Below are 57,671 nucleotides of genomic sequence, written 5' to 3'. Positions count from 1 at the left end.
CACCCAGTTCACCTGTCTCATCCAGCGTCCCGCCAAAAGGCTTACGCTTCAGTTCTCCGCCTTCTTCCACGATCATTTCGATTTTTTGCTCAACCTGCTCCAGCTTTTTGCTGCACATCTGCGACAACTTCATGCCCTGTTGAAATAAATCGATCGCTTTTTCCAGCGGCACATCTCCATCCTCCAACTGCTCTACAATCGTCTCGAGCTGCGCCATCGCTTCTTCAAAGCTGATCTCCAATGTTTCATTCGCCATTCTCTTCATCCTCCTTCATTCCCCACACTTGACACTGCAGCTGTCCGTCGCTGACCCTCACGTTAACCAAATCGCCTAACTGAACATCTTCGATGGATTTCACAAGCTTTTGTTCTGCCTCGTCATACACGAGGCTATATCCTCTGGACATAATTTTCAGCGGACTGAGCGCATCGAGATGCCTCATTTCGGTTTGCAGCTGTGATACCTTGGATTTCATGATCGACTGCATCGCATTCATTAACTGCCGGTTGGCCTGATCTTTTCTTCTCGCGGCAAACTCCGCTTGGGTTCGCGGATTATACCGGATTAGTCCCTGATGCAGTGATTTTTGTCGCTGACGGACCAGGGATAACCGGGATTTGAGGTTGCCCTGCAGCCGCTGAGACAGCATGTCCAACCGTTCGGCATGTTGAAGCATATACCGGCGGGGATGAACCAGAACCGGGGAACGCTGGAGCGAAAATAAACGTTCACGACTCCGCTTAAGACGCTGCTGAAGTCCCTGGTTCAGCTGGCGCTGTCTTTGAACAAGCTGCCCCCTAAGTTCCGCGCTGCTCGGTACCGCAAGTTCAGCGGCGGCTGTCGGCGTTGCGGCTCGTAAATCTGCAACAAAATCGGCGATCGTAAAATCCGTTTCGTGTCCAACGGCCGAAATGACGGGAATATCGGATTGATAAATAGCTCTTGCAACGATCTCCTCATTAAACGCCCACAGCTCTTCCAGTGATCCGCCGCCACGGCCAACGATGAGCACATCAGCCTCAGCCATGTCATTCATCGTCCGAATCGCCTTCACGATCGAAGGAGCAGCCCCTTTGCCTTGAACCAGCACCGGATAAAGAATGGCTCTTGCCTGTGGGTACCGTCTCCGGATCGTAATCATAATATCCCGAACCGCGGCACCCGTCGGCGAGGTAATAACACCAATTGTCTTGGGATAACGCGGCAAAGGGCGCTTGCGCTCGGCTGCAAACAAGCCTTCTTCCTCCAGCTTCGACTTCAGCTGTTCATAAGCAAGGTACAAACTGCCGATCCCGTCGGGCTGCATTTGAACCGCATAGAATTGATATTGACCATCTCGTTCATATACCGACACATTGCCCCGGGCAATGACGCGCGAGCCTTCCTTCGGTATAAAAGGGAGCCTCTGGTTATGAGTCGCAAACATGATCGCACGAATCCGGCTGCCTTCATCCTTTAAGGTAAAGTACATATGTCCGCTGGAGTGATGGGTGAAATTCGAAATTTCACCACGGATCCATACGTCGGAGAGCCTGGAGTCACCTTCCATTTTCATGCGGATATAACGGTTTAAATCCTTAACGGATAATACTCGTCCTGGATCTGCCGATTTCATATCAGCTCAACCCATTCAGCCTTTTGGCGGCTATCAAGGTATTCTGCATGAGCATCGTGATGGTCATAGGGCCCACGCCTCCAGGAACCGGAGTAATCGGACCGGACACTTCCTTCACGCTCTCAAAGTCCACGTCCCCGGCAAGCTTCCCGTTCTCCAAACGGTTCATGCCGACATCGATCACAACAGCGCCCGGCTTCACATAACTGGCATCAATCATACTCGCTCTGCCGATTGCAACGACCAGGATATCTGCTTGTCGAGCGATTTCAGCCATATTCCCCGTTCGGGAGTGACACATCGTAACGGTGGCGTTCTCGCGCTGGAGGAGAAGTGATACCGGTTTGCCAACGATGTTGGATCTCCCGATTACAACCGCATGCTTGCCTGCAATCTCAATGCCTGTCCGCTTGATCATTTCAATCACGCCGGCAGGCGTGCACGGCAGCAGACTGTCATCGCCTATTACGAGGTTACCCACATTAACTGGATGGAAACCGTCCACGTCCTTTTCCACTGCGATCGCATCAATGACGGCCTTCTCATGGATGTGCTTGGGCAAAGGGAGCTGGACCAAAATTCCGTGAATGGATTCCTGTGCGTTAAGCTTGTCCACGAGCGCCAGCACTTCTTCCTGGCTGGATTCCTCGGAAAGACGATGGACCTCGGAATAAAAGCCCAGATCCTGACATGCCTTCTCCTTGTTGCGAACGTAAACATGCGAAGCCGGATCATCACCTACAAGTACAACAGCCAAACCAGGACGTACATTCTGCTTGGACAATTGTTCTACTTCTAACGCAATCCCCTTGCGAATTTCTTCAGAAATCTGTTTTCCGCTAATTATCGTTGCTGCTGTCATCCTAATCTCTCCTCCATTATGATTGAATGATGCCGATTCAAGCTTAGCTTAAGCGTACAGATTAAGACTGACGCAGCTTCACCTTGACTTGATCCAGCTCCTGAATCATCCGGCCCAGTACACCGTTGACGAACTTCCCTGATTCCTCGGTTCCGAAATGCTTGGACAACTCAATCGCTTCATTCACAGCTACCTTGCCCGGCACATCTTCACGGGATGTCAGTTCATATACAGCCAGACGCAGGATTTGACGATCCACACGGGAAAGACGACTTACCTGCCAGCCTTTCAAATAATGAGCGAGCAGTTCATCAATCGAATCCTTGGATTCCCATGTTCCATTGACCAATTGCAGCACATACTCCTTCATTAGAACTTCGTCGCCGATGACCCGCTCGGTCTCATTTTCTTCGGCCGCTTCCGAGAGCAGCATCGACACGGCTTCCACACTGTCGACTTCGTTCATCTCCATCTGGTAAAGGCTTTGAACGACAATCTCTCTTGCTACACGTCTTTTCATTTTGTTCCTCCTGTGGACCCTGCTGAATCCATTTTTCTAATTAGTATGATCCATTTGCCGTCAAGACTTGACAACAATTAAAAAGCCAAAAAAAAACCTGTGAATATCTCTCTCCGCAAAAAAGGCGCACGACACCTGTCCTCAGCATTTTTTCCGGAGAAAGCATATCACAGGGTTCATTTAAACGGCCGCCAGCGCTCGGAAAGCCATCGTCCCCATTCCTGAAAGTGGAACATGGAACCTTGCTTCAGATCCTTGCGCTTGCCAAATATATAGCCGATAAATACCACTAATGCAAAGAACAGCATATCCCAAAAACCGGATAATAAGTAAATCAGTCCGCACACAAGCCCGCCGGTCACCCCGGCAATTCTTCCTCTGTGACTCTCCCATATTTCTTTCCAAGGCATTGGGGAAGCTCACCTCTATTCCACGCGGCTCTTGAAGCTTGGTGCCTGAACCACGTTAGCAATATATACGGATACGGATGACACGGGTATTCCTGTTGTATCTTTAACAAAGTCGTGCACCTGCTTCTGCACTTCCGTTGTCAGTGTAGGAATGGATTCTTCACCATCAACCACGGCACGAATCGCAATATCAAGACCCGATTGAGATACCTTGATCCGGGATTTCAAATCCTTGACTCCCCGCACGCGCGAAGCCGCCTTCAGGCAGAGATTCTCGATCGTCTCCACAGAGATTTGGATGTCGCCAAATTCGGTGCGCTGATCGATGGAATTCAGGTTCGAGCGATCGCGCCTTACGGAGATGAAGAAGAAACGGATGCTCAGTAAAAACAAAACCGCAGCTACGATAATTCCAGCCCAGAAAAGGCGTTGTTCCTGAACACTCGTCAATTCATACGGAACAGCGCCACTCAACAGGAGGATGGCAACTACGGATATAACACCGATACTTAAGCTGTAGATAAACAGCAAAAGTCTGTCCATGATTTTGGCCACGATTCAGCACAGCCTCCTTAAAAATTAGATGAAACCCTCGACATTGCTGCCCAGGGCTAGCCTGAAACTATTCTATTTCACGCGTTGAGCAAGATCCAATTCTTCCGTCTTCTCCACGGCTTTCATGAAATGGACATCATGAATATGTACATTGACTTCAATTACCGTAAGCCCTGTCATATTCTCAATCGAACGTTTCACGTTGCGCTGGATTTCTCCGGCTACTTCAGGAAGACGATGGCCATACTCCACGATAACGGATACGTCAACAGCAGCTTCCCGTTGTCCAACTTCCACTTTGACACCCTTGGATAAATTCTTGCGTCCGAGCAGTTCGGCAATGCCGCCTGCAAAGCCTCCGCTCATCCCTGCAACCCCACGTACCTCTACCGTAGCAAGTCCAGCGATAACTTCAATAACTTCCGGTGCAATCTGAATCTCACCGATATCTGTACGTTCAAATTCTGTAGGCAATGTTTCCGCCATTGTCTCAACACACCTTTCGGAATAAGTTAGCGGATGCACCCGAACTGCATAAGGCATGCGCTCTTATTACTCATACTATACCATTTGGCCAAGTTTATGACAAACTTGGCCAAAGGTTTCAAATCTCATTTTCTTCCAAAAATTTAATGTCAAAGTCACCCTTCAAGAAGGTAGGATGGTTCATCAGTTTCTGATGGAACGGGATGGTTGAATAGATCCCTTCAATCTCGAATTCGGCCAAAGCGCGCTTCATCTTCGCGATCGCTTCATCGCGGGTCGGCGCCCATACAATCAGCTTGGCAATCATCGAATCATAATAAGGCGAAATGGTATAACCGGGATATGCCGCACTGTCTACCCGCACGCCAGGTCCTCCCGGAGGCAAATAGAACTGAATGGTTCCAGGGGCAGGCATAAAGCCCTTGTCCGGATTCTCGGCATTAATCCGACACTCAATGGACCAGCCATTAATAACGACTTCTTCTTGAGTGAAAGAGAGCGTGTGACCCTCCGCAACAGAGATCATTTCCTTAATCAGATCAACCCCGGTCACCATCTCGGTCACTGGATGCTCTACTTGAATCCGCGTATTCATCTCCATGAAGTAGAACTGACCGTCCTGACCGAGCAAAAATTCAAGCGTACCTGCACCGGAATAATTAACGGCCTTCGCGGCGCGAACGGCGGCTTCGCCCATCCGGCTGCGTACCTCTTCACTTAGAACCGGACAAGGAGCTTCCTCAACCAGCTTTTGTCTCCGTCGCTGCACAGAACAGTCACGCTCCCCGAGATGCACGGCGTTGCCATGTTTGTCGGCGATAATTTGAATCTCTACATGCTTCATGCCGGTCAGATATTTTTCCAGATATACGCCTGCATTGCCGAAGGCCTTCTGGGCTTCCTGCTGTGCGTTTGTAATCTGTTTAACCAGCGTTTCTTCATCCTCGGCGATCCGGATACCCTTACCTCCGCCACCTGCAGTAGCTTTGATAATGACGGGATATCCAATATCGCGGGCAAGCATAACGGCTTCATTCAGATCCTCGACCAATCCGTCGGATCCCGGAATAACCGGAACACCGGCATCCTTCATCGTCTGCTTCGCAACAGCCTTGTCTCCCATACGGTTGATCGCGTCAGCGGAAGGACCGATAAAGGTAATGTTGCAGGATTCACAAATCTCAGCGAAATCCGCGTTTTCGGCCAAAAAGCCGTAACCGGGATGTATGGCGTCACACTCGGTCAGTGTGGCCACGCTCATAATATTGGTAAAATTCAAATAGCTGTCTTTCGATAACGTAGGGCCGATGCAGTAGGCCTCATCCGCCAAGCGAACATGCAGGGATTCCCGGTCCGGCTCCGAATATACGGCAACCGTTGCGATGCCAAGTTCCCGGCAAGCCCGGATGATACGAACGGCAATCTCTCCCCGGTTCGCGATAAGCACTTTTTGAAATCTCATGCAGTAACCTCCTTCGGACTCTTGCGACTCTCGTTCTTGGCGAGTCCCTCCATATTACTCCGGCTTCACCAGAAACAGAGGTTGCCCGAATTCTACAAGTTGACCGTTCTGTGCGAGAACCTCAACGATTTCGCCTTTGATCTCTGCTTCCAGTTCATTCATCAGTTTCATGGCCTCAATGATGCAGACCGTCGATTTCTCAGTCACCTTGTCCCCGGGACTGACAAACGGCCCGGCCTCAGGCGATGGGGAACGATAGAAGGTCCCTACCATCGGTGATACGATTTTATGTAATGAGCTGTTACTATCCTCCACTGAATCCTGCTGTGGTGCCGCTGCAGGTGCTTGATTCGCCGTATTCGGCTGTACGATCTGTGGTGCCATCATTTGCTGTGCCGGTATATACGCTTGCGGCGCTGCCTGATAGTTGTTAACAACCTCGGCTGCATTGGGTTTCTTAATGGATAAGCGTGTACCTTCGCTCTCAATTTCCAGTTCATGCACGGAAGTTTGATCCACCAGCTTAATAAGTTCCTTGATTTCGTTTAATTTAAACATTATCGACGTTCACTCCTTCACTTTCTTGGAAGCCCTTGCTTAGGACAGTCAGTCAATAGCTTAGAGTATTATATCACAATCGAGCGAAATAGAAAGAGCCCAAGGCAATCCTTAGACTCTTTCGGTTTATCGTATATCCGTGATTTATGTTGAAATCTGCAGACAAGCTTATGGCGCAACATATTGAACGGTTACTTTATCCGGCGAAACCTTCAATTCCTTCATCACAAGACTCACGATGCCGGCTGCACCTTTAGCATCGAGTTTTTCACTCAGAACGACCACATTATACTTCTCGCTTTCTTCCTTCACAACGGCGTTGCCGTATTGCTGCTGCAGCGCTTCTTCGATGCTGAGAATCACTTCCTCTTTCGCTTCGGCTGCTTTCAGCTGCTCGGTTGCTTGAGCTGTTTGCTCCGGCTTGTTCTCATGATTGTCGATCTTTGTCATTAACTCATCGTATAATTTCATATTTTTTTGTGAGCGGTCCAATTTATAGGACTCCAACTGGGCTGCTGCGGATGTTGCATTGGCCGCCACTTGCTCCAGCACTTCTTCATCCGATTTGTTACCGTTGCTGGTGCTGCTTGTGTCTTTGGATTCCTCGGCTCCCTCTTTGCCTGTGCTGCTAGCGTCTTTGGAATTCTCGGCTCCCTCTTGGGATTCCTTCACTTCCGGCTCTTCCGTTTTACCGGCTTCGCCGCTGGCTTTTCCTTGCTCCCCTTGCTCACCTTGTGTTGCTTCTGCAGGATTTTCCGTTCCGGCCGCACCTGTATCGCTCGTACCAGTCCCTTGCTCATTGGCACCGGAATCACCGTCTGTGCCTTCTTCAAGCACTTCGTTCACAACCAGCTCGTCGCCAGCGCCTGCGGTTCCGTTTGCTTCTTGTCCGGCTCCCGGCTTCTGACCGTCCACTTGCGTGCTCTCGGCAACCGGCGGCGCTTTCGTGCCCGAATCGTCGGTGAATAAGTAGTAAGCTGACAGGATGACCATCAAACTAAGCATGGATACTAACCATATGGTTTGTCTTTTGTTATTCATTTGAACGTTTCCTCCTTTGAATGAAAACCTTGGCACGAATGATCGGATCATTCGATTGGCTGCGGTTATTCCTGTTTACGCGGGACAACAGATATACGATAAGACGGGACATTGAGGCCTCGCTGGATCGCATCCACGATCAAGCTCTTTACAACATCATTCTCGGCTCCCTTGGCTACGACGAGCACACCCCGGACTTGAGGCTTGATCTTCTTGGTGACGATTGGGGTTTCTTCCCCGGATGATTCATAGGTGACAATCTGGCCGTCACGCTGATAACTTGTTACATGGCGCTTACCTCCGTTAGCATCGGTTTCCTCCGTCAGCTCCTGGGTATCTTTCATATCACGCTGGACGACCAGCTCTTCTGTAGATTCCACAGTCACCATGACATCGACAGCCCCAACCCCAACAATCTGTTCCAGCATGGTTTTGGTGCGCATTTCAAAATCCTGCTCGATACTTTCGAACTCACCGCCGCCGCTGGTTGAAGTCCCGCTTTGGGGCGTTGAGACCGCCGCAGACTCCGGCGGCGGCTCGCGACCGATATTCTCATGATCCAGCTTCTTCACATTGACGAAGGAGTTGAACAGCATAATCGCGACGCCGATCAGGCCAAGAATGATCAACCATCTGAAGGTTTGCATTTTTCTTGCTCCGCCAGCTCCTCCGCCAAGCCATTGCTCCAACCGCTTCAACCAATTTCCCATCATCCTCACCTCCGCTACAGCTTTTTATCCTGCTCCTGCCCTGGCATATATATCGTGATCAGATCCGGCTCTAAATCCCACCGGCGGCTAATGTAATCCCGAACCGGCTCTGCTCTTGCTTCTTCGGCCTTGCTCACTGCTTCTGCATTCTCTTTCACCGCTGCCTTTCCATCCCGTTCCGACTGCATGGATTCAACATTCACCTGCACGGAATCAACGGGTTCTATGCTGATGGGCTCCTTATCATCCCTTTTGTCTACCTCTGCATTCTCCGATTCACCTCCAACCAGCCTTACGTCAACGGAGCGTATCGCAGCGCCTGCATATCCCTTGTCCTGCCCAGCAACTGCAGCCAGCACCACCTTGACCTCCTGGACCGTCTCCCCGGTTTCTGCCGCGATCTCTTCTTTCATCACCCGGGCTAATTCGTTGCCTGCCCACTGAAGGCTTTGACTCTGCTGCGTTTCCTTCAGCTTCTCGGCCTGTGCCAGAATATGCTCCAGCTGAACCTCTTCCGGCAGCCCTTTCTCCTGCCGCTCCAGCTCCATCGCCAATTGATTCTCGGGGGGATCCGTTATCAATGCGATAATCGGGCTAAGCAGCGTAAGCAGAATCAACAGGCTCAAGACTAATCTGGCATATCGTTCAAGCGCCTTGCCGGGCAGTATCAAATCAACGAAGGCTGCAAAGAGAACCACCATGATGACGCTTTTCAACCAACCTCCAAGCCAGTCCATTCGCCATTCCTCCTAAGCATTGGCCGCCTTCTATGTTCTGCCTCACCTCATCATGACGGTAATGTTGCCTGCCGTGAGCAGAATCGTTATGGCCAGGAAGAACATCATACTGACTGCGGCCAAGGCTGTAAAAACATACAGCATCGTCTTCCCGATCGTCTGCAGGCAGGTGCCGATCGGGGTGTCTCCTAGCGGCTGCATGACGGCAGCCGCGATGTTATATATCAAGGCAAGCGTCAAAATCTTGATCGCAGGAAATGCGCATAGGAACAAAATAATGATGACCCCTGCCAGTCCGATGGAATTCTTGACGAGTAATGAGGCCGAGATCACGGTATCCGTTGCGTCTGCGAACATCTTGCCGACTACCGGGACGAAATTGCCGGTTACATATTTGGCTGCCCGGATCGTCACCCCGTCCGTCACCGAGCTGGTCAGTCCCTGGACGGAGATGACACCCAGGAACACGGTAAGCAGCACGCCCAGAACACCCATCGAAATTCCTCGCAGCAGGTTGCCAAGCTGGGTCAGCTTGTACTTTTCGGATAGCGAACTAACCAGGTGCAGCAGAGCCGAGAAGAACAGAAGCGGGAACACAACCGTGCTGATCAGCGTACCTACCGTATGTACCATGAAGATGACTAGCGGATGAGCCACCGAGACGGTCACCACATTCCCCATCGAAGCCATCAGTGCAAAGAGCAGGGGAAGCATCGCCATCATGAAATCGATCATTTGGGTAATGGCGTCCCGGGCATATCCTATCGCGATGCTGAAGCTGTTAACGGCAATGACCAGGACAACCATGTAACAGATCGTATAGGCAACCCGACTCACGGTGCTTTTCTCAAAGGCCGTCTGCAGATTCTCAAGGATCAGACTCATGATGCTCAGCATCACGATGGTTGCCAGCAGCTTCCCGTTATAGAGCACCTCATGCCACAAATATTTTCCGATGCCTGACATAACCCCTTTGAAGCTAAGACCGTCGCCGCCCGGCAGCAGCATATCCATCAGAGACGGCGTCTTTCCATCCGGGAAGAAACCGCCGTAATCCTTCATGAGCCGGTCCCAGTATTTCTCGACCTGGTCTGTCGGCAGCTGCTGCGTCTGCTGCTCAACCCACTCATCGGCCGGATTTGCCGCGTCAGCCGCACTTATCGTTCCGCAGAACAATCCGGTCATAAACAACATCAGGATCAGTAGACGAAACACGGCCAAGCCTTTTCGAAGTATTACTCCTGTAACCATGTCCCCCCACCTTTTTCAAGCCGGGAGGAGCTTCAGGACCGTCTCGATGATGATCCCGATAATCGGTACAGCGAGCACCAATATGAGCACTTTTCCCGCCAGTTCTATTTTGGATGCGATCGATTCCTGTCCGGCATCTCGTACGATCTGAGCCCCCATCTCCGCGATATAGGCAATTCCGATAATTTTCAGAACGGTCTTTAAATAGATGATCTGGACACCGGAGTTCTCTGCCAAATCTTCCAGCATGGATAAGACATTTCCGATCTTCCCGATCAGGAACAGGAAGATGAGGAGCGAGGTCGCCACTGCGAGAAGAAAGGCAAAGAGCGGCTTCTGTTCCTTGACAACCAAGATCAGCACGGTAGCGATGATGCCCAGTCCTACCACCTGGATAATTTCCATAAAGGTCCACCTACTGGAATAGAAAAATACTTTTGATTTCCTTGAGCAAATCGTCAAGGAGTCTGACGACCATAAACAGCACAACCACAAACCCGATAAGGGTCACCCAATGTGCCATATCCTCTTTCCCCATCTGTTTCAGGACCGTATGGATCATGGCAATGATGATCCCAATGCCGGCAATCTGGAAGATGGCGTTCACTTCAATGTTCATTTCCCCTGGCACCTCGCTAAAAGATCAAAATGACGATCAATGCTCCAATGAGCAGTCCCAGACTTTTGCTCATTTTTTCATATTTGACCTGGTCATCCCTTGCCGCTGCTTCTTCATGCTTGAGCTGTCCCACGGCCAGAGCGATATGTTTGATCTGGTCCTGCCTGTCACTGGTGCCAAGAACGCCGCTTAGCTGCTCCAACACCTCACGCTCGGCACTTTTCATCGATGTTCGTTTCCAGTATTCGTCCAGTGCCTTGCGGATGCTTTCCTGTGCGGATAACCCGTAGTCGGGACTCATGTAAAGCGCGGCTGAGGCAAATAATGATCTGAGCGGTTCACGAAGGGAATCGCCAATTCGCTCCAGCGCATCGGGTAATGGCGTCAAGCCGTAGCTGATCTCCGTTTCCAGCCGTTGAAGCGCGAGAATGAGTTCTCGCAGCTGCCTGGGTCTTGCCGCGAATTGCTGGGCCTGATAAAATCCGGCTAAAGTTCCAGCTCCCAGCACGAGCACAGCCCCGACCAGTTTAAGCATAGGCATCACCGCCCGGTGGACCGGCTGCAGCCGTCTGAAGCGTTCGCTGACCTCCGTCATACAGCTTGTATGATCTGTGGTCGCCCGTTCTGTTAAGAACGGCATACATCTCAAACATCCGGTTCTCCAGAAGACCGGCGAGTGCTGGTCGCCCACGCATATCTTGTATGGACGAGCCATGTGCCGTTGCTATGACGCTGATTCCCGCATGCAAGGCTTCAATGACGGCTTCCGCATCCTCCGGCCGACCGATCTCGTCCACAATCAGCACATCCGGGGACATCGAACGGATCATCATCATCATCCCTTCAGCTTTCGGACAGCCATCGAGCACATCCGTACGCGGACCTACGTCGAAACCAGGGACTCCGCGCAGACAACCGGCAATTTCAGAACGTTCGTCAATGATGCCTACCTTCATTCCCGGCCAATGCACGGCCGATTTCCCCCATTTGCCGTAACTGATCTGCCTCGCCAGATCCCGAAGCAGCGTGGTCTTGCCTTGCTGGGGCGGGGATAAGATCAGCGAGTGCATTACCCTTTTCCGTTTCCGGTCGAGTAAATGCGGGATGATGTCATCCGCCGCGCCCTGAACTTCCTTGGCAATCCGGACATTAAATCCGCTAATATCCCGAATGTGTTCAACCTTACCACCGCTGAGCACCGTCCGGCCGGTAAGCCCGACCCGATGACCCCCAGGTATCGTGATAAACCCTTTTCGCAATTCCTCTTCCATGGTGTAGAGGGAATGGTTACTGATTAGATCCAGCAACCTATGGGTATCTTCACGCGTTGGCTTATACGCTTCATCAGGCCGCAAAGTGAGCCCGCCGCGCCGGTCCAGAAAATGATGCTTGCCCGCCGAATTAATCTCCAGCGGACGTTCCTCCCGGATACGTACCTCCTCCACATGATCGAGAAGCTCTTTCGACAGGTTCAGCAGCATCCGTTTTACGGTCTCGGGAAACAGGTCTAACCAGTTCAATGTCATATCGATTTCCCCCAGGTTGTCCTTTTTGATCATCTTCTAATAAGAGAACTTCATATCCCATGTGTATGCTTGTACCTGAAAAATATGCAGCGAATCTATCATTTTTTTAAAACGCCGTATAAGAGACAGGAAACGCCGCACAAAATCCAGCCGATCTTCCCCCACGACAATTTATCCGCCATTCCCACGAGTCCGATCGTTGTTGTCAGAATCAAGATCAGCGGGCCCATAAAAGCCAGAGCGGAATTCACGGCCAGCGCTTTATCGACCTGGTTCAGGCGCAGCATGATGATGGCCGCCACAATCTCGAGACTGCCGGAGAAAAAACGAAGCGTGGCCATACTAGCGACAAACTTGTCCAGCATGCTCTATATCCTCCTTCTTCCTTGTTCACAAGTGTGATGTTTAAAAATATGCGAGGCACTCTCGTTTTATCTCTATTTTTTCAATTTCATAGAAGCGAACTTTGAATCTTTCGGACAACGCAAAAAATCCCGGTCGATATGGACCGGGATTAACTCTATTTAATATCGATATGATTGCATAAATTATTCCATTAAAAAACAGGTTATCGACGCACCTGCGGTCCGCCAACGGAAGCCTGCTGATCTGTATCCAGTCCGTACGCGGTATGAAGCGCTTGTACGACACCTTCCAGATTGGTTCCTTCAATGACACAGGATACTTTGATCTCTGACGTGCTGACCATCTTGATGCTGACCCCTTGCCGGGAGATGACATCAAACATTTGCGCCGCCACACCCGGATGGCTGACCATTCCGGCACCAACAATCGATACTTTCACCAGATGATCTTCCGAGGTAACGTCACGATACGGAATCTTGCCGCGGATTTGTTCGATAACCGACAACGCACGCTCCCGATCGGCCAAGGAAACGGTAAAGGAAAAGTCTGCTTCGCCGTTCTGGACACCGCTCTGTACGATAATATCAACATCAATCGCTTCTTTCGCAAGCTCTCCGAACACTTGAGCCAAAACGCCCGGCGTATCGGAAACGCCCAGAATACTGATTCTTGCCACATTCTTGTCAAATGCAATTCCGCTGACAACCACACCTTGTTCCATGCTTGCTTCCTCCTTAACAACCGTACCCTCGTTATGATTAAAGCTGGATCTGACGACAAGCTTCACTTGATTATGCTTCGCATACTCAACCGCGCGCGGGTGAAGAACAGCTGCACCAAGATTGGCTAGCTCCAGCATCTCGTCATAGGAAATCTCCTTCAACTTCCGCGCACATTTGACAACCCGCGGATCTGTGGAGTAAATTCCGTCCACATCCGTATATATTTCACATACATCCGCTTGAATGGCAGCCGCAAGAGCAACCGCCGTGGTATCTGATCCCCCGCGTCCAAGCGTTGTAATCTCTCCGTCTTCCGACATTCCCTGGAATCCCGCTACAATGACGACATTCCCTTCATCAAGCGCTTTAAACACGCGTTCAGGCATAATATCTGTGATACGGGCTTTGCCATGCACCGCTTCCGTACGGAACCCCGCCTGCCAGCCGGTAAGAGACTTTGCCTTGCGTCCGAGACCGTGAATCGCCATGGATAGCAGCGATATGGATATCTGCTCTCCCGTGGTCATCAGCATATCCATTTCCCGTGCCGGTGGATTCTCGTTCAACAGCTTTGCCTGGTCAATCAAATCGTCTGTTGTATCCCCCATAGCAGACACCACGACTACACATTGATGACCTTCATCTTGTTTCTCTACAATTCTTCTGGCAACACGCTTCATACGTTCTGTATCCCCTACAGAGCTGCCTCCGAATTTCATGACGTACAGTGACAATGCTTCTTTCACTCCCCACTAATATCAGTATGTAACAGCATTCAGGTGGTTTCTCACTTTAAAACAGTATAATACGAAAGTGAGTCATCCCGTCAAGGCTTTTCAAGGCAAAAAGGACTCAGGTTTATCGCACCGGCTTTCGCCATCGCAAAAAGACTCCCGTACATACGTACAGGAGTCCTTGTTATTTAGAAGATATTGGCACCCGTCAATCGTTGAAGGGTCCCGTTTTAAAGCCTACTATGCACGGGAGATGTATTTACCTTCGCGTGTATCGATCAGAAGCACATCGTCTTCGTTAATGAACAGCGGTACTTGTACATTCAGGCCGGTTTCCACTTTCGCATTCTTCGTTGCGCCCGTTGCCGTGTTGCCTTTGATTCCAGGCTCGGTTTCAACCACCTTCAGCTCCACGCTGTTAGGCAGGTTGATCCCGAGGATCTCGCCTTGGTAGCTGATGATGTTAACGTTCATGTTCTCTCTCAGGAAGTTAAGCTCCCACTCCAGCTGCTCGCTGGTCAAGCTGAATTGATCGTAAGTTTCGTTGTCCATGAAGACATGCTCTTGACCGCTGGCATAGAGATACTGAACACCACGGTTGTCGATGATGGCGCGGCCAATCGTTTCGCCTGCACGGAACGTCTTCTCAACGGTGTTGCCGTTGCGAAGGTTTTTCAATTTGGAACGAACGAAAGCTGCGCCTTTACCAGGTTTAACGTGCTGAAAATCCAAAACGGTGAATATATCGCCATCTACTTCTACGGTCAAACCTGTCTTAAAATCGTTTACTGAAATCACTAAGATTCCCTCCTAAGGATGCGGTCTAATTAATATAGTACACAATTTTCCTAAAGTGCAAGTTCAAAAAGCTAGCTTTTTGAACAGTCTCCTAAAGCACAGTGTAGTCTTTGGACGAGCTTGTTAGTATATGAATACCCGATTCCGTAATCACGATATCATCTTCAATACGGACACCGCCAAGCCCAGGCAAGTATATGCCCGGCTCCACCGTTACCACCATGCCCGGCTGCAGCACATCATCACTCAGCTTGGACAGTCTTGGAGATTCGTGAACCTCCATACCCAATCCATGCCCGGTGCTGTGACCAAAGTATTCCCCGTATCCATAACGGGTAATAATATCACGGGTTAAGGCGTCCGCCTCGCGTCCTGTCATGCCAGGTTTAATATGATCCAGTGCATGAAGCTGCGCTTCCAGCACGATATCATAGATCTCCTTCAGCTTAGGATCAGGACTTCCGAGCGCAACGGTTCTGGTGAGATCGGAGCAGTATCCGTCAAGCAGCGCACCGAAATCAAACGTAACGAATTCGTTCCCTTGAATCACTCGCTCGCTGGCAACGCCGTGCGGAAGAGCCGAACGCTCGCCGGAAGCGACAATGGTATCAAAGGAAGACGCGGTTGCGCCATGCTTGCGCATGAACATTTCCATCTCCAGATCGATTTCACGCTCCGTTTTGCCGGCAGCCAGAATCGTCAGCACATGGCTGAACGTCTGATCAGCCAAATCGGCAGCCCGCTGCATAATGCTCAATTCTTCCGCATCCTTGAATATGCGCAGATCCTCTACAAGACCTGAAACCGGCACCAGGCTAATTGGCGCGAGCTGTTCCGAATAGGTCGAAAATACGCCGTATGTAACATGGTCCTGTTCAAATCCAAGCGATGTTATTCCCTCGGAAGATAGCAATTCCTTGACCGTCTCCATAACCTTCGGTCCATGCTCAACCACTTGAAAGCCGACGGCTTGCTGTGGAGCTTGAGTCATATAGCGGAAATCAGTCAACAGATAGGCATGATCCCGGGTAATCAGCACGTAGCCGGCAGACCCGGTAAAGCCTGTCAAATATCTGCGGTTGATCGGGCTTGCCACCAGCATGGCCGTTAAGCCTTTAGTCTGAAGTTTCTCGCGCAGTTTAACCACTCGTTTGTTACTCATTCTAACCTCTCCTCTCACCCATGTCCAAGCCGGCTCAAGAAAAACATCTTCGACGTATTTCTAAGCAGCCAGTTACGGTTAGCTGTAATTCATCTGATAACAAAAAGCAACCTCTCGGTTAAAGCTTTCTAATATCTGATCGGATTAGCTATCCTTCTTGGTCGTTCAGGACTTGCAAAAGGGCCGACAAGCCCAGTGTGTAACTCGCTGCGCCAAAACCCGCGATTTGTCCGACAGCAACAGGTGCGATGACGGAGGTATGACGAAATTCCTCCCTGGCATGAATGTTCGATAGGTGAACTTCCACTGTCGGAACACGGGCAGAACTGATGGCGTCACGTACAGCATAGCTGTAGTGAGTCAGTGCTCCCGGGTTAAGAAGTATGCCGTCCGCCTGTCCAATAGCTTCATGAATACGGTCGATGATAGCACCCTCATGATTGGACTGATAGAAGGTAATACCGATACCGGCGAGATCCGCCTGTTTACGCAAATTATCTTCGATCGCCTGCAGGCTGAGTGAACCATAAATGCCCGGTTCACGGAAGCCGAGCAGGTTTAAGTTCGGTCCGTTTATCACCCATATGGATTTCATAGGGCTTCCCACCTTTTCGTCAAATAACCAAAAGCTATTTTACCATAGGCGGGATAGGGTTGAGAAGTTTTTCTTAGCTAGCCCGTCACCTTCTTCGGTTCGCGCAGTTTCTCATCGGTGAATTCCTGTGCAGTCGTATAACCGATAAATAGTCCCCATAATATAAAAATACAAACCTCTGAGATGTTTGTATCCCAAGGCAGCTTCTTCACCGGGTCCGTCAGCCGAAGCCATGGATTGAGCGCGACAAACAGCACCGCCCACCATACGATTCCGTATGCTATCCCGGGCCATGGGCCCCTCAGCTTCCTGAACAAGGTGACATAGATGAGGGAAGCGATGACGGAAAACGCGATAAAGGACAGCCAACCGGCAATTTGGCCAGCTGTCGTCGCGAGGAACTCATGCTTGAAGAACGGCTCCAGCAAAAAGCCTGGCAGCACCTTCGTGAATTTTAGCCAGTAAAATATCCAAAGCACGGCCCCCCAGATCAGACCTGCATAATAGCCCAGCTCCAGGGCAAACGTAAACGGATTGGTGACCTGATTCTGCTTGCGAAATTGATGTTCATGCATCTATTGATTCTCCTCTTTTTCAGTTATCGAATGCCCGCTGTTACTTCATTTCATCTCTGAAGGTAGTATGCTCCGCTTCCCCTGCCCTAATCCAACTAGAAATTACTTTCAAAATTCGATACAATAGTTCATAGAACGAAAAACATGTCAGGGAGGGTGAACTGGTTGTCCGATAAGTCAACCCCGATCAGCTATGGAGGCCAAGCTGTAATCGAAGGCGTTATGTTCGGCGGCAAACATGTGAATGTGACGGCCGTGCGGCGTAAAAATAACGAAATCAAGTTTCTCGAGGTGCCTCGCGAAGACAAGGCTTGGGTTCGAAAGCTGCGGAAGATTCCGCTTCTTCGCGGCATCGTCAGTCTCATAGATTCTACAATTAAAGGTTCCAAACATTTGAATTACTCTGCGGATGCTTATGCTGACGATACCCTGGAGCCGGAAGAACGTGAGAAACAGAAGGAGAAAGAAGACTCAGGCTGGAGTCTAAGCATGATCATCGGTGTGGCCGCCGTCAGCGTGCTTTCCTTCATATTCGGTAAGCTGCTGTTTACACTCGTTCCTGTTTTTGTAGAGGATTTCTTTTTTGGCGATACATTTGATCACTATATTGTGCATAACCTGATTGAAGGCGTCATTAAATTAATACTGCTGCTCGTGTATTTATGGGCAATCTCCCAGACACCTGTCATTAAAAGACTGTTCCAGTATCACGGTGCCGAACACAAAGTCATCAGCGCATTTGAAGCCGGTGAAGAGCTGACGGTGAAGAATGTTCAGAAATATACGCGACTGCATTATCGCTGCGGCAGCAGCTTCATGATGCTGACCATTGTTCTCGGCGTTGTTGTCTACTCGGTGGTGCCATGGGATACCATGACGCAGCGGGTCATTCAAAGAATCGCGCTTCTTCCGATCGTGCTTGGCGTTTCCTTTGAGTTCCTGAAACTTACCAATGCCATGCGAGACATGCCGGTACTCCGTTTCCTCGGATATCCTGGCCTGTGGCTGCAGCTTTTAACGACGAAGGAACCTACTGATGATCAAGTTGAAGTATCCATCGCATCCTTTAACAGAATGCGTGAGTTAGATGCTCAATACGAAAATGTTACAGTTCACCAATCTGTGACAGGAAGTGTGCTGGATCCCGCGAAAGGGTGATAATCCATGAGAAGGCATGCGATCATTTTTTGGACGGCGATCACGTTAGCCGCCATAGGGCTACTGGTATTCCTGTTAGACCCTGGATCAAGAATGAATATTATGATTCCACTCATTATTGTAGCTGTCGTGTATGTGCTCTATAAGTTCCCGCCTCGTCGTTTTAACAAGCGGCCTAAGGTGAAGCCTTCCAAGCGAACGGCGGCTAAGCTGGCGGCTAAACATAGCACCGCACGGAAGAGCAATCCAGCTGCAAAACGTAAACAGTACCCCTTTCAGGTTATCGATGGGCAAAAAGGAAAACCCGACCCATCCGATGATGTTCCTAAATATCATTAAGAAGAAAACCGTCCAACCGTGCAAAATCATGCCGGCCGGACGGTTTTTTAATGTTCGGATTTCCAGCGGGCGAAAAACATCGTACCCGCAGTTAACCCCGAATTGTATAAATTCTCGCTTTCCTCCTTGGTCAGATTAAAATGAGTGGTACCAATGCCAAGCGTCGGAATTTTAATCGTTCGATTGCGATTTTGCTGTTCAATATAACGTTCATCGTGAGCGGAAAGCATCGTCTCAAACATGGCGGTTAACATGCCGATCGGGCCATCAATCAAATGGGGCAAGTTACTATTCTTCCCGACCATCTGGAAGCCAAGCACTGGCAGCGGCTTAGGTCCCCCCTTCGACTCGCGATCAAAGAGCCATAACGGAAAGTTGCTGAGCAGTCCCCCATCCACAATGTATACAAATTGTTCGCCGAACGACTTGCCTTTAGCGGCCCTGCCCAATAAGCGAAGAATGACGGGATCGAAAAAATACGGAATGCTGCAGCTCATGCGCACAGCCTTGGCCACAGGAAATGTTGCAGGGTTTATGCCATATTGGCGAAGGTCGTCCGGAAGTACCAGCAGCCTTCCATTCGTAATGTCCGAAGCCACAATATACAGCTTGCCTGCCGGGATGTCCGAAAACGTAAATATCCCTTTGGCAAGCAGGATTTCCCGAATCCAGTTCTCCAGGGCTTCTCCGGAATACAGCCCCTTCTTAATCAACACCCGCAAGGCGGGACCGATAAACTTCGTATTAAAGATCGGTGCTCGCTGGAGAAACGAATGAAAGGGCGTCTCCTCAATAATGCGCTTGATCTCGTCTGCCCGGTAGCCTGCTGCCAGCACGGATGCCACGATCGAACCGGAGGACGTTCCGGCAACACGGCTGAATTCCATGCCGGCATTCTCCGCCGCCTTGACAGCCCCGGCAAGCGAGATCCCCTTAACTCCCCCACCTTCAAATACCGCATTGATTTGCATATAAAATCCCCCGCCTCACATGGTCTAATGACTATGTATGAGCGCGGGGGATGTTTCATACCTATGGGACGTGCCGATTTATCTATAATATGATTGCAATTGATCTTTAATGCCTAACGGATTACTTAAAATATTCTCTGCTCTAAAGAAAATGCTGCCTTTAACCTCGGCATAATTCTGATTGTACTTCAATTGATTGATGATCTCCGATGCGCTCTGCCAACCGATTTCGCTGGTTCCCAGTTTGTATGGAGCGTGACCGATCAGGAGATCTACGCCGGTTCCTTGTACTTCGCTGGCCCACCAGTCCACCAGCTTATCATAGTCGGCGGCCGGATTACTCATGCTCCAATAGATTTGCGGAGCCACGTAATCGATCCAGCCGCTCTGGATCCAGGCCCGCACATCAGCATACATGCTGTCATAAGCCGTCACGCCGGCTTTCGTATCCGATCCCGTCTTGTCCACGGACTGGTTACGCCATACGCCGAAAGGACTGATTCCGTATTCAACGTCCGGTTTCACACGTTGAATGCTCTCACCGAGCGATTGCACAAATGCATTGATGTTTCCGCGACGCCAATCTGCAAGGTTTGCGTAAGCACCTTGATTGTATTGGCGGTATGCCGCATCATCTTTGAAGACCGTATTCGATGGGTAGAAGTAATCATCCAGGTGAATACCGTCAATATCGTATCCGTTCACGACCTCCATTATGGTATCGATGATATGCTGCCGAGCTTCCGGGATCCCAGGATTGATGTACAGCTGCTTGCCTGTGTTCACGATCCAATCCGGGTGGCTGAGCGCAACGTGGGATGGATCGAGCGATGCTGTCAAAATATCGGTGTTGGCCCGGAAAGGATTAAACCATGCGTGGAACTCCATATTCCGTTTATGCGTTTCCTCAACCATGAAAGCTACCGGATCATACCCCGGATCTGCTCCTTGAATCCCTGTCAGCACCTTGGACCATGGCACCATAGTGGAAGGATACAATGCATCGCCAGCCGGACGTACCTGCACGTACACGGTATTGATGCCAACTTCCTGGAGCGAATCCAGCAAGGCGATGTAAGATGCCTTTTGCTGCTCTGCGCTGGTCTTTGTTTTCGGCCAATCCAGATTGAACACCGTGGATATCCAAGCGCCTCTGACTTCATCCCCTGTGGATACCGGTGGTGGAAGAACGACGTCCGTGCCTGTAGTCAGCGAGATACGTTGTGCCGCTTGGTTCCATTCGACTTGCACACCCAGGTTCTCGCTGACAAACCGCAGCGGAACCATAACCCGGCCGCTCTTAATTTCAACCGATGCATCAAGTGCTACGGATGAGCCGTTCACAAGCGCGGTTTTGCTGCCGGATGTCAATTGCAGATTCGAGCCGTCCAGCCCGATATTTACTGTCTTTAGCTTCTGATTCCAAGCTACCGAAGCGCCCAGGCCTTCACTGATAATCCGCGTAGGAACCATGGTAACATTAACCTTCGGCAATATGTAAGGAGATACGTCACTGTTTAAGGTTACACCGTCCAACTGAATACGGATAGAAGCTGCCTTCGCTTGCGCAGTTGGGACCACCGACGGGAGACACAATAGTAACATGATCAGCACCAACAACCATCTACGAAGCTTCATTTCTATTAATCCTCCGAAAATATGAAATTTGCAGGTAATCTAACTTATTAATATAACACTGGAAATATGACGGTTCAGTTTAAAAAAGCATCTGTCACAAGCGGACAGATGCCACATTACGATTCGTTGACTAATTCGTTATGAACGTCACGCAAATCCTGAAGTCGATTCTCATCGCGCTTGAAATACTCCACAAGCGTCTCAATTCTCGTAATGGAATCCCAGCTTAAATGATGCTCGATTCCCTCAACGTCCCTATAAATATTTTCATCCTGTACACCTATCATCTCAAGGAATTCCTCAAGCAAATGATGACGTTCCATGAGCCGTTTGCCCATTTTTTTGCCTTTGCTGGTCAAAACCAAACCGCGATATTTTTCATAGATCAAATATTCGTCCTTGTCCAGCTTTTGAATCATCTTCGTGACGGATGAGGGGTGAACCTCCAAGCCTTCGGCAATATCCGAAACGCGCGCATATCCTTTTTCGTCGATCAACTTGTAGATGCGCTCCAAATAATCCTCCATGCTAGGTGTCGGCATCTTATTCCCTCTTTTCTATAGTTACATAACCCGTGCAAAATCCTGTTTTACCTGCAATAGTAATGATACATGTTTTGGAGACCGGTTGGCAAGTCCTGGCCCAATCCTATGTCAATAATGACTTATGAATTGAACCAGTCTTCCGCTCGATTTTAAAATTTCAGCCACTCCGGCGTAATGCCTTGCAGCCAAATCGTAATTTTGTACATTTGATCTGTAAAGAGCAGAACCCCCATCAGTATCATCAAGACGCCGCCGACTTTCATCAGCGTGCTTGAATACTTGAGAATCCAGCGGGTTGAGCCGATGAAAAAAGCCAGGATGAAAAAAGGCACTGCAAATCCCAGGGAGTACGAGGTAATCAGCGGGAACCAGGTTCCCGGATCGGAAGCTGCCAGCGCGATGATGGCCGTTAAAATCGGGCCGACGCATGGCGACCAGCCTGCAGCAAACCCGATGCCAAACAGAAATGTTCCTAGGTATCCGGTCGGTTTGGATTTAAAATTGAATTTCCGGTCCTTCATTAAAAACTTAGGCTGGAAAATGCCAATGAGCATAAGTCCCATCACGATGATCAGCAGCGCAGACAGCTGGCGGATCAAGTCTTGATATTCCGTGAAGAACTCCCCGAACAGGCCTGCCCCCCAACCGAGGGTGTAATAAACAGCAGAAAACCCAAGGATGAACGCAAGTGTATGCGTCATGGTCCGGAAACGGACCTCCTTGCGGTTCTGTTCGTTCTTCAAATCATTAACCGACATGCCTGTAATAATCGATAAGTAGGACGGGTACAGCGGTAAACAGCATGGAGATATAAAAGAAGCAAAACCGGCAGCAAATGCGATGCCGATATTAATATCAGCCATTTTATTTCAGAACCCCCTTATGTCGTAAAGCCCTTTTTGCCGACAAGCGTAATGATAAGCAGGCTGATCAGCAGCAGCACGATGGTCGCGCCGGGTGCCAGATTAAATACGCCCGCAAGCATCAATCCCCCGATAACGGCAATTTCGGAGATGATGACCGATAATACGATAGAGCCTCGGAAGCTTCTTGCCAGCAGTAAACTGATCGCTACCGGAATCACCAACAATGCGGATACCAGAAGCGCGCCCACAATTTTAATGGCGGTGCTTACGACAAGGGCCGTCAGTACCGTAATGATCATGTTCATCCATTTGACTGGCAGTCCGCTGACACTGGCGGCATCCTCTTCGAAGCTGAGCAGGAAGAACTCCTTGAAGAACATCACCACAACCGCAATGACAACGATGGTTACACCGCCCACCATATAAATATCCGTGGAATCCAGCGTGTAGATGCTGCCGAACAAATAACTCATAACATCCGTATTATAGCCCATTCCCAGGGTGAAAAACAGCGAGGCAAGCGCAACGCCGCCAGACATAATAATGGCGATTGACAGCTCGGCATAACTTTTATATGCCTTTCGCAGCTTCTCAATCGCAAATGACGCCAGCACCGCGAACACAAGTCCAGCGGCAAGCGGATATACTTCGATCAGAAATCCGAGCGCTACACCCGCAATCGTAACGTGCGACAACGTATCGCCGATCATGGACAGCCTGCGCAGCACGAGGAATATCCCGATAAGCGGGGCTGTAATGCCGATCAGAATCCCTCCGATCAGCGCCCGCTGAAAAAAATCGCTAAACAAAATATCAAGCAATGATAACGTCCCCTTCTCCTGCTTCAAAAAGCTTGTTTCTATACATTAGACGAGCGAATGCTGCAAATCCACTTCCGCGCAGTTTTCGATTTCATGAGAATGCCTTACAAAAAACTGAATTTTTCCGTTCTGCGATACCGGCGATTCTCCCAGATAGTCTTTGACCATGTCCAAATCATGGGTGACCATCAAAAACGTCATGTGATGATGGGCATGCATATGGGTAATCAGTTCAAAGAATCCGGCCTGGGTCTCGGCATCAATGCCGATCGTAGGCTCGTCCAGTATGAGCAGATCCGGGCGATTGATGAGCGCCCGAGCGAGAAACACGCGCTGCTGCTGTCCCCCGGACAGGGCCCCGATCCGCTTATCGGCAATATCCTGAATGCGCATCACTTCCAGCGCGTCCTCACATTTCTGGTGGTCCAGGCGGTTCAAACGGCGAAACATTTTCTTCCGATTATATAGCCCGGACATGACAACTTCACGCACAGTGGCCGGGAACAGCGGATTAAACGAATTTTTCTGCGGAACGTACCCGATTCGCTCCCAGTCCTGAAACTTGCGGATCGGCTGACCGAACAGTTCGATAGACCCTTCGGCGGCAGGCAGCAATCCAACGATCATGCGGAGCAGCGTCGTTTTGCCTGCCCCATTCGACCCGACAATACCTACGAAGTCCCGTTCTTTTATGGTGAAATTGAGATCCTTGATCACCTGTTGCTCGCGGTAATGAAAGGATACATCCTTGATTTGTACAATAGGTTGGTGGCAATCCTGTGCTGCCGGCTCCATAACCACGCCGCCTTTCTCTCTGTAGTCTTTCTATCTAAATATATGAAGATCATAAACATTCATAACACGAAAGAAGAGGGGGATATGCTCCCCCATCTTCCTTATTGTAAAGCCTTCGTTAGATTTTGCAAATTTTTCTCCATCAGCGTGAAATAATTCTCACCGCCACTCGCCTGCTCTTTAGTCAGTCCCTCCACCGGATTCAATACCAAGGTTTCCACGCCTGCTTCATTTGCCAGCGTTTTGGCAAGTTTATCCGACACGAGCTCTTCGAAGAAAATATATTTAACTTCCTTCTCTTTCACCGTCTGGGTGAGGTTCACAATATCCTGCGCTCTGGGCTCCGCGTCCGGTGAGAGTCCCATAATCGCATGCTGCGTCAAGCCATAATCCCGGCACAGATATCCGAAAGCTTGATGGGATACGACTATGTCTTTTTTCGGCATTTTGGACAACTCGTTTGTGAAATCGTTATCCAGTTTGACCAGCTTCTCTTTCAAGGCTTCAAAGCGCTGTTCGTAACCGTCCTTATGTTCAGGATCCACCTCGACAAGGCTGTTCTTGATATTCTCAGCCATGACCAGAGCCGATTTCGGGCTTACCCATGTATGCGGGTCCGTATGATGTGTGTCGGTGCTAGTCTCGGCGGGCTCTTCTGCGTGGTCATGACCCGCATGATCTTCTTCGGCGCCTTCTTCATGGCTGTGATCATGCTCTGCTTCCGCGCCTTCCTCGTGGCTGTGATCGTGCTCTGCTTCGGCACCTTCTTCATGGCTGTGATCATGTTCCTCTTCGTGGGCTGCTTCCCCGTGTCCATGACCATCGTCTCCCACAGCATCAATCAGCTGGATGCCGTGACTGACTTCAACCGGCTTGACTTGCGTGTCTTTATCAAGTCCCTTCAAAAATCCCGGTACCCAGCCTTCCAGCCCGGCACCGTTATAGAGAAACAGCTGGGCCTTGGAAGTATTCACGATATCCTGACTGCGCGGTGTCCAATCATGCGGCTCCACGCCCGTTGGCAGAAGATTTACGACATTGGCGTCATCCCCGCCAATCTCCTTCGTAAATTCATATATTGGATAAAAGGTCGTAATGACGTTTACCTTGCCCTCAACAATGCCGCCGCCGGATTTACTTCCGCATCCCGACAGGATAAGTACCGCCAATAAGATAGAGGTTACACTCCAGGTCCAACCGTTAAGTTTGTTCTCTCTCTTTCTCTTGTTCATGTTCATCTCCCCATATCCGCTCCGTTCAATTAATCGTAATCATTACTAACAAGATTATAAGAGCAGGCAAACCCGTTGTCAACCAAATCGTAAAACTTACTATTATTTTTCAATAGAGATGTCATATCCTCCGTATTAAAGTGCGTGTTCAAAAAGGTCGATTTTCAGCACCGAGAAGGTTGGATGAAGCTAGGGAGTGAGGAGCGGAGCGTACGTTTTGGGTACGTGAGCACCGGAAGGCCCGGCTGAATTCAAGATTCGATGCCGAGCTGCTTTCTGATTCGCTTCGTGTTAGATATAGAATTTATGAGTTATCAGTGGAACTGATGAAATTCGATATCGCAAGAAAACCTACCTATACATCGCGGTCGCCCATCCTTGAAGTGGCCTCGATAGAGGTTTTCTTATCAAAAGCGGACTTTTTGAACAACCTCTTAAAGGAAAAAATAACGGCGTACCCTTTAACAGGGTACACCGTCTATCGCGACTTAATTCAACGAGAGAGCATTTTATTTGACAACTGCCCCATTAGGCATGCCGTCCGGTACGGTTGCAAGCGTCAGCTGATCGCCGTGGGAGGCGGCCAGAATCATGCCTTGCGACATTTCGCCTCTAAGCTTCACCGGTTTCAGGTTCGTTACGCAAATCACTTTGCGTCCAACCAATTCCTCCGGCGTGTAAAACTTCGCTATGCCGGATACCACTTGCCGCTGCTCGAATCCGAGGTCTAGCTGCAGCTTAAGCAGCTTGTCCGCTTTCTTCACCGGCTCGGCTGCAATCACCTGCGCTACGCGCAGCTCGACCTTGGCAAAATCCTCAATGCCGATTTCCTCTTTAAGCTCTACAGGCTCCGCCGTGCTCTCGGCGGACGAATTTGCTGCCGAGGTCGAAGTCTCTTCCTGAGTGGCCTTCGTACCGCCTGTCATCGCCTCCGCGATGTATGCCACTTCCTGCTCTGTATCCAGGCGTGGGAATATCGGCTCGCCCTTTTGAAGCTTCGATCCAGCCGGTATAGCTCCGAACTGTCGTCCGCTCTCCCAAGTCGTCCATTCGCCTTCCGCCAGGCCAAGCTGATCCCACATTTTCTTCGGTGTACGGGTCAGGAACGGCTGAAGCAGAATTGATGCTACGCGGAGCGTCTCCACCAAGTGACTCATGACGGATGCCAGCTCATTCCGTTTGTTCTCGTCTTTGGCCAACGTCCAAGGCTGGGTCTCATCAATATATTTGTTGCTGCGGCTGACAAACTGACTGATGGCCGTTAGTGCAACGGAAAATTCCATATTTTCCATAGCGGTTTCGACTTTCTCATAAACCGACTTGGCCGCTTCCTCGATCGCTGCATCAAACGGCGTTACGCCGGCGGAGAAAGCCGGAACCACTCCGTCAAAATATTTATCGACCATGGCCACGGTACGGTTCAACAAGTTACCTAAGTCATTGGCCAGGTCGGAGTTCACCCGTTCCACGAAGCTTTCCGGCGTAAAGGTGCCGTCCGCTCCGAATGGAACTTCACGCAGCAGGTAATAACGAAGCGCATCAAGACCATACCGGTCAATCATCGTAACCGGATCGACCACATTCCCCTTGGACTTGGACATTTTCCCGTCCTTCATCAGCAGCCAGCCATGGGCAAACACCTTTTTCGGAAGCGGAACATCGAGCGCCATCAGAATGATCGGCCAATAGATCGTATGGAAACGGACGATCTCCTTACTCATCAGGTGTACGTCGGCCGGCCAGTATTTGTCATACAGGCTGGTGTCCTCTGTACCGTAACCGAGTGCCGTTATATAGTTCAGAAGGGCGTCAATCCACACATAGATCACATGTTTCGGATCGCTCTTCACTTTCACGCCCCACTCATAGGTCGTACGGGACACAGCCAGATCCTCAAGACCCGGTTTAATGAAGTTGTTGATCATCTCATTCTTGCGGGATACCGGCTGAATGAAATCCGGATTCTCCTCGTAATACTGGAGCAGGCGGTCCACATATTTGCTCATGCGGAAGAAGTAGCTCTCTTCCTTCACAAGCTCAACAGGTCGCCCACAGTCCGGGCAGTTGCCGTTTACCAGCTGACGCTCCAGGAAGAAAGACTCACAAGGCGTGCAGTACCAGCCTTCGTATTCGCCCTTGTAGATGTCATCCTGCTTCAACAGACGCTCAAATACCTCCTGTACAACCGTGGTGTGGCGCTGCTCCGTGGTGCGAATGAAATCTTCGTTCGATATGTCCAGCTTCTTCCACAGGTCCTTGATGCCGGCCACGATATCGTCGACGAACTGCTGCGGGGTTTTTCCAGCCTCCGCCGCTTTGCGTTCAATCTTCTGTCCGTGCTCATCGGTCCCCGTCAAATAACGGACATCGTATCCGCGAAGCCGTTTGTAGCGGGCCATCGCGTCGCCGGCCACCGTAGTATAAGCATGGCCGATATGCAGCTTATCACTTGGATAATAGATTGGCGTTGTAATATAAAACGTCTTTTTGTCTGCCATAGTAACCTTCCTTTACCGTGAAATGGATTGTTTGTATCAGGCAATCTCTTTGCGAAAACAGCAGTAAACAGCAAAAAACCCCCGTCCCCATGGGACGAGAGTTGTTCTCACGTGTTACCACCCAAATTCCCTGTACCCTTACGGGTAACAGGCTCATCTGCCGTCATCCGGCCGTCCATTAACGCTGGCTCACGCCGCTCCTTTACGGCAGCCTTCCTACCCGGACTGCAGCGCTCAAAAGCGGATCCTCCAAGACCATTTTCCGAAATTCGCCAAGACCGGTTTCCAGCTGCTCCGGCTCTCTGTTCAAGGCAAGATTTCCGTACTTATCTCTTCCTCGGATATACCTATAATTTCTTACATTTTAATCAAACGGGCTGCGGCGTGTCAAGATGAGCCGCGGTCCGTAGAATGGCTATGACCAAAAGACAGGATGCATTCCGTACCATATCCATTAGGATACCCCACAAAACGCTATTTCTCTGTCCATGAAGACGATACCTTATCCTTGTGCGGCGGAACCATATCAATGCCGCCTGGATGAAACGGATGGCATCTTGCTATTCGCTTGGCCGCCAGCCAGGAGCCCTTGAGCGCGCCGTGCACCTCAATCGCTTCAAGAGCATAGGCCGAGCAGGTTGGATAGAATCGGCAAGTCGCCGGTTTCAACGGAGAGATGAATTTCCGATAGAAGTGTATCGGCACCTTCACCACCCTGCGCGCTGTGCTCATGCCCGGCTATCCCGCTTTCCTGCACTGGCTGGTGAAGTTTCATTATCCGCATTGTCCTTGCCGCAGTCCCGGCAGTAGCCGAACACTTCGAATTTATGCTGAACCACCTGGAAATCATCCGGCGCATCGGTCAGCTGCATCGGGCAAAACGTAATCGGGTACGTCTTCTGGCACTGCAGGCAGATCATGTGATGATGATGATGCTCTTCGCTGCAGCGTCCTCGAAACTTGATGCCTTCCTCGAACACAACCTGCTCCAATACGCCAAGCTCGTACAATACCCTAAGATTCCGATAGACCGTATCGAAGCTCAACCCGCTGTACTTCCGGCCCATATATTCGTACACATCCTTGGCCGTTAAATAGCCAGGATGTTCCCCAAACAATTTGGCAAGTGTCTTGCGCTGATCAGTAATGCGCAGCCCATGTTCCGACATGGCGTCGATGATCTGTTCCGTCGTAAGCATACGGAGGTAACCTCCTCTACTTGAGAATACTCTCTTCTTATAATGCCTGAAAAATAAGATAGCGTCAATGAAAGCGGTTGTGTGTAGGCTAAACGCCTGTAAGGTACTTCACCTATGGAAGGCAAAAGCCTGGGATATGACGTGATCCCTGGGCAAGAACCAACAAAAAGGACAGCCCTAGCCATGTTCTGGCTAAGAAGCTGTCCCATTGCAATACATGATGAATGGATTAGTTCTTTAATTGCGGAAGCGGCTGGAGCAGGATGTTGACTGGCAGACTGCTTCCCGGTGCCGCCGTAAACAGGATTTCCACGGTCTGCTCGTAATTCCCCGTACGATAGAGAACGGCAGCTTCATTCGGCGCAGATACGGCGCCTCCGCTTGTATTCGGCGTCTGAATGATATTTCCGTTCACCATCATCGCACCCATGTACTTGCCTCCGCGCGGATTCAGCGTGATCAGCGTATTGGGTGCTACGCGGTGCAGCTTGATTTTGTACAGTACACCGAAGTTCCCGGCATTGGATTGATATGAACCGTTAATGCCGTCATACCCTTCCAGATTCGGATCGTTTGTCTTGTCGCCGAGCGCGAGCCGGGTAGGCGTGTCGCCAACCAAGTCATAGGATTCAATGATCCGTGTCGAGTCCGGATACGTTCCCCGGTTATGAACGCCATCGCTCGGATGGAGCTTCAGGTAAGGCAGCTTTTGAATCGGATCCTTGGCTTCATCAATCATGATGACATCATATCGGATCGGCGAGTCCGAATAGAGATCAGCAAACATGGAGAGCACCTGCTGATTCTTCAAGGTTTGCGCGCTCAAGTCTTGCAAAATGATCCGGCTTTCCCCAGGGGCGAGCGAGATCGTCTTGAATGCATCCGCTGACTGCATGGACTCGAGGTAACGCTGGACAGCCGCTTTACCCGTGGCTGTCGGGATATTGATCGGACCGCCCAAACCGGTATACTCGGTGGTCAGACGCGCCGTCATCGTGTTGATGTTGGTGGCGACGACATACATCTTCATATTCTTCCCGGTAGCGTTCAAGTGGTGAATCATGAATCGCGTGCTGGCATTGCCGACCTCACGGTAAACAATACCCTCTTGATAGACGGTTTCCGGAGAGTTGCTGCGAATCAACAGATACGGTTCGGAGCTTCTCGTAATCGGCATCAGTTTCCATGTCGGCACAGCTGATCCGTCAAAGGTGTATTTGTCGCCGATGCCCGTAAATAATTGATTGAATTGATCGCGCGTATACATCACTTCACTCGTTACGTTGATGATCTTCTCGTATGAGCTGGTCGCTCCATGTTTATCGGTAACAATCAGCAGCACCTTATGCGTTCCTGCCGTAAAAAAGGCCTGATCATTGTTTTCCCACTTATACGTAAGCTCATCGCCAGGATCGTTGTCATAACTCATATTCATGTACGTTATTTTCTCACCGATCTTATATTCCTGTTTGTCCGTTTCGAACATGGCAACAGGCGGCGTATTCGGAGCGGATACTTGAATGCTCAATATATACGGTTCGCTCCACTCCCCGCTGGAATCCTGTACCGAGTAGGTAACCGTATGCACACCGGGTTCGTCAAAAATCTCTTCCCGGCCTTCCCAATGCTCGTCAACAATAGCCAGTCCCGTCGGCGAATAAGCATTCGTCTTATACGTAACCGTTGTTTGTCCGGCAAGAATCTCGCCAGGCTGCACCGTGAAGGAAGCTACCGGCTTTGAGCTCAGGCTAAGGATAACCCGTTTGTTCGGCTGATCCACCCGATAACTAATGTCCAGCGCCTGTGTAATGCTGGTCAGCGGCACCATGAATGTATTGTTGGACTGATAAGCCGGTCCCTTCATTGATTTTCTGACCCCGTTCACGGTGTATACGCTGCTGTTCGTCTTAAAACGAAGCTCATCGTTACCGCGGATAATAATCGTTTCCTTTGTCTTTCCGTCATAGGTCAGCTTCAGGCCGACACGATCAACGAGGGAGCGAATGGCAACATAGGATACGCCATTCTTGACTGCCATTGGCTGACCTGCCGTATACGCTTTCCCGTTCTGATACATCTTGTTGCTGTTCATCATCAGGATGAGGTCATTCGGACCCAGGTTCGGTATGTTCGGAACCTCGCTGCCCGATCCCCCGCCGTTATTTCCAGACTGTTCGCCGTTATCGTTGCCGCTGCCCATACCGGATAAATCGAGTATAACCTTCTTCTCGGATTGGTTCACCTGGTATGGAATATCAAGCGCTTGCGTGATCGCGGTTAACGGAACCATAAACACATTGCTGCTCTGGTAGGCAGGGCCTTTCATCGGACGAACCTGTCCGTTGACTTTATAATGACTGCTTCCTGTCGTAAACCGAAGTTCATTGCCATCCTTAAGGATGATGGTTTCCTTCGTTTTGTTATCGTAAGACAGCTTCAGTCCTGCACGTTCAACCATGGCGCGAATGGCGACATAGGATACCCCTTGCTTCACAGCCATCGGCTGACCCGCTTTGTATTTCTTGCCGTTATGGTACATCACATTGCTGTTCATCAGCAGCACAAGTTCGTTAGCCGAAACATGGGAAGTGCTGACTTCGGGCTTGTCTCCGGATGGGCTGCCCTCTTCGTTCTCTGATACCTCATTATCGGAAGGATCGCTATCCGTTTCCTCCTGCTCCTGCTGTTCATTTGGGGCAGAAGGTTCGGCATTCGGATCGCTAATCGTGCCTTCAATTGAATCAGAAGGTGTTTCCTTTGGCGTTGCCGATGTTTCCTCCGCTTGCTGCATGTCCGTCTGTTGTTCTCCACTCTGCTGGCCTTGTCCTTCCACCGGGGACTGCAGCGCTGATTGGCTATTTAGCGCCGAAGCTGTAATATCCGGTGATTCAGCTGCCGCGGGAAATGCCATGGATACCTGTGCCGCGGCAAGGACTGTAATCATCGAGATTCTCTTGAAATTCATTCTCTACTCCTTTAAAACACTCAGTATAGTCGGTCTGCCTCTATTGGACATACTATTAGACGCGAAGTTTCCCGAAAAGTTGCTCAGAAATGGCTGGAAAATAGGAAAACCGGAGCATTCCTGGGCAGGAAGACTCCGGTTTGAGCAACCCTTATTTAATTGTTGACATAGTCCTGATTACCGCTCCAACCTAGCGGATAAGCCTCGCTGATCCCTACCGGGAGCTTACCCTCTGGCGTAACCTGTCCTATCAAGACGCCCGCGGCTGCATTCATGTAATAAGGTGTGTTCTCGTAGCTGCACACATACGTCGGAACCGGGGGAAGATCATTGATATCATAAGGATTACGGGTAGCGACGATAACAAGTGCCACATCCTCAAGTTCAGCCAGCTTGTTCACCAGCTTCTGCTGGCCGGCGGGAAGATGGCTCTCGGAAGTGTACGTAGCTACAACAATCTGTTTATATCCTTGGGCTGCCTTAACCGCCTGCTCGACCTCTTCATCGGACATATCCGTTCCGACACGCAGATCGTCTGCCTGAACCCCGTAACTTCTCAAGGCATCCCCTAAGGTGTAGCTTTTGCTCCATGCTTCATCCACCTGGGTTGCCTGAAGCAGTTCAGGCCAGATCACAGCGACGGCTTGCTCCGGCTTAAGAGGCAGCTGCCCTTCGTCTTTCACCAGCGTGATGCCTCTGCCTGCGATTTGAGCCAGCAATTGTTTGGTCTCTTCCGCCACCTCGCCAATCGGATAGACCGGAAGCTCCTCTGCGAGCTTCGCATTACGCTGCTTAAGCGCCAATATCCGCTCTACAGCCGTATCGATCAGATCCTCTGAAAGCCTTCCGCTGCGGACAGCCTCAATGACGGCCGTAATCCCCGCCGTCTGCTCAGATAGATTATGGCTGACCAGTACGCAGTCCGCACCCGCTGCGATCGCGCGTATCGCGCCCTCCGGAATGCCGTACTCCTTAGAGATCGCATGCATCTCGAGGCAGTCCGTTATGATCAGTCCTTCAAACCCCATCTCTTCCCTCAGCAACCCCGTTAACACGGCATGAGAAAGCGTTGCCGGCAGATCACTCGACTCTATGGCCGGGAAACTGACGTGAGCCGTCATGATGGCGTCCACACCGTTTCGGATCGCTTGCGCGAACGGATACAATTCCACGCTACGAAGCCGTTCCAGATCATGCGGTACAGAAGCCCGCCCGAGATGTGAATCGACGCTCGTATCGCCATGTCCCGGGAAGTGCTTGGCCGTAGCGGATACGCCTTCTTCCTGATATCCCTTAATGGCCGCAGTCCCAAGCGCGGCAACAGCTTGGGGATCTTCGCCGAAGGAACGCACACCGATGACCGGATTACGAGGATTGTTGTTCACATCGAGGCAAGGAGCGAAATTCATGTTCACCCCGAGTGAACGCAATTCGCGCGCCCCGATTTGCGCTACCCTGTACGAATCCTCCGCGCTGCCCGCTGCTCCAAGCGCCATATTTCCCGGAATGCGGCTGATGCCTTCATGATCAATCCGGGCAACCATACCGCCCTCCTGATCTATTGAGATCAGAAGCGGGAACTTTTGGCGGTCCGATGCGAGCTGCTGCAAGGACTCTGACAGTTCGGCAAGCTGAGGCAGCGTTTTCACGTTCCGGCGAAAATAGCAGATGCCCCCGACCTGATATTGTTCAATCAGTATTTTGGCGTGCTCATTCGGTGTCAAGGCGTTGAAGCCGCATATAAACATTTGTCCTACCTTTTGTTCTAACGATAAATCTGCTGCCGTCCATTTCATTGATCTCATACCTACTTTCTATCCATTTAAAGGACTTTGCAAGTCATGCGGGATTGATCTTGTGATGACTGGATCAGCCTGCATAGGCCCTATCAAAACCTATACCGTTGCCTCCCCGGACATTTCCCGGAATTCAGATGGCGTCATGCCGGTGGCTTTTTGAAATACCTTGGTAAAATACCGCCGCTCATGATAACCGACAAAGGAGCCGATCTGCGCGATGTTCTTGTCGCTGTTCACTAACAGGAACTTGGCCGCCTCCATCCGCTGTCTCGTCAAATACTCTACGAAGGTAAGTCCGACATGGTTCTTGAACAATAAACAGAAGTAACTGGAGCTGATCCCTAAATGCTCCGAAAGCTCCTCAATCCCCAAATCCTGTCCCATATGGGTATTGATATACTCCAGAGCAGACGTTACCAATTGCTCCGGCGATTTCTTAACGGCTTCAGGATTCGGAGCCTCGTCGATTAGCGAAACGGTACTGTAATACTTCTCTTTCGCCCTCTTCTTGCGGATCTCCTCCCCGATTTCCCGAATCTTCATCTCAAGCTCACCGTAATGAATCGGCTTGCTGATATAATCCTTGACGCCCAGCTTAATCGCTTCCCGGGCATATTCAAACTCCTGATATCCCGTTAACAAAAAGATTTCCGCCCGGCTTCCTTTCTCCCGAATCTTCGTAATAAAGGTCAGTCCGTCCATGACGGGCATCCGGATATCACACAGAATCAGATCCGGGTTATACTGATCCGCTACTTCAAGTGCTTCCATCCCGCTTCGGGCAAGTCCGACAACCTTCATGCCCATCTCTTCCCAAGGCAGAACCTTGCTGAGATTGTTCAGGATGGGAGCCTCATCGTCAACTAATAATGCCTTCAACATGCTGCCCTTCCCCCCTGTCATAATTGGGTATGACGCATTGTATAACGGTGCCGCCGGGGCGGCTTGAGCATATGAATAAACCGTAATAATCCCCGTACTGAATGCGAAGCCGGTCAGCCACGCTCCGCAGTCCAAGTCCCCGTCGTTCCTGGTTCACTTTGAGATTATGCATTGTCGTCTGTTCCGATCCGTTATCCTCGGACACCATATATTCAAACATGGACAACTGCTCAGAGGTCATGCCGAGCCCGTTATCCTCTACCCGAATCATGACATTACCGAGTTCCTTCCATGCAGAGATGCGTATCCATCCTGTATAAGAAATCCCTTCAAAGCCATGCTGTATGCTGTTCTCAACCAGCGGCTGCAGCGTCAGCTTCAAGATACGGCTGTGCATAAGCTCTTTCGGCACGTCAATCTCGTATTCGAACAGGTCCTCGAACCGAAACTTCTGGATTTCAAGGTAGCTCTGCAAGTGCTTGATTTCTTCATCCAGCGTAATTTCTTCCTTCTCCTGTATACTGATCCGCAAGATGCTGGCAAGCCGGTATACCATTTCGCTGACCTTGCGTCCTTCATTCTGTACAGCGAGAACGTTGATCGATTCCAAAGTGTTAAAGAGAAAGTGCGGCTTGATCTGCGCTTGCAGCACACGCATCTCCGCGTCGGTCTTCTGCCTCTGCTCCTTTTTGATCTGCGCAAACAGATTGTTGATCCGGTTCATCAAATTGTTGAACCCTTTCGACAGCAGCAGCAGCTCATCCTCTCCCTTCTCTTCAACTCTCGCATTCAAATCCCCATCTTCCACGCGGCGCATAAACCGTACGATGACAGCGATCGTCCCGGTAATCCGATTCATAAACAGACGGTTGAACACAATCGCCGTAACCAGACAGAGGCCCATAATGACGAAGAACCACTTGGCAAAGGAAGTCACCTCTTGTGAGAGCGAGTCCCAGCTGGTCACCGAGACGAGATTCCAGCCGTAATCATTCAGATGATAGATGGAGACAATATTCTCCTTGCCGTTAAACTTGGCTTTAAAACTTTGGTAGCCTTGCTTAAATTCAACGTCATGCTTCATATATTGACTAATATTTTGGCCATCCATATCGTTATTTGGATCAAATAAAATGAAGCCATCATTGTTGACCAACATAAACGATGTATTCTGCAGATTGTTAGGCAGTGTCAGATGACGGAAAATCTCTTCAAACTCCCACCTCTTGATCTGGACGACCAGGATCCCCAGCTTGCGGAGTGTCGTCACGTCCTTAATCAGCCTGATCTGGGTGAATACCGGCTCCGCCCCCGTCAATTCCGGAAATTCGTGCGGAGCCAGCCATTTGGGGATTCCGTTAAGCTGCACAACCTCTTCGTATAAAGGACTGTTCTTAAACTGCTCGTAAGGCAGCGTTCTGAAATCCTCTTTACTGAATATCGGAATCGGTGATGACTCTTTATTGAAATGATATAAAAATGCATAACTGATGGCTGGGTGATTGTATAGTAGATTCCGAAAGTTTCGCTGTCTGTCGTTCAGTTTCAGCTGTTCAGCATTGGATTCCTTAATCAGGTTTTGATCATCGGGATTCTTGGCATTCAGCGCCATGGCAAAGACGGAGGTGGCAATCCCGTTATCCGTGACATACTCCATCTCCTTGAACACGCTCAGAATGCTGTAGCTGATCGCTTTTAGCGAATATTCAGCCTGCTGGCTGTATTTTTTCTCAATCGAATTGTACGTAATAAAGAATGTAAATAGGCCCAGCACAAATAACGGAATAATAATAAGCCCCAAAAAGGCCGTGAATAGTTTGTTCCGCAAATTCATACGCATGCTCCTGCTCCTGGTATTACCCCTTGACACTTCCTGCGGTGACGCCTTCAATGATCTTCTCTTGCAGCACGGCATAAATGATAAGGACCGGCAGCACGCTGAATACGATACCCGCAGACATTTGTGCGTAGTTCATATTGTAGGCGTCCCTGAATCCGACCATTCCGACAGGCAGCGTTCTCAGTTCATCATTCGATAGGAAATAGTTAGCAAGCAAGAATTCGTTCCAGTTACCCAGGAAGTTGATAATAAATACGGTAACGATGGCCGGAACGGTCAGAGGTAAGATAATTCTAGCAAACAACCCTCCGGACCTCAATCCATCAATAACCGCGGCTTCTTCGATTTCACCGGGCAGCGACCGCATGAAGGCAGCCAGTATAATAACCGAGAACGGGATGGCATTGGCAACATATGGCAGAATCAGGGCCATATGCGTGTTCAAAATATCCAACTGCCTCATCATGCCGTATATCGGCAGCATAAGAGAGTTATTTGGAATCAGCATACCTATCAAAATACATTGAAAGACAATCGCGCTGATCCGGTTGTATCTCATCCGCGTCACGGCAAAAGCCAGCATCGCCGCAAATAGAATCGACAAGCAGGCTGACAGCACGCCGATGTATAAGCTGTTCCAGAAATACGTGCTAATTTTGGCGCTCACCCATGCATTCACATAGTTATCAAATACCAACGTGCTTGGCAAACCAAATGGGTTCGTAGCAATGGACTGGTTATCCACCTTCACGGAAGAGAACAGGACGAACAGGAATGGATACAGTATAACGAGCAAGTAGGCCATCAGAAAAATGTGCGGGATCAGTTTCTTTATTGCTCTCATCAGTATTCAATCCTTTCGTTGCGTCTTGCGACCAGCACCTGGTAGAGCACCGTTACAATAATCGTAAAGAGGAAGATCAGCACGGCGATCGAATTGCCAAAGCCATGCTTGAAGCTCGTAATTGCATATCGAATCATATATGTCGCCATAACGTCGGTTGAGCCGGCCGGCCCGCCCTTGGTCATAACCAGAATAATGTCCGCCGCTTTCATGGCTCCCGCGATCGACAGCATGATCACAACAGAGATAATTGGCATAATTAAGGGAAGCGTGATTTTGGTTGCTCTTTGGACGCCTGTCGCTCCATCAATTGCCGCAGCCTCATCAAGCTCCTTCGGTATGGATAAAATTGCGGCAAGCACCATCACGATGTAAAAGCCGGTCCATTGCCATGCGTTTGTGATCAGGATGGCCATCATGGCCCATTTGCGATCCGATAACCAATAGATGGGTTCAACGCCAACCAGCCCTAAAATCTCATTCATCAGACCAAAGTCCGGATTGTAAATGAATCCCCATAAAATGCCGATGACAGCCGTCGACATGATGGACGGCGCGAAAACCGCTGTTTTATAAAGCCCCTTCAAACGCTTCACGTTTGCGATTAAAAGGGAGAAGATTATGATCGTCGGAACCTGGATCAAACAGGAAAAGAGAATGAAATAAACGTTGTTCCTGACAGCCTTCCAAAAAGCATCGTCATTCAAGGCTGTTACATAGTTATCGAACCCAATATACTTCACATCTTTGGAGATGCCGTTCCAGCTCGTAAAGCTGTTGTCAAACGCAGTAAAGATCGGGTATATGAAAAAAGCCAGAAACAGCAAGAATGCCGGCAGCACAAAAACGATGTAAATCAGAGGATTTCTCAGCGCTTTGTTCATGGTAACCTCCGTATTTATGTCTGATGTTGTTTAGGCGAAAGGGCACCCCCATGTACCGCAGCGGGTGGTGCCCTTCCGTCTAGGATTGTAGTTATTCCTCTGAAGCATTGGCCGCTTCTTGCGCTGCCTGCACATTCTCGAGCATCTTCTCGGCATCAAGCTCGCCGCCGATGACTTGCTGAATTCCCATGCTCAGTGCGGTGTTCACGTCTGCTTGAACAAGTGCATCAAAGGCAGGGAAGGATTTGTTGATCTCACTTACGCCTTTGAAAATGTCTTGCATAAGCGGATCGTCCGAAGTGGAGTTCATGGTGGCCAGATCCATCTTCATCGCCGGCAGTACACCGTCTTCTTTCAGTCCGCGAAGCTGCATTTCATCTGTCCACATATTTTTGATGAATTCTTTAACCGCCTGAAGTTTGCGAGGATCTTCCGCAACCGCTGCCGAGAATCCATATCCGTTGTTTGCGTCCTGCATGACAATGACAGGGTCGCCTTCATTAACCGGAGGCAGATTGAAGTATCCGACCTTACCTACCATGTCACCCGCTTGAGCCGGATCTCTAAATACGGAGTTCGCCCATGATCCGTCCATCATCATGATGGCTTCGCCGGTAATCATTTGGTTTCTCATGTCCGCATATTCGAAACCGAGCTCGCCTTTTTTGAAGTACCCTTTCTCAACCCATTCTTGGTGCTTCTTCACACCTTCAACGACTTTCGGATCCGTCCATTTCGTTTCTCCGGTCTTGAAGCCGTAAGTAACCTCTGGCCCCGCGTAATAGCTCCACAAGTTATTCGTGGTCATGAGTGGAATCCAAGCATCCTTGGAGGATTGCGCGAACGGAATCTTGCCGTCGGCTTTGATGGTTTCGGCAATTTGCTCTAATTCAGCCAATGTTTTTGGAACGCTCAGCCCTTTTTGCGTGAAGTAGTCCTTGTTATAGAAAATACCTTCGATGGAACCGCCAATCGGCAATCCGTAGATCTTGCCATCATGTGTGAACGGGTCTAGCGTCGTAAATTTGTCTTTAATGCCCAGTTCATCCAAAATCGGAGTCAAATCGAGCATCAAGCCTTCTTTGGAATATACGCCTGCATCGGGGCTGCCGAACACATCGAACACTTCCGGCGGCTTACCGGCTGCCATCTCGCCTCTCAGCTTCTCTTTACGGTTCACTTCAGAGTCTACAGCGTCCAGCTTGATTTTCAGTCCTGGCACCGCCTCTTCGGTCTTACTGACCACATCGTTCAGCAATGCGAGACGGAACTTCTTGGATTCACCAACTTGCGTATGGCGGATGGTGATTTCAAACGGCTCATTGCTTACCGTTCCTTCCGAACCACCTGACGGCTTCTCTGCTGCCTTGTCACCGCCGCCGCACGCAGACAAAAGCGTGGATGAGACGAACAGAAGCGACATTAATAATGCCAGACCCTTTTTCTTCATTGTCTTTGACCCTCCCGAAGTGTTTGTATATTTGATAGGCACTTTCCTTACATCTTCATTATAGAAAGCGATTGCATATTTCGATAGGTCGACATTTTTCTATCCAAGGGATAAAATCCTCTACAAAGAACAATAACCCTTCCATTAATAGGAAAGGTTATTGTTATTAATCATAACATATTATGTTTAGTATTAGGCAGCTGAAATCATTACTGGACAGTCTCTATGTTCTCGGGTATTTCGCCAATCAACCGGTAAGCGCGTGCCACTTCCTCTTCGGATGGTGAAGGAACGCCCTCTAATGGATAAGCCATGCCGAGCTCCTTCCATTTATACACGCCCATCTGATGATATGGCAAGATTTCGAATTTCTCGACGCCGTGCAGCGTCCGAATAAATTGACCTAACTCAATCAAGTCTTCTTCGCTGTCATGGATGCCCGGCACATATACGTGCCGGACCCACATGCTCCGACCATGTTCGGACAGCCAGCGGGCGGTCTTCAACGTCCGTTCATTGGACTTCCCGGTGAGCTTGATATGCTTCTCGTCGTTGATATGCTTCAGATCCAGCAGCACCAAGTCGGTATGCTCCAGCAATTCCGATATTTTCTCCGGTTCATTATAGCCGTTGCTGTCCAGCGTCGTATGCAAATTCCAGCGTCGCTTCACTTCCTTGAACAGCTCCGTGACAAAAGGATACTGCAATGTCGGCTCACCGCCGGAGACCGTTAACCCGCCGCCCGATGAACGGTAGTAGCTCAGATAAGGCTCAATCTCTGCCAATACGTCATCTACCGTCATCTCGCGTCCTTCATGCAGTCCCCAGGTATCCGGATTATGGCAGTATTGACACTTCAAGAGGCAACCCTGCATGAAGAGCACAAAGCGGATACCCGGACCGTCCACCGTTCCGAACGTTTCTATGGAGTGTACATGACCTTTTAGCATGGTGCGTCATCCTTTCCGTATCCGCTATGGTAGTCTTCCATCCTTACATCGATCCGTGGAACGTACGGTTGATGACGTCAAGCTGCTGTTCGCGCGTCAGTTTGACGAAGTTGACCGCATAACCGGATACCCGGATCGTTAACTGCGGATAATTCTCCGGATGCTCCATCGCATCCATCAGCTGCTCCCGGTCAAATACGTTGACGTTCAGATGGTGCGCTTTGCTGCCAAAGTAACCGTCCAGCATCGCAACCAGGTTGTTCACGCGGATATCACTTTCCTTGCCAAGAGCTTTCGGTACGATCGAGAACGTATTCGAGATGCCGTCAAGACTGTCCTCATATGGCAGCTTGGCCACGGAGGTCAGCGAAGCGAGAGCTCCCTTCTTATCGCGTCCGTGCATCGGATTCGCGCCCGGCGCAAACGGCTCGCCTGCCTTACGTCCATCCGGCGTGGTTCCTGTCTTCTTGCCGTATACAACGTTCGACGTAATCGTGAGCACCGATTGGGTTGGCATGGCATCACGGTAAGCCTTGTGCTTGCGAATCATGCTCATGAAGGCCTCGACCAGTTCAACGGCGATGCTATCCACGCGATCATCGTTGTTGCCGTAGCAAGGGAACTCGCCCTCGATTTCAAAATCCACCGCAATCCCTTGCTCGTTGCGTACCGGCTTCACCTTCGCATATTTAATTGCGCTCAGTGAATCCGCTGCTACGGACAAGCCTGCAATGCCGCATGCCATCGTGCGCAGGATATCCCGGTCGTGAAGCGCCATCTCTATCCGTTCATAGCTATATTTGTCATGCATGTAATGGATAACATTGAGCGTATTCATGTAGAGCTTCGCAAGCCATTCCATCATCGGCTTGAATCGCTTCATGACTTCATCATAACTCAGAACTTCCGCGGTGATGGCCGGATATTCCGGTCCAACCTGGGCGCCGGATTTCTCATCTCTACCGCCGTTAATCGCATAGAGCAGCGCTTTGGCGAGGTTTGCTCTGGCTCCGAAGAACTGCATCTGCTTTCCGATGCGCATCGCGGATACGCAGCAGGCGATGCCGTAATCGTCTCCGTAGATTGGACGCATAAGATCATCGTTCTCGTATTGAATCGAGCTGGTTTCGATCGAAACTTTCGAACAATATTTTTTGAAGGCTTCCGGCAGCTTCTCCGACCATAGCACCGTCAAGTTCGGTTCCGGAGCAGGTCCCAAATTGTACAGGGTGTGCAGGAAACGGAAACTATTCTTGGTCACTCTCGTCTCACCGTTTACCGACATGCCCCCGATGGATTCCGTTACCCACGTCGGATCCCCGCTGAACAGCTCGTTATAATCCGGCGTACGCAGGAATTTCACGATCCGAAGTTTCATTACGAAATGGTCGACCAGTTCCTGGGCTGTTTCTTCCGTCAGCTTGCCTTCAGCCAGATCCCGTTGAATATAAATATCAAGGAAAGAAGATACCCGGCCAAGCGACATCGCAGCGCCATTCTGCTCCTTGATTGCGGCCAAATAACCGAAATACAGCCACTGGAATGCTTCCTTCGCCGTATTCGCAGGTTTGGAAATGTCATAACCATGCATAGCCGCCATTTCCTTCAGTTCCTTGAGCGCCCGCATTTGTTCAGACAATTCTTCCCGCAAACGGATGATCGGCTCATCCATCGCATCCACTTCAAGCTCGGCGAGTTCTCTCAATTTGTCCTGGATCAGCGCGTCCACGCCGTATAACGATACTCTGCGATAGTCACCGATGATACGTCCACGGCCGTAAGCATCGGGAAGACCCGTAATAATCCCGGCCTTGCGCGCTGCTCTCATCTCAGGAGTATAGGCATCAAACACGCCTTGGTTATGCGTTTTGCGTATACCGTTGAAGATGTCCACAACCGCCTGCGGCATTTCAAAGCCGTATGCGTTGCACGCATCAATCATCATCCGGATCCCGCCGAAAGGCTGGATCGAGCGTTTGAACGGCTCATCGGTCTGAACGCCGACAATCTGTTCTTTATCCTTGTCCAAATAGCCAGGTTGATGGGAGGTGATGGTTGATGGTGTATGGACATCCACATCCAGAACCCCGCCGTTCTCCCGTTCCTTCTTGGTTAAATCCGATACGATATCCCACAGTGCTTTGGTGTTATCCGTGGGTCCCGCCAAAAATTCATCAGTGCCATAATAGGGAGTAACGTTCTCTGCAATAAAATCATTAACGTCAATTCGCTTGGTCCATTTACCTGATTTAAAACCTTTCCAGCCTGCTTCTTTTTCAATCACCGACATATTGAATCCCTCCTAGATTTGCTGGGGCTTGCAAGGACAGGCGGGGCCACACCTTGATCTGTCTCAGATCTTTAATGTGATTATTTTCACGATCAATGGTGCCACTACCCCGCCTTGTGCCTTCAAGCTTCTATATCAAAGATCTGAGATTCAGCTTCCATCTACACCTTTATTGTAGTCCTGTTGATCTCCTGCATCTGTGATAATAATCACAAACTCATCTTTTCCCGTGATTTTTATCACTCTGAACCTGGTCTTGCATACCTTGTCTGAAAATCTATTTGGATCTTCACGATCGGCGTTTAGAGTCTATCTAGTCTAGAACCGGCCGTAAAATGCGTTGCGGTAAACTTCTGCGAGCTCCGTCACCAGCGGCAGCTTCGGATTGCTCGTTGTACACTGGTCTTCAAAAGCCCGGTCCGCCAAATGCTCAACATTTTTCTCGAAATCTTTAGGGTCGATGCCAAGCTGCTGGAACGACTCCTCGATCCCGAGCTTGCTGTTCAGCTCCCGGATTGCGCCAATCAGACTGTTCACGCCCTCTTCCGTCGTTCTTGCCGGCAGTCCGAGAATCCGTGCGATTTCAGCATATCTCTCATCAGCCACAAAGTGGGTGTATTTCGGCCATGCAGCGAATTTCGTTGGCTTCTTCGCGTTGTAACGAATGACGTGAGGCATCAGGATCGCATTGGTGCGTCCGTGCGCCGTATGATACTGACCGCCCCACTTATGCGCAAGACTGTGGTTGATGCCAAGGAACGCATTCGCAAAAGCCATGCCGGCAAGCGTCGAAGCATTATGCATTTTTTCGCGGGCGAGTTTGTCGCCGGTAAGCGCCGACTGCTCAAGATACTGGAACACCAGCTGTATGGCCTTGATGGCAAGCCCATCCGTATAATCGCTGGCCATCACCGATACGTAGGCTTCAATCGCATGTGTCAGAACGTCCATGCCGGTATCGGCTACCGCCGTTTTAGGCAGCGTGTATACGAATTCCGGATCGATAATCGCCACATCCGGTGTCAGCTCATAGTCAGCCAGCGGATACTTGGTATTCCCCAGCCCTTTGTCCGTGATGACGGCAAACGAAGTTACTTCAGAGCCCGTTCCCGACGTTGTTGGAATGGCAACGAACTTCGCTTTCCGTCCAAGCTTCGGATATTTATAGACCCGCTTGCGGATATCCATGAATTTTTGCTTCAGATTGTTAAAATCCGTATCCGGATATTCATAGAACAGCCACATGGCTTTCGCTGCATCCATTGGCGATCCGCCGCCGAGGGCGATGATGCAGTCCGGCTGGAATCTTGCAAGCATCTCCGTTCCGCGTTCTACGGTCGTTGTCGAAGGATCCGGCTCAACCTCCGAGAAGACTTCGATGGCTACCGGCACTCTGCGCTGACGCAGATAGTGCTCTACCCGCTCCACATAACCCAGCTTCACCATCATGGGGTCGGTAACGATAGCGACACGGGTGATTTCCGGCATTTTCGCAAGATACTGCGTCGAGCCTTTTTCAAAGTAAATTTTGTCCGGCACTTTAAACCACTGCATATTCACGGTTCTGCGGTTCACCCTTTTCACGTTGATTAAATTGACTGCCGTCACGTTCGACGAAGTGGAATTACGTCCATACGAACCGCAGCCCAGCGTCAGCGATGGCAGATTCGTGTTGTAGATATCGCCGATACCGCCTTGCGAAGAGGGTTGATTCACCAGGATACGGCAGGTTTTCATCCGATCTGAGAATTTCATGATGATGTCCTCATTGTGCGAGTGGATTACCGACGAGTGGCCCATGCCGCCAAAAGCAACCATCTCCTCAGCGCGCGTTATGCCCTCTTCCGCATCTTTCACTTTATAGCAGGCCAGCACCGGGCTAAGCTTCTCGGCAGACAACGGATAGGCAGGTCCGACTCCCTCCAGCTCGGCGACCAGGATCTTGGTGCTTTCCGGTACCTCGAAACCGCAAGCCTCTGCTATCTTAGCTGCCGGCTGTCCGACGATAGTAGGATTTACCGCACATTTATCCGATACCATCGCATGCGCAGTCAGTTTCGCCAGCTCTTCCTTGTTGACAAAATAACAGCCGCTGGCAATCATTTTTTTCTTCACTGTATGATATATAGGCTCCTCGATAATGACAGCCTGCTCGGAAGCGCAGATCATGCCGTTATCAAAGGTTTTGGACAAAATCAAATCGTTCACTGCCTGATCCAAATCCGCGCTCTTCTCAATAAAGCAAGGCACGTTTCCTGGTCCTACGCCCAGGGCAGGCTTGCCGCAGCTGTATGCCGCTTTGACCATCGCCGAACCGCCTGTAGCCAGAATGCAGGCAACGTCAGGATGATTCATCAGTGCATTGGTTTTATCCATGGAAGGAGCTTCGATCCACTGGATGCAATCGGCAGGAGCACCTTGCTTCACGGCAGCATCCCGCAGTATCCGTGCGGCTTCCTTGCTGCAGGCCTGCGCGGATGGATGGAATCCGAAGATGATCGGGTTTCTTGTTTTAATGGAGATCAGTGCCTTGAATATCGTCGTGGAGGTCGGATTGGTTACCGGTGTTATCCCCATGATAATCCCGATCGGTTCTGCTATTTTTTGAAAGCTGTCATAGGCGTTGTCTTCAATGATACCCACGGTTTTGTCGTATTTAATGCTGTTGTGGATATACTCCGTGGCAAACAGGTTTTTGATGATCTTGTCTTCGTACACGCCGCGTCCCGTTTCCTCAACCGCCATTTTCGCCAGCTGCATGTGCTTCTCAAGGCCTACCATGGCCATGGCCTGTACAATCCCGTCGACTTGCTCCTGATTCAATTCCATAAACTTTTCTTTGGCCCGATTCGCCTTGTCAATCAGCCCCTGAATGTACTCCGACGCTGTTTGTCCTTTTACTTCCACCGTTCCTTTGCTCACAGCCATATCTCTCATCCTCCCATGATTCATGTTTCTTTCTACGCTTTGATCGTAACACAGCTGTTTCTATTTTCACGTGAATTATTTCACAATATAAGTATTTATCTTTTCTGTGTGATTTACACCTGTCTTCCCCTCCTTTCAAGTGAAAGAGATCACAAAGTTTGAAAATTCGCCACGATTTCCCTCTTAATCTCCCCCAAAAGTGAATGTTTTCACGTTATAATGTATTTAAAGATTAAACAGATCAAATTTTAGGATGTTAGGGGATACCAACATGAATACTGTAGACCATGTAATGGAAATCGAAAACTTAGGGAACACGCAGTGCTTCTCGGAGCAAAACCGCAACCGTCTGCTGGTCAGCATGAAGGAAAGGGTACTCCCTGAAGGATCCCATTTGTTCTGGGAAGGCGATTTCGCCGACAAGCTGTACTACGTTAAACAAGGAAGAATCAAATTAACCAAATCGACCGATGAAGGCAAAGAGTTGATTCTATATATGTACCATCCGGGAGACATAGTCGGGCAAGCCGATCCATTCTTCAGCAACAATCACAGTTTCTCGGCAGAGGTGCTTGAGGATAGTGTTGTCGGTGTCATCGAGCACAAGGATCTGGAGCTGCTGATCTGTCAGCACTGCGACTTCGCCATTGATTTTATGAAGTGGATGGGCATTCACCACCGCATCACCCAGACCAAATTCCGGGATCTCATGATGTACGGCAAGCCCGGCGCTTTAACATCGACACTCATCCGGCTGAGCAATACCTACGGGCAGCATCAAGCGGATAATACTATTCTCATCAACAAGAAGATTACCCACACCGATCTATCGAACATGATTGGGGCAACCCGCGAAAGCGTAAACCGGATGCTGAGCGACCTGCGCAAAAAAAATGCTATCGAATATGCCGGCGGGATGATTGTCATTAAAGATCTTCCGATGCTGCAGGAAATCTGCCATTGCGAGCTGTGTCCGAACGAAATCTGCCGGATTTAATCGGCCTCCCTTCTGTGCATAATATAGAGTCATCTGCTTACAATAACCTTGTCTTTCAAAACCAAAATAAAGGGAGTGCCCAGCATGCGTGAAGGTTTGATTCCTGCTGTTCTTGGAACTGTGGTTTCTGCTTCGGGTGCCGCTCTGCTTGGCAGCAAGTATAAACTTGCCGCAACCGGTATTCTCGGCTTCGGACTGGCTCATATTGTGCTCGGTGCGATTGACCTGGTGGAACATCGGTAAGGATTGGAAGACAAGATTCATATAGCTGTCCTGTTCAGTCATTGAACTGAAGGGACGGCTTTTTATGTATAAGGCCCGACGGGATCCCTCTTTTTTTTGTTAGGAGACGTTCCGTGGAGATCCCTCACTTTAACTAGACAAATGAAAGAAGCGGTCAACCGTTTGGTCGACCGCTTCTTTTCGGCTGTATATCAAGTGAGTAAACCCACTTTATGAGCAGCCCCTTTTCTATGATGCCTACTATGCAACCTTCTTTTGCTTGCTCCCTTTTCCCGACGAGATAAACCAATACGCCATCCCCACAAACAATCCGCCGCCAAGAATGTTCCCCAGCGTGACCGGCACCATGTTGCTGATCCATCCGCCGATGGAAATGGTCTCGGGATGCCCCGGCAAAATCGTCGCGAGTGTCAGAAGTGTCATATTGGCTACGCTATGCTCGTACCCTGTCGCAATGAAGGCAAACAGACACCACCATATTAAGATCAGCTTGGTCGTTTCGCCTTTGGCCCGAATCCCCATCCACAAGGCCAGACAGACAAGCCAGTTACACAAGATGCCTCGGAAGAACAGCTCCATAAACGGATCATTCATTTTCTTGGCGGCAGCCGTGAAGATGAGATGGTCCGGCGGCAGGCCTTTGAACAGGCCGGAAGCATACACCAGATAGCTGAGCAGAATCGCTCCGGCCAGATTGCCGATAAACACGAGCACCCAGTTTTTCAGCGTATCCCCCATCGTCGTTCGACCCGATAATGTGCTTATCGTAAAAAACATATGATTCCCGGTAAACAGCTCTGATCCTGCGAACACCACCAACGTGAGCGCGATCCCGAATGCCGCTCCCATGACGAGGGATTGGAAGGGCGAACCGGCAGCTGCGAGCGGCGCCCCCAGCTTAAAGATCAATACAATTCCAATGCCGACATACGCGCCGGCCAGCATAGCCGATACCATATAGCGCAGCAGATTATGATTCATCTGCTCCTTTTTCCCGACGGCGGCATTAACAACGGCTTCCACATCCGTTTTAAACATGGGATATCACCCCTTGATTTCGTCTGTTTACTATGCGATAGCTGGCCTTAAACAGCCACCTCAACCTTCCCGTCCACGGCGCGAATCGGGTATACACGAACCTGGCCTTGATCCGGAGCCTGTACGAGGCCGGTTGAAAGCTCGATCTTCCAATCGTATAACGGATCGTAGATGTAGTGCCCGGATACGATGGCTTCCGAGAGCGGCCCTCCTTTGGGATGCGGGCTTTGATTGTCCAGCGCAAACCATTGATGATCCGAAGTCCGGAAGACGGCAATCTCCCGGTCTCCGAGATGGACCACCCTTCCGAGCTGTGACAGAAAATCATTTTCGTTCCCTACCGTAATAAATCTTTCGGTTTCCATAACATGCAGCCTCCACTTCTCTTGTCTATTCCGATCCATACTGCGACAAACTCTCTGTGCTCAGGCGGCAAGAGGGGAGTAGGTTCCTCCCTCTTCTATTTGCTGATCACTGGTCTTGCATCCTCGAATAACGTATAACGCAGCTTCTCGTCGTTCAGCACTTTCTTCCAAGGATCCTCAACTTGCTGCAGGGCAAGCTCGATTCTCTCCACCAGTTCCTTACGCTGCTTCGGATCGTCCAGGATAACGGCTCGGATTTGTTCCAGTCCCAAGCGTTCTACCCACTCCGAGGTTCTCTCCAAGTACTTACCGGTTTCACGGTAATACTGCATCAGGGCTCCGCAGATTTCGACCAGCTCTTCATCCGTTTTCACTTTGCAGAACGAATCCGCCAGACGTGCCTTCGTGCCGCCGTTGCCTCCAACGAATATTTCCCATCCACCGTCATTGCCAACGATCCCGATATCTTTCGTGCACGACTCGGCACAGTTTCGCGGACATCCGTTGACCGCCATTTTAAATTTCGCCGGAAAATCCAGTCTTTCGAATTTCTCCTCGAGGAATGCTCCCATGCCCATCGAATCCTGCGTACCGAAACGGCAGAATTGGGATCCTACACAGGTCTTCACGGTCCGCAGCGATTTGGCATATGCATAACCCGACGGCATATCGAGCTCTTCCCAGACGCTCGGCAAGTCTTCCTTCTTAACACCGATGAGGTCCAGACGCTGTCCGCCGGTAACCTTGACAACCTTCACATTATATTTAAGCGATACATCCGCGATTTTCTTCAAATCCTCCGGCGTGGTAACGCCGCCGTACATTCTTGGGACTACCGTATATGTGCCGTCTTTCTGAATGTTGGCGTTCATCCGTTCGTTAACAAAACGGGATTCCCTCTCCTCCTGATGGGTTACCGGGTTCAGCATGGCCAGATAATAATGAATGGCCGGGCGGCATTTCGAGCAGCCTTCCGGGTTACTGAAGTTCAGAACATGCATGACTTCCTTCGTTGTGGTAAGTCCCTTCGCACGGATTTCCGCGACGATTTCATCCCGATCGAGTGTCGTGCATGGGCATATGCCTTGTTTGCCTGCGGCCTTAAAGCCATCGCCCAATACGCTCTGGAGTATTTGCTCCACGACAGGTTTGCAGCCGCCGCACGAGCGGGTAGCACCTGTGCAAGCTTTGATCTCATCCACTGTCGTATGACCTTGAAGAGTAATGGCATCCACGATGGCTTTTTTGGTTACGCCGTTGCAGCCGCATACGATCTCATCGTCGGGCATCTTTTCCAGCGAAAATGCCTTGCCGCCTCCTGTCCCTGCACGATCCGTGCCCATGATCGAATCATATATCTCATCCGTCATGGCTGTCTTTTTCCGAATCATGGATTGAAGGCTTGCCGAATCGCTCACATCTCCGAACAATATCGCCCCGACAATGATATTGTCGCGGATTAATATTTTCTTATAAGTCTTGCGCCAATCATCTTTCGCGGTGATCACCGCGTGTTCGGCTTGCTCCATGAACTCTCCGGCAGAGAATACATCAACACCGCTGATTTTCAGCTTCGTCGATACAATGCTTCCCTCGTAAGGCTGGCCTTCCACGCCGCACAGATGCTTCGCCAGTACCTGTCCCTGTTCGAACAACGGCGCAACCAGGCCGTAGCAAACGCCCCGATGCTCGCAGCATTCGCCAACCGCATACACATCCGGCCAGGAAGTTTGAAGATAATCATTAACTACGATTCCCCGGTTCACTTCGATTCCGCTCGCTTGGGCGATTCCCGTATTCGCTCTGATGCCCACTGCCATGACCACCAGGTCGGCTTCAAGCTCATCCCCATCCTTGAACCGGAGTCCCTTGACTCTGGTATCTCCCAATATTTCGGTTGTTTGTTTGCCTAGTAAGAAGTTGATACCCTGCTGTTCAAGCTCCCTTTTCAGCATGCCGGATGCCATCGAATCCAATTGGCTCTCCATCAAATCCTGCATGAGATGAACCACCGTCACCTCCATGCCGAGGCTGACCAATCCCTTGGCAGCTTCCAGACCCAGAAGTCCCCCGCCGATGACTGCCGCTTTCTTGTACGCCTTAGCGGCCTCCAGCATCTGGTTGCAATCGGCTATGTTACGGAAACCGATAACGCCTTCTTTGTCACTACCCGGTACAGGTAATATAAAAGGCTTCGAACCCGTTGCTATCATTACTTTGTCATAAGGCACCGTCAATCCGTTGTCAGCTGTCACGACCTTGCGCTCTCCATCAATAGCTGTTACGGTGACACCCGTGTGCAAAGTGATATGGTTATCCTCGTACCATTTCCAATCATTCAATACAATGTCATCCAAGGTTTTGCTGCCTTCCAACACATACGACAGCATAATGCGGTTATAATTCGGATGAGGCTCCTGTCCAATGACGGTGATGTCAAAACTCCCACCCAATTTAATGATTTGCTCAACCGTGCTAATCCCGGCAATACCGTTGCCAATGACAACTAACGTTTCTCTCTTTATATTGGACATAAGTTTGATTCCTCCCCAACACGTTTATCTAGATCGTGGTATTCCGTTCCTTGCACATAAATTATATCGCCTGACGGTATTATTTTTTGTGATATATTTCACATAAATCGTTAAAATTTTAAACAAAAATGCCAAATAACCCTGTCCGCGTCGGAACAAGGTTATGATAAGAACACTCTATATAATATCGGCTTCCATATAGGCTCGTTCACCGCTTGGCACTTTTAAATAAGGGCGAATACCCGCAAACCCCTTCGCATCCAGATTTACCCCGGTCATCCAGTTCCCCTCTAATAAGCCGCCATCCGATTGCATAGTGACGGCAGGCGCCTGAATATGCTCCTGATACAGAACGATGCCGGCCTGTATGGTCTTAAAGGCTTTTCCCTGCTCCACCAACGGTACGGCGCTGATATACGTAGGCACAAAGTAATTCGCAATCACATCCAGCTCTTCCCCGTCAAAAAACGGCTCGCTGCCAAGGAAGGGATGCATCATCACGATTTTCTCATAGAGTGACCAGATGATCATCTGCAGAAATCTTCCCGTTCGTCCCCTATTCTGCCCGGTAGCATGAAATCGATCGGTTTCATAACCAATGAACTTCCATCCGCCAGGGGCTTTGACCCATTTCTGAAACATGACTGAAGCACTGGTACCGTTTTGGTTAAGGTGTTCTGCAGGTTCCGGGCTTGTTCCAGAAGCAGCTAACCACAGGGAGTCCGGCACATACTGGCTCAGCATCCGCTTGGTTTTCTCAAAAATATGAAGCACTTTTAATGAAGCGTTTTCAAGTTCTGAGATGTCCTCTTGTCCATAATGGAAACGGGAGATATACGTTCGCTTGGTCATGGGCTCGCCTCCTTGATATGCCGCTCTCGTTATTTACATCATATAGCAGCCGCGTCCGCTTGGTGCATGTCCACCTATTCTTGCCGTAAATAAACAGGAACCATACTTCCGTTTAGAAAAAAAACCCTGAAATGAGGATGTCTCATGCCAGGGTTTAATCATCAAGGGGAGTCTTAAGATGACTCATCTTTCGACCCATTGTTCTGCCCAGGATGCAATTTGCTCCATCACCGGACGAAGTGCTTTGCCTTTTTCAGTCAGTTCATATTCAATACGTACCGGTGTTTCCGGATAGACATGACGAATCAGTATCCCTTCACATTCCAAATCCTTCATCCGCTCGGAGAGCATTTTATCGCTCATGGACGGAATCAAATTCGAAATATCCTTAAAGCGCTTAGGCCCGCTCATCAACGTTTGAATAATCAAACCGTTCCACCGTTTGCCCAGAAAAGAAAATGCAGATTCAAAACGGGGACACATCGTAACATTTGTAACTTCCATATCCCTTCACCTCTTTACGAAGTCACCTTGTTTATAGAAACTCATAAGCTTAGTCAAAAAAAACTAGAAAACTTACGAATTGTAAGTATGTTTCATTTTAGCACATTTCCGAGAACCTGAAAACCACCTAGCCCCTTTTTCCCATAAAATCAGCTTTTATCCCATAAAATACGAGCCAAAATATCCAAATCATTCTCGATCAATGTGGACAATTCCCTATTATACAGCACGGCCGCTGGATGGAACAGAGGGAATATCTTATAGGTTTCCTCCGAAAACATATAGCCTGCACTTGGATTCTCCGAGTCTGCTGCTTGCTGGACCGGGCCCTCCATCAGTTTGCCGTGCAGCGATGTCACCGTTTCATGGCTTCCAATTAACCGGTGCAGTGCCGTATTTCCCATGGGTGCGATAATCTGCGGGCGAACCCATCGGATCTCTTCATCAAGCAAAGGTGCATGGGCTAATATTTCCGCCTTCGTCGGTGTGCGATTAGAACGGCTGATGACGCTCTCGCCCGAGGATCTCACGATTAGCTTTTCCTTATAGGGCCTGCTTCTCATGGCACTGGTAATATACACTTGCTCCCGGGTCAGGGTCAGGCGTTCCAGGTAGGCATTCATCTCTTGCCCGGCCTGCCCTACAAAAGGTAAACCTTCCAGAACTTCATGGGCGCCGGGTGCTTCCCCAATAAACATAATCTTGGCGAAGCGGACTCCTCTCCCCAGCAGAAAGCCCTCTACGGGTTGATGGACAAGCTTGGCCTGGCATATGGCGATGATTGCGGGATCTACAGGTGCGCTTTGTACTTCATTCATGTGTACAGCCCCCCTTCTTGTATATCATACAATACCCCATACTTAGGTATATTCTATCCCTAGCCGTCAAAAACATTTCGGTGAACATTCACCGCCAACGATAAAACGAGCCGCTCAAGGGCTTCCCCTGAACGACTCGTTAACGCATGACTTCTTAATAAACGCTCGTAAACTTAGATTAAAACGGGAAGCGCGCGAACCGGCTGGCTGTTGCCAAAGGTTTGCTTGCCTGCTGTAGAATTAGCCCAGTTAATCGCATTGGTGATCACTTTCAGCACTTCGGGGTTGTAGTAGGTTGGATAGGTCTCATGCCCCGGACGGAAATAGAAAATGTTCCCATGACCACGCTTGAACGTGCAACCGCTGCGGAATACTTCGCCGCCTTCGAAATTGCTGACAAATACCAGCTCGTCTGGGGCTGGAATATCGAAGAACTCGCCGTACATTTCCTCGTGCTCGATGATAATCGGGCCTGTAATTCCTGCCGCAATCGGATGTGTCGGATTTACACTCCAAATAATTTCCTGTTCTCCTGCTTCGCGCCACTTCAAATCACAGCTCGTGCCCATCAAAGCTTTGAACGGCTTGGAAAAATGTCCGGAATGAAGAACGATCAGACCCATGCCATCCTGCACGCGTTTTACGACTTTGCTTACGATTTCATCACTTACCTGGTCATGAGCCATATGCCCCCACCACAACAGCACATCGGTTGAATCCAGTACATCGTCCGTCAATCCATGCTCCGGCTGATCGAGCGTTGCCGTTCTGATAACGAAATCCGGATTTTGCAGACCCTCCGCCAAAGCTGTGTGAATCCCGGCTGGATAAACGTTCCGAACCTCATCATGGATTTTCTCGTGTACGAATTCATTCCAAATGGTTACGTTAAGCATCTTGCTGTTCCCCCTAATTGCTTATTCGGTTGTTACGCTAAGCTGTTAGACCCACCACATTTCTCCGAGCGGCTCTTCGATCAGCACCTGCTGAAGATTTTGCACCGCTTTGGAGAAGCCTTCTTCAATCGACATCAATCCATCTTCATGTTCAATGCTTACGACATAATCATATCCAACCAGACGAAGGGCACTCATCATATCCGCCCATTCCTTCACGTCATGCCCATAGCCTACGCTGCGGAACTGCCAAGCGCGATCCAGCATGTTGGCATAAGACTGCATATCGGTCAGACCGTGCTTGTTCACGTTGATCGGGTCAATGCTTGTATCCTTCGCGTGGAAGTGGTGGATTGCCCCTTCGCGGCCCAAAATTTGAATCGCTTGAACAGGGTCGATCCCTTGCCACCACATATGACTCGGATCCAGGTTGGCACCGATCACTTCGCCTGCGGCTTCACGTAAACGGAGCAGTGTGCCAGGCGTATGAACGGAGAAGCCGCCGTGCAATTCCAAACCAATCTTCACATTGCGGTCTGCAGCAAATTTACCCCATTCGGTCCAGTAAGGAATGACCTTGTTATCCCACTGCCAGGTCAGAATCTCTTGGTAGTCGTTAGGCCAAGGCGCAACCGGCCAGTTCGGGTATTTGGCATCCTCATGGTCGCCTGGACAGCCGGAGAATGTGTTAACAACAGGTACTTCAAGCTTCTCGGCAAGCTCTACCGTTTTTACGTATGTGTCATGGAACTCTTTCGCGATCGCTTTTTGCGGATGAAGCGGGTTGCCATGGCAGCTCAGTGCGCTAATGATCAACCCACGGGATTCCACCGCATTTTTGAAGCTTTTCAGCGCAGTTTCATTCTCCAGCAGCTCGACCGGGTTGCAATGCGCATTCCCAGGATAACCGCCTGTTCCGATCTCAACCGCTTTAAGACCCTTGGATGCCACATAGTCCAAGGCATCCTCCAATTTACGTCCGCTCAACAATACCATAAATACGCCTAATTTCATTGTATACCTCCTGGTTTACCTTAATATTAGTAGGGATTGCAAGATTTAGTTATCGAAATAAACCGCTTTTCCTGTCTTCGCCGATTCATAGATCGCTTCCAGAATTTGCGTTACAACAAACGCTTGCTCCGGCTTAACCACAGGGTCCTTATCCTCAATAATGGCCTCCAGCCACATTCTGGCTTCCCGGTCCGCATCATTTTCCTTGGAGCCGGAATAGAACGCTACGCCGCCGGCATTCAAATCGACTTTGGTTTCATACAATCTGCTCATTTTCTCGCCGTTAATACGCAGACCGTCCTTCATGTCAGCTCCGCCTTCTGTACCCGCCAGCACGGCTTTGGCTTCGCCGGTCTCAACGACGTTAAGGGCCCAGCTGGATTCCAGAATAATCGTTGCGCCGTTCTCCATCGTAATGAACCCGAATGCCGAATCCTCTACCTTGAACTCCTTCGGATCCCAAGGACCGAACGCATTCGCCGCATTCTCCCGTTGACCAAGTTTATGGAACGTGGATCCCAGCACGCTCTTCGGCTTGTAGTTGTCCATCAGCCACAAGGTCAAATCCAGTGCATGGGTACCGATATCGATCAACGGACCTCCGCCTTGCTTCTCTTCGTCAAGGAATACGCCCCAGGTCGGAACGGCGCGGCGGCGAACAGCCAGCGCTTTACCGTAGTAGATCTCGCCCAGCTCGCCTTCCTCACAGACGCCTTTCAGATACATGCTATCGTCGCGGAAACGGTTGTTGTAACCGATGGTAAGTTTTTTCCCTGTACGCTTTGCGGCGTCCAGCATGGCTTTGGCTTCGGAAACGGTCTTCGCCATAGGCTTTTCGCACATCACGTGCTTGCCGGCTTCAAGGGATGCTACCGTAATCTCGGAGTGAGAATCGTTCGGCGTACATACATGGATAACATCGATGCTGCCGTCTTGCAGCAATTCTCTGAAATCCGTGTACACTTTTGCGCCTTCAACCCCGTACTCAGCAGCCGCCTTCTGCGCACGCTCTTCTACGATGTCGCAAAAAGCGACCAGTTCCGCCTGCGCCTGCTTCTTCAAGCTCGGCATATGCTTGCCGTTGGCGATTCCCCCGCAACCGATAATTCCGATCTTCAACGTTTTCGACATGTCCATTTCCTCCCCATAGGCATTTGATCATTTTGGAAACTCTCCAAATATTAGTGCAACGCTTTCATGCGGACCATTTCCAAGAACTCAAAAACCCTGTCAGATCCGTCAGAAGCTGGTTTGCATGTCGTTCATAACCAGTGTACAAGAATATGAACCGGGCTGCCAGTTCGCTATTCCGACATGTTTGCCTGCTGCGGCGCCGGAAGTTTGCCGTAGCGGTATGTGCTTTGCAGAACGATATGTCGGCCCTCCAGCGAAGACTGCTGGAACGACTGCATAATCTCCAGGACGTGGTATGCCAGACGGGCACTCACGCGATGGTCCTTCTGCTCATGAATCGATTGGATCATATCGTTGATACCAAGCCCCCGCTCGTTCTTCCCGCATTCAAATGCGGGGTCAAGCAGCTCCCATTCCTCGGAGCCGTGCTTCCGGAGCTTCACTTCGCCGTTAAAGTAGTTCGGATCCCCGAGACTGAGGCTTCCCTGCGTGCCATAGATTTCGATCCAGGGCAGGTTCGATCCGCCAAAGATATCGAAACTTGTAATCATGGTTGCAATGGCACCGTTCTCAAAATCCAGCGTCCCTGCTAAATGTGTTGGGGTCTGAACCGTGATCGGTTTTCCTTGGAGCGGACCGGAGCCGATGGCGCGGTCTGGAATCTGGATGCCGGTGGACGCGCTGATCCGGCTTGCAGGACCAAGCAGCTCTACGAGAGCCGATACATAGTAAGGACCCATATCCATCATTGGACCTCCGCCCGACGCGTAAAAAAATTCAGGATTAGGATGCCAAGCTTCCGGTCCTGAACCCATCATAAACGCCGTAGCGGCAACAGGTCTGCCAATAAGCCCGGATTCAATCGCGGCTTTGGCCGTCTGTACGCCGGAGCCCAGAAACGTATCGGGCGCGCAGCCGACGCGAAGTCCTTTTTGATCTGCCATATTTAGCACCCGTAGGGCTTCATCAAGGGTAATCGCCAGCGGCTTTTCACTGTAAACATGCTTCCCTGCTTCCAGCGAGGCAATATCCACATTGGCGTGGCTGGCCGGAATGGTCAGATTAATAATAAACTCA

The 57,671-nt window shown here is 50.1% G+C and carries 57 protein-coding genes (2 of these 57 running past the window's edge); 4 read left to right on the top strand and 53 right to left on the bottom strand.

What is annotated here, in order from left to right:
- The 23 genes from xseB to AK95_RS31360 form a co-directional block, all read right to left on the bottom strand.
- Nucleotides 1-256 carry the 5' portion of an exodeoxyribonuclease VII small subunit gene (gene xseB, locus AK95_RS31470; protein WP_009591232.1) on the bottom strand. It extends 5 nt beyond the left edge of the window, so 256 of the gene's 261 nt are visible here — the first part of the coding sequence; it begins with the start codon at nucleotides 254-256; its stop codon lies off the left edge, out of view.
- Nucleotides 246-1,616, bottom strand: coding sequence for an exodeoxyribonuclease VII large subunit (xseA, locus tag AK95_RS31465; RefSeq protein ID WP_071223857.1), 1,371 nt, complete (start codon nucleotides 1,614-1,616; stop codon nucleotides 246-248). Before xseA ends, xseB begins: the two co-directional genes overlap by 11 nt.
- Before the next feature lies 1 nt (nucleotide 1,617).
- Nucleotides 1,618-2,478 carry a bifunctional methylenetetrahydrofolate dehydrogenase/methenyltetrahydrofolate cyclohydrolase FolD gene (gene folD, locus AK95_RS31460; protein ID WP_071223856.1) on the bottom strand — a complete coding sequence of 287 codons (861 nt, stop codon included), beginning with the start codon at nucleotides 2,476-2,478 and terminating at the stop codon, nucleotides 1,618-1,620.
- A gap of 61 nt (nucleotides 2,479-2,539) precedes the next feature.
- A complete protein-coding gene (gene nusB, locus AK95_RS31455) occupies nucleotides 2,540-2,998 on the bottom strand; it encodes a transcription antitermination factor NusB (RefSeq protein ID WP_071223855.1) in 459 nt (152 codons plus the stop codon).
- 176 nt (nucleotides 2,999-3,174) lie between these two features.
- Nucleotides 3,175-3,408: a DUF2273 domain-containing protein gene (locus AK95_RS31450; RefSeq protein ID WP_006209372.1), complete on the bottom strand. Its 234-nt coding sequence runs from the start codon at nucleotides 3,406-3,408 to the stop codon at nucleotides 3,175-3,177.
- A gap of 15 nt (nucleotides 3,409-3,423) precedes the next feature.
- A complete protein-coding gene (gene amaP / locus AK95_RS31445; RefSeq protein WP_071223854.1) occupies nucleotides 3,424-3,963 on the bottom strand; it encodes an alkaline shock response membrane anchor protein AmaP in 540 nt (179 codons plus the stop codon).
- Between the two features lie 72 nt (nucleotides 3,964-4,035).
- Entirely contained in the window at nucleotides 4,036-4,449 is a 414-nt protein-coding gene (locus tag AK95_RS31440; protein WP_071223853.1) for an Asp23/Gls24 family envelope stress response protein, read from the bottom strand.
- Nucleotides 4,450-4,567: 118 nt separating this feature from the next.
- A complete protein-coding gene (gene accC, locus AK95_RS31435; protein WP_071223852.1) occupies nucleotides 4,568-5,911 on the bottom strand; it encodes an acetyl-CoA carboxylase biotin carboxylase subunit in 1,344 nt (447 codons plus the stop codon).
- 54 nt (nucleotides 5,912-5,965) lie between these two features.
- Complete coding sequence (gene accB / locus AK95_RS31430) at nucleotides 5,966-6,469, bottom strand: acetyl-CoA carboxylase biotin carboxyl carrier protein (protein ID WP_071223851.1); 504 nt, start codon at nucleotides 6,467-6,469, stop codon at nucleotides 5,966-5,968.
- 168 nt (nucleotides 6,470-6,637) lie between these two features.
- Complete coding sequence (locus AK95_RS31425) at nucleotides 6,638-7,510, bottom strand: SpoIIIAH-like family protein (RefSeq protein ID WP_071223850.1); 873 nt, start codon at nucleotides 7,508-7,510, stop codon at nucleotides 6,638-6,640.
- Between the two features lie 65 nt (nucleotides 7,511-7,575).
- On the bottom strand, nucleotides 7,576-8,220 hold the full coding sequence (gene spoIIIAG / locus AK95_RS31420) for a stage III sporulation protein AG (RefSeq protein WP_201259460.1): 645 nt from the start codon (nucleotides 8,218-8,220) through the stop codon (nucleotides 7,576-7,578).
- Between the two features lie 14 nt (nucleotides 8,221-8,234).
- On the bottom strand, nucleotides 8,235-8,957 hold the full coding sequence (gene spoIIIAF, locus AK95_RS31415) for a stage III sporulation protein AF (RefSeq protein ID WP_071223848.1): 723 nt from the start codon (nucleotides 8,955-8,957) through the stop codon (nucleotides 8,235-8,237).
- Between the two features lie 42 nt (nucleotides 8,958-8,999).
- Nucleotides 9,000-10,208, bottom strand: coding sequence for a stage III sporulation protein AE (gene spoIIIAE / locus AK95_RS31410; RefSeq protein WP_071223847.1), 1,209 nt, complete (start codon nucleotides 10,206-10,208; stop codon nucleotides 9,000-9,002).
- Between the two features lie 15 nt (nucleotides 10,209-10,223).
- A complete protein-coding gene (gene spoIIIAD / locus AK95_RS31405; protein ID WP_071223846.1) occupies nucleotides 10,224-10,613 on the bottom strand; it encodes a stage III sporulation protein AD in 390 nt (129 codons plus the stop codon).
- A gap of 10 nt (nucleotides 10,614-10,623) precedes the next feature.
- Entirely contained in the window at nucleotides 10,624-10,827 is a 204-nt protein-coding gene (spoIIIAC, locus tag AK95_RS31400; protein WP_007129715.1) for a stage III sporulation protein AC, read from the bottom strand.
- A gap of 16 nt (nucleotides 10,828-10,843) precedes the next feature.
- On the bottom strand, nucleotides 10,844-11,362 hold the full coding sequence (spoIIIAB, locus tag AK95_RS31395) for a stage III sporulation protein SpoIIIAB (RefSeq protein WP_071223845.1): 519 nt from the start codon (nucleotides 11,360-11,362) through the stop codon (nucleotides 10,844-10,846).
- A complete protein-coding gene (spoIIIAA, locus tag AK95_RS31390; protein ID WP_071223844.1) occupies nucleotides 11,355-12,353 on the bottom strand; it encodes a stage III sporulation protein AA in 999 nt (332 codons plus the stop codon). The genes spoIIIAB and spoIIIAA overlap by 8 nt, the downstream gene beginning before the upstream one ends.
- Nucleotides 12,354-12,451: 98 nt before the next feature.
- Nucleotides 12,452-12,718, bottom strand: a complete 267-nt coding sequence (locus tag AK95_RS31385) for a YqhV family protein (RefSeq protein WP_071223843.1) — start codon at nucleotides 12,716-12,718, stop codon at nucleotides 12,452-12,454.
- 203 nt (nucleotides 12,719-12,921) lie between these two features.
- Nucleotides 12,922-14,175 carry an aspartate kinase gene (locus AK95_RS31380; RefSeq protein ID WP_071223842.1) on the bottom strand — a complete coding sequence of 418 codons (1,254 nt, stop codon included), beginning with the start codon at nucleotides 14,173-14,175 and terminating at the stop codon, nucleotides 12,922-12,924.
- 240 nt (nucleotides 14,176-14,415) lie between these two features.
- Nucleotides 14,416-14,973: an elongation factor P gene (gene efp / locus AK95_RS31375; RefSeq protein ID WP_009591242.1), complete on the bottom strand. Its 558-nt coding sequence runs from the start codon at nucleotides 14,971-14,973 to the stop codon at nucleotides 14,416-14,418.
- A 91-nt stretch (nucleotides 14,974-15,064) separates the two neighbouring features.
- Nucleotides 15,065-16,135, bottom strand: coding sequence for a M24 family metallopeptidase (locus tag AK95_RS31370; RefSeq protein ID WP_071223841.1), 1,071 nt, complete (start codon nucleotides 16,133-16,135; stop codon nucleotides 15,065-15,067).
- Between the two features lie 148 nt (nucleotides 16,136-16,283).
- A complete protein-coding gene (gene aroQ, locus AK95_RS31365; RefSeq protein ID WP_071223839.1) occupies nucleotides 16,284-16,730 on the bottom strand; it encodes a type II 3-dehydroquinate dehydratase in 447 nt (148 codons plus the stop codon).
- A gap of 77 nt (nucleotides 16,731-16,807) precedes the next feature.
- Nucleotides 16,808-17,305, bottom strand: a complete 498-nt coding sequence (locus AK95_RS31360) for a YqhR family membrane protein (protein WP_071223838.1) — start codon at nucleotides 17,303-17,305, stop codon at nucleotides 16,808-16,810.
- A 165-nt stretch (nucleotides 17,306-17,470) separates the two neighbouring features.
- Here AK95_RS31360 and AK95_RS31355 point away from each other — a divergent pair, with 165 nt between their 5' ends.
- Together AK95_RS31355 and AK95_RS31350 are read left to right on the top strand one after the other, a co-directional pair.
- The gene (locus AK95_RS31355) at nucleotides 17,471-18,463 is read left to right on the top strand and encodes a DUF1385 domain-containing protein (protein WP_071223837.1); all 993 of its coding nucleotides are present in this window, start codon (nucleotides 17,471-17,473) and stop codon (nucleotides 18,461-18,463) included.
- Between the two features lie 6 nt (nucleotides 18,464-18,469).
- Nucleotides 18,470-18,802, top strand: a complete 333-nt coding sequence (locus tag AK95_RS31350) for a hypothetical protein (protein WP_071223836.1) — start codon at nucleotides 18,470-18,472, stop codon at nucleotides 18,800-18,802.
- A gap of 47 nt (nucleotides 18,803-18,849) precedes the next feature.
- On the opposite strand, the gene AK95_RS31345 is transcribed toward AK95_RS31350, so the two are convergent.
- The 20 genes from AK95_RS31345 to adhE form a co-directional block, all read right to left on the bottom strand.
- Entirely contained in the window at nucleotides 18,850-19,773 is a 924-nt protein-coding gene (locus AK95_RS31345; protein ID WP_071223835.1) for a patatin-like phospholipase family protein, read from the bottom strand.
- Nucleotides 19,774-19,851: 78 nt separating this feature from the next.
- Nucleotides 19,852-21,411 carry a family 10 glycosylhydrolase gene (locus AK95_RS31340; protein ID WP_071223834.1) on the bottom strand — a complete coding sequence of 520 codons (1,560 nt, stop codon included), beginning with the start codon at nucleotides 21,409-21,411 and terminating at the stop codon, nucleotides 19,852-19,854.
- A 116-nt stretch (nucleotides 21,412-21,527) separates the two neighbouring features.
- The gene (mntR, locus tag AK95_RS31335) at nucleotides 21,528-21,953 is read right to left on the bottom strand and encodes a transcriptional regulator MntR (protein WP_009591262.1); all 426 of its coding nucleotides are present in this window, start codon (nucleotides 21,951-21,953) and stop codon (nucleotides 21,528-21,530) included.
- 152 nt (nucleotides 21,954-22,105) lie between these two features.
- On the bottom strand, nucleotides 22,106-22,819 hold the full coding sequence (locus AK95_RS31330) for a cytochrome c biogenesis CcdA family protein (RefSeq protein WP_071223833.1): 714 nt from the start codon (nucleotides 22,817-22,819) through the stop codon (nucleotides 22,106-22,108).
- Nucleotides 22,820-22,836: 17 nt separating this feature from the next.
- Nucleotides 22,837-23,643 (bottom strand): metal ABC transporter permease, encoded by an 807-nt coding sequence (locus tag AK95_RS31325; protein WP_071223832.1) that lies wholly within the window; start codon nucleotides 23,641-23,643, stop codon nucleotides 22,837-22,839.
- Nucleotides 23,644-23,688: 45 nt separating this feature from the next.
- On the bottom strand, nucleotides 23,689-24,438 hold the full coding sequence (locus AK95_RS31320; protein ID WP_071223831.1) for a metal ABC transporter ATP-binding protein: 750 nt from the start codon (nucleotides 24,436-24,438) through the stop codon (nucleotides 23,689-23,691).
- A 101-nt stretch (nucleotides 24,439-24,539) separates the two neighbouring features.
- A complete protein-coding gene (locus tag AK95_RS31315) occupies nucleotides 24,540-25,670 on the bottom strand; it encodes a metal ABC transporter solute-binding protein, Zn/Mn family (protein ID WP_071223830.1) in 1,131 nt (376 codons plus the stop codon).
- Between the two features lie 509 nt (nucleotides 25,671-26,179).
- Entirely contained in the window at nucleotides 26,180-28,168 is a 1,989-nt protein-coding gene (gene metG / locus AK95_RS31310) for a methionine--tRNA ligase (RefSeq protein WP_071223829.1), read from the bottom strand.
- 474 nt (nucleotides 28,169-28,642) lie between these two features.
- Entirely contained in the window at nucleotides 28,643-28,900 is a 258-nt protein-coding gene (gene yidD, locus AK95_RS31305) for a membrane protein insertion efficiency factor YidD (RefSeq protein WP_071223828.1), read from the bottom strand.
- Nucleotides 28,897-29,367 (bottom strand): Fur family transcriptional regulator, encoded by a 471-nt coding sequence (locus tag AK95_RS31300; RefSeq protein WP_071223827.1) that lies wholly within the window; start codon nucleotides 29,365-29,367, stop codon nucleotides 28,897-28,899. Before AK95_RS31300 ends, yidD begins: the two co-directional genes overlap by 4 nt.
- A gap of 229 nt (nucleotides 29,368-29,596) precedes the next feature.
- Entirely contained in the window at nucleotides 29,597-32,332 is a 2,736-nt protein-coding gene (locus AK95_RS31295; RefSeq protein ID WP_071223826.1) for a stalk domain-containing protein, read from the bottom strand.
- 155 nt (nucleotides 32,333-32,487) lie between these two features.
- A complete protein-coding gene (gene nagZ / locus AK95_RS31290) occupies nucleotides 32,488-34,128 on the bottom strand; it encodes a beta-N-acetylhexosaminidase (protein WP_071223825.1) in 1,641 nt (546 codons plus the stop codon).
- A 99-nt stretch (nucleotides 34,129-34,227) separates the two neighbouring features.
- The gene (locus tag AK95_RS31285; protein ID WP_071223824.1) at nucleotides 34,228-35,013 is read right to left on the bottom strand and encodes a response regulator transcription factor; all 786 of its coding nucleotides are present in this window, start codon (nucleotides 35,011-35,013) and stop codon (nucleotides 34,228-34,230) included.
- Entirely contained in the window at nucleotides 34,991-36,847 is a 1,857-nt protein-coding gene (locus tag AK95_RS31280) for a cache domain-containing sensor histidine kinase (protein WP_071223979.1), read from the bottom strand. The genes AK95_RS31285 and AK95_RS31280 overlap by 23 nt, the downstream gene beginning before the upstream one ends.
- A 22-nt stretch (nucleotides 36,848-36,869) precedes the next feature.
- The gene (locus AK95_RS31275; RefSeq protein ID WP_071223823.1) at nucleotides 36,870-37,697 is read right to left on the bottom strand and encodes a carbohydrate ABC transporter permease; all 828 of its coding nucleotides are present in this window, start codon (nucleotides 37,695-37,697) and stop codon (nucleotides 36,870-36,872) included.
- Nucleotides 37,697-38,581 (bottom strand): carbohydrate ABC transporter permease, encoded by an 885-nt coding sequence (locus tag AK95_RS31270; RefSeq protein WP_071223822.1) that lies wholly within the window; start codon nucleotides 38,579-38,581, stop codon nucleotides 37,697-37,699. Before AK95_RS31270 ends, AK95_RS31275 begins: the two co-directional genes overlap by 1 nt.
- Before the next feature lie 91 nt (nucleotides 38,582-38,672).
- The gene (locus tag AK95_RS31265) at nucleotides 38,673-40,031 is read right to left on the bottom strand and encodes an ABC transporter substrate-binding protein (RefSeq protein WP_071223821.1); all 1,359 of its coding nucleotides are present in this window, start codon (nucleotides 40,029-40,031) and stop codon (nucleotides 38,673-38,675) included.
- 209 nt (nucleotides 40,032-40,240) lie between these two features.
- A complete protein-coding gene (pflA, locus tag AK95_RS31260; protein ID WP_071223820.1) occupies nucleotides 40,241-40,981 on the bottom strand; it encodes a pyruvate formate-lyase-activating protein in 741 nt (246 codons plus the stop codon).
- Between the two features lie 43 nt (nucleotides 40,982-41,024).
- Nucleotides 41,025-43,271 carry a formate C-acetyltransferase gene (pflB, locus tag AK95_RS31255; protein WP_071223819.1) on the bottom strand — a complete coding sequence of 749 codons (2,247 nt, stop codon included), beginning with the start codon at nucleotides 43,269-43,271 and terminating at the stop codon, nucleotides 41,025-41,027.
- A 318-nt stretch (nucleotides 43,272-43,589) separates the two neighbouring features.
- Complete coding sequence (gene adhE / locus AK95_RS31250) at nucleotides 43,590-46,199, bottom strand: bifunctional acetaldehyde-CoA/alcohol dehydrogenase (RefSeq protein ID WP_071223818.1); 2,610 nt, start codon at nucleotides 46,197-46,199, stop codon at nucleotides 43,590-43,592.
- A gap of 271 nt (nucleotides 46,200-46,470) precedes the next feature.
- On the opposite strand from adhE, the gene AK95_RS31245 reads away from it, so the two are divergent.
- Together AK95_RS31245 and AK95_RS31240 are read left to right on the top strand one after the other, a co-directional pair.
- Nucleotides 46,471-47,196, top strand: coding sequence for a Crp/Fnr family transcriptional regulator (locus tag AK95_RS31245; protein ID WP_071223817.1), 726 nt, complete (start codon nucleotides 46,471-46,473; stop codon nucleotides 47,194-47,196).
- A gap of 84 nt (nucleotides 47,197-47,280) precedes the next feature.
- Nucleotides 47,281-47,439 carry an asparagine synthase gene (locus tag AK95_RS31240; protein WP_071223816.1) on the top strand — a complete coding sequence of 53 codons (159 nt, stop codon included), beginning with the start codon at nucleotides 47,281-47,283 and terminating at the stop codon, nucleotides 47,437-47,439.
- Between the two features lie 240 nt (nucleotides 47,440-47,679).
- Here the strand turns inward: AK95_RS31240 and AK95_RS31235 are convergent, their stop codons facing one another.
- From AK95_RS31235 to AK95_RS31190, 10 genes are all read right to left on the bottom strand, one after another.
- Nucleotides 47,680-48,477: a formate/nitrite transporter family protein gene (locus AK95_RS31235; RefSeq protein WP_071223815.1), complete on the bottom strand. Its 798-nt coding sequence runs from the start codon at nucleotides 48,475-48,477 to the stop codon at nucleotides 47,680-47,682.
- Between the two features lie 47 nt (nucleotides 48,478-48,524).
- Entirely contained in the window at nucleotides 48,525-48,842 is a 318-nt protein-coding gene (gene nirD / locus AK95_RS31230; protein ID WP_071223814.1) for a nitrite reductase small subunit NirD, read from the bottom strand.
- Nucleotides 48,843-48,937: 95 nt separating this feature from the next.
- Nucleotides 48,938-51,376, bottom strand: coding sequence for a nitrite reductase large subunit NirB (gene nirB, locus AK95_RS31225; RefSeq protein WP_071223813.1), 2,439 nt, complete (start codon nucleotides 51,374-51,376; stop codon nucleotides 48,938-48,940).
- A gap of 177 nt (nucleotides 51,377-51,553) precedes the next feature.
- Complete coding sequence (locus AK95_RS31220; protein ID WP_071223812.1) at nucleotides 51,554-52,228, bottom strand: hypothetical protein; 675 nt, start codon at nucleotides 52,226-52,228, stop codon at nucleotides 51,554-51,556.
- A 183-nt stretch (nucleotides 52,229-52,411) separates the two neighbouring features.
- Nucleotides 52,412-52,732, bottom strand: a complete 321-nt coding sequence (locus AK95_RS31215; RefSeq protein ID WP_071223811.1) for a winged helix-turn-helix transcriptional regulator — start codon at nucleotides 52,730-52,732, stop codon at nucleotides 52,412-52,414.
- A gap of 149 nt (nucleotides 52,733-52,881) precedes the next feature.
- Entirely contained in the window at nucleotides 52,882-53,550 is a 669-nt protein-coding gene (locus AK95_RS31210) for a uracil-DNA glycosylase (protein ID WP_071223810.1), read from the bottom strand.
- Nucleotides 53,551-53,723: 173 nt separating this feature from the next.
- Nucleotides 53,724-54,446 (bottom strand): ThuA domain-containing protein, encoded by a 723-nt coding sequence (locus AK95_RS31205; RefSeq protein ID WP_071223809.1) that lies wholly within the window; start codon nucleotides 54,444-54,446, stop codon nucleotides 53,724-53,726.
- Between the two features lie 45 nt (nucleotides 54,447-54,491).
- On the bottom strand, nucleotides 54,492-55,460 hold the full coding sequence (locus tag AK95_RS31200) for a sugar phosphate isomerase/epimerase family protein (RefSeq protein WP_071223808.1): 969 nt from the start codon (nucleotides 55,458-55,460) through the stop codon (nucleotides 54,492-54,494).
- A gap of 45 nt (nucleotides 55,461-55,505) precedes the next feature.
- Nucleotides 55,506-56,591 carry a Gfo/Idh/MocA family protein gene (locus tag AK95_RS31195; RefSeq protein ID WP_071223807.1) on the bottom strand — a complete coding sequence of 362 codons (1,086 nt, stop codon included), beginning with the start codon at nucleotides 56,589-56,591 and terminating at the stop codon, nucleotides 55,506-55,508.
- 173 nt (nucleotides 56,592-56,764) lie between these two features.
- On the bottom strand, nucleotides 56,765-57,671 hold the 3' portion of the coding sequence (locus AK95_RS31190; RefSeq protein WP_071223806.1) for a Gfo/Idh/MocA family protein. It continues 194 nt past the right edge of the window; only the last 907 of its 1,101 coding nucleotides appear in the window; the start codon falls outside the window, past its right edge — the gene reads right to left on this strand; the stop codon is at nucleotides 56,765-56,767.

It is taken from the genome of Paenibacillus sp. LC231 (assembly GCF_001860525.1).
In the GTDB taxonomy this organism is placed as follows: domain Bacteria; phylum Bacillota; class Bacilli; order Paenibacillales; family Paenibacillaceae; genus Paenibacillus_AQ.
Note: the sequence above shows the minus strand (reverse complement) of the source record. Positions and strands in the feature narration are given on the sequence as shown.

Excerpts from the sequence above, each read along its gene's own strand:
- xseA (WP_071223857.1), bottom strand. The coding sequence starts at position 1,616 with ATGAAATCGGCAGATCCAGGACGAGTATTATCCGTTAAGGATTTAAAC.
- folD (WP_071223856.1), bottom strand. The coding sequence starts at position 2,478 with ATGACAGCAGCAACGATAATTAGCGGAAAACAGATTTCTGAAGAAATT.
- nusB (WP_071223855.1), bottom strand. The coding sequence starts at position 2,998 with ATGAAAAGACGTGTAGCAAGAGAGATTGTCGTTCAAAGCCTTTACCAG.
- AK95_RS31450 (WP_006209372.1), bottom strand. The coding sequence starts at position 3,408 with ATGCCTTGGAAAGAAATATGGGAGAGTCACAGAGGAAGAATTGCCGGG.
- AK95_RS31440 (WP_071223853.1), bottom strand. The coding sequence starts at position 4,449 with ATGGCGGAAACATTGCCTACAGAATTTGAACGTACAGATATCGGTGAG.
- accC (WP_071223852.1), bottom strand. The coding sequence starts at position 5,911 with ATGAGATTTCAAAAAGTGCTTATCGCGAACCGGGGAGAGATTGCCGTT.
- accB (WP_071223851.1), bottom strand. The coding sequence starts at position 6,469 with ATGTTTAAATTAAACGAAATCAAGGAACTTATTAAGCTGGTGGATCAA.
- AK95_RS31425 (WP_071223850.1), bottom strand. The coding sequence starts at position 7,510 with ATGAATAACAAAAGACAAACCATATGGTTAGTATCCATGCTTAGTTTG.
- spoIIIAG (WP_201259460.1), bottom strand. The coding sequence starts at position 8,220 with ATGGGAAATTGGTTGAAGCGGTTGGAGCAATGGCTTGGCGGAGGAGCT.
- spoIIIAF (WP_071223848.1), bottom strand. The coding sequence starts at position 8,957 with ATGGACTGGCTTGGAGGTTGGTTGAAAAGCGTCATCATGGTGGTTCTC.
- spoIIIAE (WP_071223847.1), bottom strand. The coding sequence starts at position 10,208 with ATGGTTACAGGAGTAATACTTCGAAAAGGCTTGGCCGTGTTTCGTCTA.
- spoIIIAD (WP_071223846.1), bottom strand. The coding sequence starts at position 10,613 with ATGGAAATTATCCAGGTGGTAGGACTGGGCATCATCGCTACCGTGCTG.
- spoIIIAC (WP_007129715.1), bottom strand. The coding sequence starts at position 10,827 with ATGAACATTGAAGTGAACGCCATCTTCCAGATTGCCGGCATTGGGATC.
- spoIIIAB (WP_071223845.1), bottom strand. The coding sequence starts at position 11,362 with ATGCTTAAACTGGTCGGGGCTGTGCTCGTGCTGGGAGCTGGAACTTTA.
- spoIIIAA (WP_071223844.1), bottom strand. The coding sequence starts at position 12,353 with ATGACATTGAACTGGTTAGACCTGTTTCCCGAGACCGTAAAACGGATG.
- AK95_RS31385 (WP_071223843.1), bottom strand. The coding sequence starts at position 12,718 with ATGCTGGACAAGTTTGTCGCTAGTATGGCCACGCTTCGTTTTTTCTCC.
- AK95_RS31370 (WP_071223841.1), bottom strand. The coding sequence starts at position 16,135 with ATGAGTAACAAACGAGTGGTTAAACTGCGCGAGAAACTTCAGACTAAA.
- aroQ (WP_071223839.1), bottom strand. The coding sequence starts at position 16,730 with ATGAAATCCATATGGGTGATAAACGGACCGAACTTAAACCTGCTCGGC.
- AK95_RS31360 (WP_071223838.1), bottom strand. The coding sequence starts at position 17,305 with ATGCATGAACATCAATTTCGCAAGCAGAATCAGGTCACCAATCCGTTT.
- AK95_RS31350 (WP_071223836.1), top strand. The coding sequence starts at position 18,470 with ATGAGAAGGCATGCGATCATTTTTTGGACGGCGATCACGTTAGCCGCC.
- AK95_RS31345 (WP_071223835.1), bottom strand. The coding sequence starts at position 19,773 with ATGCAAATCAATGCGGTATTTGAAGGTGGGGGAGTTAAGGGGATCTCG.
- AK95_RS31340 (WP_071223834.1), bottom strand. The coding sequence starts at position 21,411 with ATGAAGCTTCGTAGATGGTTGTTGGTGCTGATCATGTTACTATTGTGT.
- mntR (WP_009591262.1), bottom strand. The coding sequence starts at position 21,953 with ATGCCGACACCTAGCATGGAGGATTATTTGGAGCGCATCTACAAGTTG.
- AK95_RS31330 (WP_071223833.1), bottom strand. The coding sequence starts at position 22,819 with ATGGCTGATATTAATATCGGCATCGCATTTGCTGCCGGTTTTGCTTCT.
- AK95_RS31320 (WP_071223831.1), bottom strand. The coding sequence starts at position 24,438 with ATGGAGCCGGCAGCACAGGATTGCCACCAACCTATTGTACAAATCAAG.
- AK95_RS31315 (WP_071223830.1), bottom strand. The coding sequence starts at position 25,670 with ATGAACAAGAGAAAGAGAGAGAACAAACTTAACGGTTGGACCTGGAGT.
- metG (WP_071223829.1), bottom strand. The coding sequence starts at position 28,168 with ATGGCAGACAAAAAGACGTTTTATATTACAACGCCAATCTATTATCCA.
- yidD (WP_071223828.1), bottom strand. The coding sequence starts at position 28,900 with ATGAGCACAGCGCGCAGGGTGGTGAAGGTGCCGATACACTTCTATCGG.
- AK95_RS31300 (WP_071223827.1), bottom strand. The coding sequence starts at position 29,367 with ATGCTTACGACGGAACAGATCATCGACGCCATGTCGGAACATGGGCTG.
- AK95_RS31295 (WP_071223826.1), bottom strand. The coding sequence starts at position 32,332 with ATGAATTTCAAGAGAATCTCGATGATTACAGTCCTTGCCGCGGCACAG.
- nagZ (WP_071223825.1), bottom strand. The coding sequence starts at position 34,128 with ATGAAATGGACGGCAGCAGATTTATCGTTAGAACAAAAGGTAGGACAA.
- AK95_RS31285 (WP_071223824.1), bottom strand. The coding sequence starts at position 35,013 with ATGTTGAAGGCATTATTAGTTGACGATGAGGCTCCCATCCTGAACAAT.
- AK95_RS31280 (WP_071223979.1), bottom strand. The coding sequence starts at position 36,847 with ATGAATTTGCGGAACAAACTATTCACGGCCTTTTTGGGGCTTATTATT.
- AK95_RS31275 (WP_071223823.1), bottom strand. The coding sequence starts at position 37,697 with ATGAGAGCAATAAAGAAACTGATCCCGCACATTTTTCTGATGGCCTAC.
- AK95_RS31270 (WP_071223822.1), bottom strand. The coding sequence starts at position 38,581 with ATGAACAAAGCGCTGAGAAATCCTCTGATTTACATCGTTTTTGTGCTG.
- AK95_RS31265 (WP_071223821.1), bottom strand. The coding sequence starts at position 40,031 with ATGAAGAAAAAGGGTCTGGCATTATTAATGTCGCTTCTGTTCGTCTCA.
- pflA (WP_071223820.1), bottom strand. The coding sequence starts at position 40,981 with ATGCTAAAAGGTCATGTACACTCCATAGAAACGTTCGGAACGGTGGAC.
- pflB (WP_071223819.1), bottom strand. The coding sequence starts at position 43,271 with ATGTCGGTGATTGAAAAAGAAGCAGGCTGGAAAGGTTTTAAATCAGGT.
- adhE (WP_071223818.1), bottom strand. The coding sequence starts at position 46,199 with ATGGCTGTGAGCAAAGGAACGGTGGAAGTAAAAGGACAAACAGCGTCG.
- AK95_RS31245 (WP_071223817.1), top strand. The coding sequence starts at position 46,471 with ATGAATACTGTAGACCATGTAATGGAAATCGAAAACTTAGGGAACACG.
- AK95_RS31240 (WP_071223816.1), top strand. The coding sequence starts at position 47,281 with ATGCGTGAAGGTTTGATTCCTGCTGTTCTTGGAACTGTGGTTTCTGCT.
- AK95_RS31235 (WP_071223815.1), bottom strand. The coding sequence starts at position 48,477 with ATGTTTAAAACGGATGTGGAAGCCGTTGTTAATGCCGCCGTCGGGAAA.
- nirD (WP_071223814.1), bottom strand. The coding sequence starts at position 48,842 with ATGGAAACCGAAAGATTTATTACGGTAGGGAACGAAAATGATTTTCTG.
- nirB (WP_071223813.1), bottom strand. The coding sequence starts at position 51,376 with ATGTCCAATATAAAGAGAGAAACGTTAGTTGTCATTGGCAACGGTATT.
- AK95_RS31220 (WP_071223812.1), bottom strand. The coding sequence starts at position 52,228 with ATGACCAAGCGAACGTATATCTCCCGTTTCCATTATGGACAAGAGGAC.
- AK95_RS31215 (WP_071223811.1), bottom strand. The coding sequence starts at position 52,732 with ATGGAAGTTACAAATGTTACGATGTGTCCCCGTTTTGAATCTGCATTT.
- AK95_RS31210 (WP_071223810.1), bottom strand. The coding sequence starts at position 53,550 with ATGAATGAAGTACAAAGCGCACCTGTAGATCCCGCAATCATCGCCATA.
- AK95_RS31205 (WP_071223809.1), bottom strand. The coding sequence starts at position 54,446 with ATGCTTAACGTAACCATTTGGAATGAATTCGTACACGAGAAAATCCAT.
- AK95_RS31200 (WP_071223808.1), bottom strand. The coding sequence starts at position 55,460 with ATGAAATTAGGCGTATTTATGGTATTGTTGAGCGGACGTAAATTGGAG.
- AK95_RS31195 (WP_071223807.1), bottom strand. The coding sequence starts at position 56,591 with ATGTCGAAAACGTTGAAGATCGGAATTATCGGTTGCGGGGGAATCGCC.